The sequence below is a fragment of the Telluribacter humicola genome (assembly GCF_017355935.1).
In the GTDB taxonomy this organism is placed as follows: Bacteria; Bacteroidota; Bacteroidia; order Cytophagales; family Spirosomataceae; genus Telluribacter; species Telluribacter humicola.
Genome location: NZ_JAFIQT010000003.1, coordinates 193450 through 251120 on the forward strand (window position 1 = coordinate 193450; position 57671 = coordinate 251120).

Genomic DNA, 57671 nt, shown 5'->3' on the forward strand with positions numbered 1-57671 from the left:
ATTTACCGTTACTGTCACACTGCTGTTAGAGCTGGTACAGCCGTTGACGCTGCACGTGGCGGTATAGGTAGTCGTCTGGCTCGGGCTCACACTGATGCTGCTGCCACTCTGGCCATTTGACCAGCTTACGGTACCTGAGCAGTTGCTGGCGGTCAGCGTGGTGCTCTGTCCGGAGGTGATGGTTGAAGCACTGGCCGTCAAACCAGGAGCTGACGGTGGCGTACAGGCCGTGCTGGTATAGGGTGAAAGTACAGCACCGGGTACAATCTCTGCCGGAGCCGAGGTAGACTGTCCGGGTTTGGACCAGCCTACGGCCAGGTTATCGCCACCGTCACCTTCTTTGTGACGGATCTCGAAGTAGTAGCGCTGGCAGGCCGTCAGGTTGATCGCTGCTGATTTCTGGTTAGACTCTCTGTCCCACTGCAACGGGCTGGTCCAGCTGCTCACGCGGGCCACACGCTGCATAGCAGACGGATCTTCGCTCGTGCTCAGCCACAGTTCACTGTTGTCGTCGCTGGATATCCAGAACACATAGCTACCGGTCTGAGGAGCGGTGATGTAGCCCTGGATCTGCTGGCCGTAGTTGTCGCCCCAGTTGGTCTCGGTGCGTAGCTCGGTCAGGTTGCTGGTTGTGTTAGGGCTGCGGGTAAAGTTGCTGGTCTGGCCAGTCAGGTCGTTGATGGACGTGCCGCCAATGCCCGTCCAGCGCTTGCGTACAGCATATCCCGCGGCAGGTGTGGAACAAGCAGGCTGCTGCTCCTGTGCAGGAGCATTTACCGTTACTGTCACACTGCTGTTAGAGCTGGTACAGCCGTTGACGCTGCACGTGGCGGTATAGGTAGTCGTCTGGCTCGGGCTCACGCTGATGCTGCTGCCACTCTGGCCATTTGACCATGTCACAGTACCCGAGAATCCGCTAGCAGTAAGTGTTGTACTTTGGCCAGTAGTGATCGAAGAAGGACTTGCTGTTAGTACAGGAGCAGACGGTGGAGTACATCCACCACACGTAGCATTGTCTTTTACCCCGTTATCGTCAAAGAATACATTAACGGCCTTAGCACTAGACGGGTTTTTGTTATATTGATCCAGCCACTCCTGGTATACATTCCTTCCGTCTGACGTAGAGAATCGGTTATAGCTAAAGTTAGCGTTGAAAATATCGGAGTAGTTGTAGCTAACTGAGCCTGTTGTAGGCAGTGTTGACATGGTTCCCTTACTACCTGCTATCCACTGGTCCCGAACCTGGGTATACACAGAAGCCATGGCATATAATTTAAAGGGATCACCTGTAACGACACAGAATACCTTAGCTCCGTGGGCATAGCTGCTGTTAATAAATTCAGGAATAAGATAGAATTTATCATCATAAGGTAGTACCTCGTTCATGATCCACTTCCCAGGTAGATTGGCCCGGAGAATATCCATCGAAAACCGGTGGTCGTAGGTATAGTCATCATTAACTTTTACGCCATCCGCCTTTTCAGATAAATCTTTGAAGGCCATTGTTCCTCTTTTACGGGACATCCCATCGAATGAGGAGCCAAAATCCAGTACAACCTTAATTCTGGAATCGAAGCCTTTAATATGCCCTGCCATTTGATCAATAAACTCCTTGAGTTTCTTATGACGGAAGGCGTACCACCGTTTTCCTTGTTCAGAGTTATAATCTCTGGGAGCTACCAATGGATCAGTACAATACTTACTCTTGTGCCAATCACGATACTGATTGACCATGTTATCGGAAAAGTCCAGATCATACGAATAGTTGTATTCCAATTCCTGCGAAGCACCAGTTGTTACAGAAACGAATAGAAGTCTATCTTCATCAATTAAGCTACGGTATCTTCCCAAAACTTCTCCTACAAAACCCTTTGCACGATCAATAGCTGATTGCTGTGAATAGCTGAACATGCGGAACTGCCATCCACCTAAGTGGATATTACCTTCGGGAGTTTTCATATGTGTCCCGGCTCCCCATAAATATTCCGATCTGTTCGCGGGAAATCCAAAACGGTTAAGGTCGGCAGACCCCAGATGGATTCGCAAAGCTACTTTCATTCCTAATGATCTTGCTTTCTCGACTTCCTGATCAACCTGACTCCAGTAATCAGTTGGCTGCCAGTTGGGATTAGTGGAACACTCCCCATTCTTACATTTAACAACATCCCATCTTACCGAAAGATAAACAGCATTAAATCCCAAACTATGGGCAGCTTCGATAGTAGGTCTGTAATCATTATCTTCATTATCATTAACAAGCATGAGGGCCAGATAACGCTGATTATCATCACCTGCTATTACCTTAGCCTTAGGTGTAGCCTGTGAGAAAGTGCTAATAAAAAGCAATAAAATAGCACACAGCGAAGCGCCAGCAAATTGCTTTTTAAATAATGAAGAAAGGCTATACACTGTATTTTTGTAACCAAATCCGTATTTTTGGGCACAAAAAGTTTGGGTACAATGATCTTGTACAGAATTTTTCATGAGGAGGAACGTTACTTACATTTAGAAGTTTTGGAAAAAGGCTCTATCTACATTAAAAAATGTATGGCAGTAAATACGGCTGATGAATAGAGTAAAAGGAAGTAGCTTGTCTTTGGTGTAAAAACGGAAGAAAGAAGCCGATCGGCTCTTGGTTTAAAGTATTATAATTTTTCATCAGAGGAGGTGATTAAAGTATATTATGTACAATGACAGTTACAAAACTAAGCCTAAAACATTTGTTGAGCCAATAATTAGGACATCAATTACAATCCAATTAGTGAATGGTATAGTGTGAAGGCTCTATTAACAAATAGTGTGCATGATATACCCTAAGGCATTCTTGATATACTTAAAAGCAATAGGTATGCCAAAAACTGGAAGACACAGGTATTATTTCAGGTATTTTACTAAATAAAGAAGAGGCCGGTGGTACCACCGGCCTCTTCTTTATTATTGACTTTATAAGTTTTATAGTCGCGCCAGTACCCGCTCTGATACAGTCTGGCCAATTGATAAGGAGGAGGTAGCCGCAGGTGACGGGGCATTGCACACGTTAATAGCATGAGCGCTCTCCAGAATAGCAAAGTCGTCTAATAACCCTCCTTCATAGTCACAGGCCTGTGCCCGTACCCCGGCGCCACCAGGTATGAGATCCTCCTCCTGAATTTCAGGTATCAGCTCCTGCAAGGCTTTAGTAAAAGCTGCTTTGGAGAAAGAGCGGTAGTATTCGCCCAGACCCGTGCGCCAGTACTTAGCCGCCACCTTCCTGAAGCCTGGCCAGGCCAGCGTCTCCAAAAGTTCTTTCATGTTTACATCAAGCTTGTCATACCCCTCCCGCCGAAAAGCAAGTACAGCGTTAGGCCCTGCCTCAATGCCTCCACCAATCATACGGGTGAAATGTACTCCCAGGAAGGGAAAGTTAGGATCCGGGACGGGATAGATTAGGTTTCGCACCAGGTGGTGCTTTTCGGGCTTGATCTTGTAGTACTCCCCCCGGAAAGGTACTATCTGTAGCTTTATAGCTTCAGGCTGGGTCAGCTGTGCTACCTTATCGGAGTACAGTCCGGCACAATTCACTACCAATTTGGTAGTATAACTAGTACCTTTTTCTATAACCAATTCGGTACGGCCACTCTGATTACGGATATCAACTACTTTTTCTCCGAACTTGATTTCTCCACCCAGGCTACGTACCCGTTCCGCATATTTTTCGGTAACAGCTTTGTAATCTATGATACCTGTGTAAGGCACCCATATACCTTCTAACCCCTTTACGTGCGGCTCTATTTCCCGCATCTCTTCCAGCGTGATCTTCCGGTTCTGGGTTAGACCGTTCTGTATCCCCCGCTCGTACAACCCATGTAGTATAGGAACCTGCTCCGGCTGGGTGGCTACTACTATTTTTCCGCAGAGATCATAAGGTACCCCCTCTTTATCACAGAAGTCTAATAGCATCTGATAGCCTCTGATGCAGTTCGTAGCCTTGAGACTTCCGGGCTTGTAGTACAGGCCTGAATGGATCACTCCACTGTTATGACCGGTCTGGTGCCTGGCTACTTCCTGCTCTTTTTCCAGTACCAGCAGTTTCAAAGACGGGCGCTGTTCCTTCAGACGAAAAGCCGTGGCTATACCCACGATTCCGCCGCCTACTATGATAATATCGTACATGTGATTAAGTATATGATGAGGGTTTACTGAGTATCTACTAACAGGGTTAGCCCGGAAAGGAAATTTTTCCCATAGTTATGCTGGGAACGCCTTCTCGTGTACCGAAGTCGGTATTACCACCCGCTACGGTTTCATTAGCCAATACTGCGAACAGAACCGCTTCCTTAGCGTCGCCCGCAATATGTAGCTCATCTGTAAGGTGCAAAGGCAGGTTAGGTAGTTGTTCACGTATATGTCGCATCAATACAGGGTTGTGTGCTCCACCACCGCTTGCATACATCACATAAGGCTCCTCAGGACGAATTACTTTCTTGATAGCATCCACAATGGTATCAGCACTAAACTTCGTCAAGGTAGCCATCAGGTCCTCGGGCGTCATGGAGGTAGTACCACTACGTTGCTGGGCATTCCGAACGAAATCCAGGTTGAAGACCTCCGGTCCGGTGGTCTTGGGGAAAGGTGCCTCGAAAAAGGGATTTCTTTTCAGGAAACGAAGCAGGTCCTCGCTAACATGACCACTCGCCGCTATTGCCCCGCCTTCGTCATAAGGCTTTTCAAAAAAGCGTCTTGAGAAAGCATCTATGAGTGTATTGCCGGGTCCGGTATCCGTGGTGAATACTTGAGTGGCATCCAGAGTGCCGGGCAGATAGGTAAAGTTGGCGATGCCTCCCATGTTGAGGAGAATGCGGTTTTCATCCTGTTTAGAGAAGAGCAGGTAGTCGCCATATACTGCCAGAGGAGCACCTTCGCCTCCGGCGGCTACGTGTTTCTGCCGAAAATCACTGATGGTAATGATGCCTGTCTTAACGGCTATATGGTCCCCATCTCCTATCTGCAGAGTAGCATTGGGATAGTTAGGGAGATTGTGCTGCTTCTGTGGTGCATGAAAAACAGTCTGTCCGTGACTTGCAATAAGGTCTACGTCAGCGGGGGCAACTTTCCAACTCTCTAGGCAATCCAGAATCATCTGGGCGTATACTCTACCGATGTATGGATTGAGAAGGCAAAGGTGTTGAAAGGGGATTTCGGTTTTGGCGAAGATCTTCCGGATCTCATTCCGAAAGCCATCGGTATACGGGACCGTTGTAAACTCTTTCAATTCCAGTTGAGTAGCCGTACCACTACCTGTAATATAACAAAGAGCAACATCAAGCCCGTCCAGTGAAGTACCTGACATCAACCCTACGATGGTTCGTGTCTGCTTGCCAGCTATTTCCCCCAGCTCTTTTATGTATTTATTCATTTGGTGTAATCTAAAAATAAGGCACAAATATCTGCATTTTGTCAGCAGGAACGAGTAGCGCTACTAAATTTTCATTCCAGGATTTAGCAGATCTACTACTCTATACTTGATACCTATAAGTAGGAGAAACAAATAAGGCTGCCTGTAGGGCAGCCTTATCAATATTAAGCATTTGGATTTTGCTGTGGCGCTTTACTCTTGTTCTTATTACGTCCACTCCGGCTTTTCTTCTTCTTTTTCTTCTTCTGTTCCTCGCTATACTTTTTATCCAGGCTTTCCAGATCGCTGTTCAGAGAGATAGGCCCCTTCTCAGCTTTCTTTTCCGGCTCCGGCGTCAGTACCTCGAGAGACTCAGGAATTACGCCTTTCTTGTTCAGCTCGATTATCTCTACCACCTTAGTAATGGGCAAAGAGTACCAGTTGGTTTCTTTATCGAATCCAAACCACATGATCTTCTTGAAGATATCCGTCTTCTGTAGTGTAGCGTTCCCTTTTTTAGTTTTAAGAGGTACATCCACACTTGGAATATCTCTCAAGGCATCCATGTAAGTCTCCAGCTCATAGTTCAGACAGCACTTTAGTCGTCCGCACTGGCCCGACAGCTTGGCCGGGTTCAGAGACAAGTTCTGGTAGCGTGCAGCTGAGGTAGATATGCTCTTGAAATCGGTGAGCCAGGTCGAGCAGCAAAGTTCGCGGCCACAGGAGCCTACTCCACCCAGGCGGCTAGCCTCCTGGCGCAGGCTGATCTGACGCATCTCTACTCTGATCTTAAACTCGGCCGCCAGTAGCTTAATCAGTTCCCGGAAATCAACCCGCTCTTCAGACGAGTAGTAGAAGGTTGCCTTGGTATTATCAGACTGGTACTCTACATCTGATAGCTTCATATTGAGCTTGAGCTCCCGGATGATTTCGCGCGTCCTGTACATGGTAGGCAGATCACGGGCAATGGCCTGAGTATGCTTCTCAAGATCCTTTTCGTTCGCTACCCGGTATATGACTTTCAGATCATCATTAAGCAGGACACTCTTGCGCTTCATCTGCAGCCGAACCAGTTCGCCTTGCAGTGATATCATACCTATATGATGCCCGGATGGCATCTCACATACTACATAGTCTCCGGTGGTAAGGTCCAGTTGATTTACGTTCCGAAAGTATTCTTTCCGCCCTCCCTTAAATTTTACCTCCAACACATCAAAACGTTGGGCCACGGGTACTTCCATGTGGCTCAGCCAGTCGAATACATTCAACTTGTTACACCCGCCAGTTCCGCAGGTACCGTTACTTCCACACCCGGCGACTGCCGCACCGCTAGTGCCACACCCTCCGGATGTACATGATATACATCCCATAATACTACTTCCTCAATCTTTATAACGTATTAAATCAAGACCGATGTCGTGTCGGTAGTACTTTCCTTCAAACTGTACCGTATGCGCAGCCCGCTGTGACTTATGCACAGCGTTTTCCAGAGAGTTGGCTATGCCCGTCATGGCCAGTACCCTACCCCCATTGGTTACGACTTCGGTATTATTGTTAAATGTGGTTCCTGCATGAAACACAACTACATCATCCAGTCGGTGTTCAGCAATCACCTTTCCTTTTTCATAGACATCCGGATAGCCACCGGATACGACTACTGTTGTTACAGCTACTTGCGGAGATATTTTCATTTCAACATCCTGCAAGGTTCCTTTAGCCGTAGCCGCCAGCAGTGTCACCAGGTCAGACTGGATACGTGGCAGTACCACTTCCGTCTCCGGATCGCCCATACGGACATTGTACTCGATAACGTAGGGCTCTGACTTAACGTTCATCAGCCCGATAAAGATAAACCCTACATACTTAATACCTTCACTCTTGAGTCCGGCCAGTGTAGGCTTTACTACTTTCTCTTCTACCTTTCTTAAGAAGTTGCTATCCGCGAAGATAACAGGTGACACAGCGCCCATTCCACCGGTATTGAGTCCGGTATCGTTCTCGCCTATTCTTTTATAATCTTTGGCTTCGGGCAGTATCTTGTAGTTTTCACCATCGCTGAGTACAAACACCGACAGCTCTACACCGCGCAGGAACTGCTCCACCACTACCTTGTTACCTGCTTCTCCAAACTTACCACCTACCAGCATGTCGCGCATGGCCTCCTGAGCATCGGCGAGTGTTTCGGCTATGATCACTCCCTTACCGGCAGCCAGTCCATCGGCTTTTAGCACAATGGGTAGGGCATGTGATTCCAGATAGGACAGGCCTTCTTCCAGTGTTTCGGAAGTAAAAGTGCGGGAGGCAGCGGTAGGTATACCATACTTCTGCATGAAGTTCTTAGAAAAATCCTTGCTTCCCTCCAGCTGGGCTCCGGCTTTGTCAGGTCCGATCAGCCTGACGTGATTCAGATCAGAGCGCTGGCGGAAGAAATCAACAATACCTCCTACTAAGGGCTCTTCGGGACCGATAATAACCAGATCAATTTTATTTTTCAGAACAGTATCCGCTACTGCCTCAAAGTCATTATACGAAACAGGTAGGTTAGTTGCCAGATCAGCGGTTCCTGCATTACCAGGCGCAACGAATAATTCATCACAAAAAGGACTTTGAGCGATTTTCCATGCGAAGGCGTGTTCGCGACCACCAGAGCCCAGAATAAGTATGTTCATGCTATATCAGAATAAATAACCGGAGAGCTACCGCTCTTCCTTTTCAGTTAGGTGTGAATTAGTTGGCTAGTTCCGACAGGAATTTGATACGCATCAGGCGTAATTCTTCTTCACTGATATCTTCCCCCGCAAACTCCTTCAAGGCGACCGCAATATTGTCCGTTTCGGCACTCATAAAGTAATCATATATGTCCTGCTGCCGTTCCCTATCCATGATCTGGTTGACGTAATAGTCCAGGTTCAGCTTGGTACCTGAGTAGCAGATATGCTCGATCTCTTCGATCAGATCCTCCATACTTAGGTCTTTGGACTCAGCGATTTCCTCCAGGTCCACCTTCCGGTCTACCTGCTGAATGATATAAATCTTGACCTTCGACTTATTGACCATTGACTTGATCACAACATCCTTGGCCGTCTCGATGTCATTCTCCTCTACATAGCGGCTGATCAACTCAATAAACTGACGACCGAACTTCTGCACTTTACCCATACCGACGCCATTGATCTGCGCCATTTCCTGCTGGGTAGTCGGATAGGTGGTTGCCATCTCTTCCAGCGATGGATCCTGGAAGATTACGTACGGAGGAAGGTTTTTTTCCTTCGCTACTTTTTTACGAAGAGCTTTCAACATTCCCAGGAGAGCCTCGTCGTAAGCGTGGGCGCTGCCGCTACCTACCGATACGTCCTTGTCCTCCTCCTCTACTTTCTCGTCTTCCTCCTCGTAGTTATGATCTTTACTGATTGAAACCGGATAGGGATCATTGATGTAGTTGCTCCCTTTTTCAGACAGCTTCAGTACTCCGTAGTTTTCAACATCCTTCTCCAGGAATCCGTAAATAACGAGCTGACGCAGCAACGATACCCATACCTCATGTGACTCATTAAGCTCGGTACCCTTGCCATATATATCCTCCAGCTTGTCATGCTCATAGCTGCGCACATACTGATTTTCGGTAGCTGTCACCAGGTCAGCTATGTGTTCAGCGTCGAAACGCTGCCCCGTAAGCTGAACAGCCTTCAGAACCAGGATTACCTCGTCCTGTACCTTCATCTTTTCGGTTGGCTTCACGCAGTTGTCACAGAAGCCACAGTCTTTATCCAGGTACTCGCCAAAGTAGCTCAGCAGTTGTCGGCGACGGCATACACCCAGGTTGGCGTAAGCCACCATCTCGTTGAGCAGGTGGCGGGCATTATCCCGCTCCGTAACTGACTTATCCTTATTGAATTTTTCCAGCTTCTGAATATCCTCAAAGCTGTAAAACATGATACAGTTACCTTCCAGTCCATCGCGACCAGCCCGACCTGTTTCCTGATAGTAGCCTTCCAGCGACTTGGGGGCATCGTAGTGAATCACAAACCGAACATCCGGCTTATCGATACCCATTCCAAAGGCAATAGTAGCTACAATGACGTCAGCTTCTTCATTCAGGAAGGCATCCTGGTTAGCCATCCGGGTGTTGCTATCCAGCCCCGCGTGGTAGGGTAGCGCCTTAATATCATTAATACTCAGAAACTCGGCTACTTCTTCTACGGTCTTGCGGCTAAGGCAGTACACAATGCCTGACTTACCCTTGTTGTTACGGATGTAGCGGATGAGTTGTTTTTTGGCTTCCTTCTTCGAGCGGATCTCGTAATAGAGATTTTTCCGGTTAAAGGACGACTTGAAGGTCTCGGCCTCTTCCATCTGGAGGTTCTTGCGGATATCCTGCTGTACCTTAGGAGTAGCAGTAGCCGTCAGTGCAATGATAGGAAGATCACCTATGTTGTCGATGATACCATGGATACGGCGGTACTCAGGACGGAAGTCATGCCCCCATTCGGAGATACAGTGCGCCTCATCAATGGCTACAAACGAAATCTTAGTCTTTTGCAGAAAGTCCAGATTCTCTTCTTTGGTGAGAGATTCGGGAGCTATATAGAGTAACTTAAGCGTACCATCCAGTGCATCTTTCTTTACTTTGTTGATTTCGGCCTTGGTCAGCGTTGAATTCAGAAACTGCGCATTGATGCCAAAGGCGTTCATCTGATCCACCTGGTTTTTCATCAGGGCGATCAGCGGAGAAATCACTATTGCCAGTCCGTCACTCACAATAGCCGGCAGCTGATAACACAGCGACTTACCCGCTCCGGTAGGCATTATTACGAACGTATTCTTTCCGGCGAGTATATTCTGGATAATAATCTCTTGGTCGCCCCGGAACTGGCTGTAACCAAAGATTTCCTTAAGTCTTTCCTTCAATGTGTCTAAAACGACTTTATCAACCTGCTGTATCATGCTCTGTCAACAAATGGGTTATTCCAAAGTTCTCTATCTTTGCTTGTAAAAACAATACTAAATTTAGGCAATTCTTTAACAGTAATTCAAATTTGAAATTAGTAAAAAATATTCAGTCCATAGCAAAAGATGTCTTACAGCAGGAGGCGGATGCTGTACGGCATTTGGCGGACCGTATCGATGATTCTTTCGAGAGCTGTGTGGAAACCATCCTCCGTTCGGGAGGCCGGGTGGTCATAACGGGTATTGGTAAGAGTGCTCTGATCGGTCAAAAGATCGTAGCTACGCTTAATTCTACCGGTACTCCTGCCCTATTTATGCACGCCGCCGACGCCATTCACGGCGATCTGGGGATGATCCAGTCGGACGATGTAGTAATAGCAATTTCTAAAAGTGGTGATACTGCTGAAATAAAGGTACTTGTCCCTTTACTTAAGCGTACCCAGGTTACATTGATTGCGATGGTCAGCAACCGGGACTCCTATCTGGCCCGTAATGCCAGCCATATTCTGCATGCGTATGCTCCCTGTGAGGCTGACCCTCTCGACCTGGCTCCTACAACCAGTACTACCGTAGCCCTGGCACTGGGCGACGCTCTCGCCATCTGTTTGCTGGAAGCTCGTGGCTTTACCCGTCAGGACTTTGCCCGGTACCACCCGGGAGGCTCATTAGGTAAAAAACTCTATCTGAAAGTGTGTGATATCTACCCGAACAACTTACTGCCTACAGTATACGATTCGGCTACGGTAAAAGAAATAATCATTGAGATTACCTCTAAAAGACTGGGCGCTACCGCAGTGGTTGACTCCCGTCAGCAGCTGACCGGAATCGTTACAGATGGCGACTTGCGTCGTATGCTCAACCAGTATGATACTACGCATATTCTGACTCTTACCGCCCGCGATATCATGACTTCTTCACCCATCTGTATAGCCTCGGACGAGTATGCCGTCAACGCTTTACAGATCATGCAGTCAAAGAGTATTACCCAACTGATTGTGGCTGATGAGGGTACCGTGAAAGGCTTTGTCCACCTGCACGATCTACTAAAAGAGGGATTGGTGTAAACACCAATCCCTCTTTTTCTATTAACGCATACGATTTGACTCCTTCACCATACGCTCATCACGACGGATAAAGCGATTGGCCAGTACATTGGCCAGCATGGCCACGATCAGGGCATAAAAACCGGGAAGGTAGTCGCCGGGAGACTCCGGCTCAAAAAAGCGGGCTCCCTTATAGTACGTCTGGTAGATGGTCCCGGCCAGCAACACGGTCATTAGTATAGAATTGGCTGCACACAGTGCCGACTGCAGCAATCGGTTGCGGTATCGGGTGATGGCAAAAATAGCGACGGCAGCTATCACCACAGCCAGTATAGCCAAGTACAAAACCGACTGCTCCTGACTCTGTACGGCATTGGTCTGATGGCTCAATCGCAGCGCAGTCAGCGAAGCGCTCTGTGCTCCATCAGTGGCAGTTTTCTCCCACAGAGGCAGCGCCAGAAATACGCCCATACCAATGGCTACTATGACTAAAAAGATAGTTTGAATACGTTGTAACATTACTGATATTAGTAATTTTAAAATGAGAGTATCTACAAATCAGTATAGGCTAGGCTATAAACTGGCCTGCAAAAATAGGAAGTAATGGAAAAATCCAAAATCATTCTGTTACTAACTCAGCATATAGGTCAAATTCTTCCGCTTCGGTAATGCGTACTTTGGTAAAATCACCAAGTCTCACGTAGTTACTGCTGGCTGGTAGTAGTACCTCATTGTCTACCTCGGGCGAATCGGACTCGGTACGACCTATGAAGTATCCTCCTTCTTTCCGGTCGAATAGTACGTTGTATTCCTTTCCTATTTTTTCCTGATTCAGCTCCCACGATATGCTCTGCTGCAGTTCCATAATCGCATCGGCACGCTCCTGCTTTACTTCAGCCGGTACGTCGTCTACCATGTTGTGAGAGTGGGTATTTTCTTCGTGTGAATACTGGAATACGCCCAGACGCTCGAAGCGCATTTTCTCGACGAACTGATAAGTCTCCTCAAACAGCTCCTCTGTCTCACCCGGGTGGCCGACGATTAGGGTTGTACGCAGTGCTATGCCCGGTACTTTTTCACGGATCGTCTCAATCAGGGCTTCGGTCTTCTCGCGGGTAATGCCGCGGCGCATGGCCTTCAGCATCTCGGTAGAACCAGTTTGAAGAGGCATATCTAAGTACTTGCATATATTGGAGCGCTCGCGCATGACATCCAGTACATCCAGCGGAAAGCCCGATGGGTAAGCGTACTGCAGACGGATCCAGCCTATGCCTTCTACATCGGCCAGCTGGTTCATCAGGTCGGCCAGGTTACGTTTCTTATAAATATCCAATCCGTAGTAGGTCAGGTCCTGTGCGATCAGGATCAGCTCCTTGGTACCGCGCTTTGCCAGCGAACGAGCCTCACCTACCAGCTCATCGATGGGGCGTGAAATGTGCCCACCCCGCATTAGCGGAATAGCGCAGAAGCTACACGGACGGTCACAGCCTTCAGCAATCTTCAGATAAGCGTAATGGGCCGGAGTAGTAAGCAAACGCTCCCCTACCAGTTCATGCTTATAATCAGCTTTGAGGGTTTTGAGCAGACGGGGTAGTTCATTGGTACCAAACCAGGCATCTACGGTAGGGATTTCCACGGCCAGCTCATCTTTGTAGCGGTGCGACAGACAGCCTGTCACATATACTTTATCCACAACCCCCTTCTCTTTGGCATCGGCGTAGCGCAGGATGGTTTCAATGGATTCTTCTTTGGCACCGTCAATAAATCCGCAGGTATTGATGACTACAATTTCAGCGTTATCTTTTTTGGACTCATGGGCTACTTCGTATCCATTGCCTTTAAGCTGCGTGTAGAGTACTTCGGAGTCTACCAGGTTTTTGGAACAACCTAGCGTTACTATATTGACCTTATTCTTTCGGGTTCCTTTAGTTTTCATTCTACTTGATCAAGAATTATAATAAAATCAAGACACAGGAGGTACGCCTTGATCTTGAAGTCGTTGACTTTGAACGTCGAACGGGGTCGCAAAGTTCGGTAAAATTTGGAGAAAAAGCGAGACTATCGGATAATTGGGTAGTCCTGCCGGTGACTATGGGATGGTACATTCTTAAAATACTCATACAGAGCCCATAACCCTTTCGAACGACTACTCAGGATTAGCTCCTCGTCATTCATCAGTTTCAACCGGTAATAGGAATAGCTACCAAACAGGCGAATATTACTATAATAGTACTCAATGGAGGCAATATCTGCTTGCCTGATAGACAGAGTACGAGCAGAAGTTTGCACGGCTAAACTATAATCTGTGGGATCGAATATGAGTGTTTTATCCCGCGTATACTTCCAGTGATTTATATCCAGAAGTAGCAGCCGGTAGCTCATCAGGCTCATCCATACTAAACCAGCAATAATTACTACTAGCCCCACCAGGTACAAAGGTGATTGGGTCAGATCAGACCAGTCTGCCCGGAGTAGGAGGATAAGCAGTACAGGACCTATCGGATAAATTGAATAATTGATTACACTATCAAAGTTAGTGAAGTACTCCCAGGCCGACATATGGTAGGTGCGCTGTACGTAAAGGGGCGAGTCTTTACCTACTGTATTACGCGTAAGACGGAGTGCTTTATAGAGATACCAGCCAAAGGCTCCAAAGACCAGCAGGAAAATAACGACGGTACTGGACATATATCTTGCCGACTAAGACTGCTCTGGTATAATGGGTAAGTCCTGCTTGAAGCGAGTAAAGGGTACATCCTTGAAGTACAGTAAAAAAGCATCTGTACCCGGCATTTTGTCTGTAAGGATTAGCTCGTCGCCGCTTTTGAGCCTTATTCTGAAATAGCTGTATAGAAGTTTTGGATGTTCATTGCTTACTACGTCTATGTGCTCAACATCTTCATCCTGAATCACATACTCTGCGGTTGGGGTACTTACCGTAACCGTCTTTGGGTTTGGATTGAAGCTAAGCGTGATACCTCTGGTGTGCTTCCAGTAGTTGATATTAAAATTTAGAATGTATAAGGCCATCGCTCCCATCATCAGAGCCAAAAGACCAAGTACAGTAACCACCAGCCAGCGGGGTGTGGAGTCAGTGACTTTGACAGTTATGGCCAGATGAATAAAAAGCAGAGACATCCCACTAAAAAAATAAGCCATGAAGCAGTCAAGACTCAGGAAGTAGGTCTTACCGGTAGTCTGAAAGCTTCGTGGCTCGTAAAGGGGATCGTAGGCGCGATTACTATCGCGAACAGCAGAGATAATGATGAGAATCCATGGGCCGAAAGTACCTGCTATAAGAATTAGAACAATTATGGTAGTTTCGGTAGCAGTCATAGGGCAGACCTACTTCTTAAACAGCGAGTCTACAAATTCAGTCCGGTCAAATACCTGCAAATCATCCATCTTTTCACCTACACCTATGTACTTTACCGGAATCCGGAACTCATCCGAGATACCGATTACCACACCTCCCTTAGCGGTACCATCCAGCTTGGTAATGGCCAGAGACGTTACTTCGGTAGCCTTGGTAAACTCACGCGCCTGGATCACGGCGTTCTGGCCGGTACTGCCGTCCAGTACCAGAAGTACCTCGTGAGGAGCCTCGGGGAGTACCTTCTGCATCACGCGCTTGATCTTGCCCAGCTCGTTCATAAGGTTCACCTTCGTATGCAGGCGGCCCGCGGTATCAATAATGATCACATCGGCTCCTATTTCCACGCCTTTTTTTAGCGCATCAAAAGCTACCGCCGAAGGGTCGGTATTCATGCCATGGTCGATAACGGGTACATCTACGCGTTTGCCCCATAGTTTGAGCTGCTCAACGGCGGCGGCCCGGAAGGTATCGGCGGCCCCCAGTACTACCTTGTGCCCACGCTGCTGAAACTGGTGGGCCAGCTTACCGATGGTGGTAGTTTTGCCCACGCCATTTACACCTACTACCATGATCACGTAGGGCTTGGGCAGGTGCTCGGTCTCGAAACTGTCCTTGATATCTACCGATTTATTTTCGGTAAGCAGCGCGGCTATTTCTTCCCGCAGCATTTTATCCAGCTCATCCGTACCCGTGTACTTGTCACGCGCCACGCGCTCTTCTATGCGGCGTATTATTTTTACGGTGGTCTCTACCCCCACATCCGAACTGATGAGAATATCTTCCAGCTCGTCCAGTACCTCTTCGTCTACGGTAGTTTTACCAACCAGTGCTCGCGACAGCTTACCAAAAAAGCTCTCCTTGGACTTTTCAAGTCCTTTGTCGAGCGTTTCTTTTTTTTCTTTCGAGAAAAAACCAAACAAACCCATAATTAGCGGCCGTTATATCAGGTGAAAAGGGTGCCCGCAGGTACCCCCATTCTTTTGAACCCTAAAAATAAAACAAAAAAGTCCCAATCTGGGACTTTTCATAATTTCTATATCAAAATCGGACTGTCGGTTAGGACTATCCAGGCAGAAATGATCTTAGCCTTTAAGAGTACTTTGTACGCTATCTGCAGGTACCATCTCTTCTTTGAAGGTGTAGGCACCAGTCTTGGGAGACTTTACAGCCTTAATCACCTTGGCAAAAGACTTACCGCCTTCTTTCTTCAGGGTAGCAACTACTTTCTTTGCCATGTTTTCTGTTCGTTAAGGCTATTTGTCAGCCGACAAATAGCGTATGTTACAATTATTTAATCTCTTTATGTACCGTATAACGTCTCAGGAACGGGTTAAATTTCTTTAACTCGATACGAGTTGGGGTATTTTTACGGTTTTTTGTCGTTACGTAACGCGACATTCCTGGAACGCTGGTATCTTTTTGCTCAGTACATTCCAAAATTACCTGTACTCTATTACCTTTCTTAGCCATTGCTTTACATCTTTTTACGAATAGGACTGCAAAATTAATACTTTCAGATGAATTAGCAAAGACTGAGATTCAAATTTTATATTAATATTTCTTTCATTCTCCTCGCTATCACGAACTTGATGATTCTACAAACCCTGGCACAGGTTTAGTAATTATTTTTTTGCCAGATTTTCAGGAAAGTTATCACCATTCCTGTTTTATTTGGGGTGTTTTCGGATGATACCTACTTGTAGGATCCCGATTGTTATTAAATTAAACACATAAGTTATCCATGACACTCAAAAAATTAAAACCTTTTGCCGTTCTTGCTTTGGCTGGATCACTGTGGATCGGTTGCTCATCTAAAGAAGACCAGGATAAGTACGATAAATACTACGGTAGCGGCCGTCAGCACAGAGAAGAGGATGCTTCTACTAAAGCTGCCAACATAGATAAAATCAACCCTGACACTATTAATTCGCTTTCGGTAACGGATAATATGGCTGACCAGACAGGGGGAGCCAGCGACGAACAGTTTGATTCGAATGTAGAAGTAGGTGGAAAAACGCAGGAGAATATCACTAAGAATACCACCGATGCTAATACTAAGGATGTAAACGGCGCTGCAACTGCTGCTGCTGCCGGTAAAACTAACCAGGCAGCACAGCCTCAGGCGGCAGCTCAGAGGAAAGAGGTACCGGCTGATATAGCTGCTCTGCTAAACAAACATAGCTGTGCTGCCTGTCACCGTCCTTATGAGAAGCTGGTAGGTCCTGCTTACTCAGATGTAGCGAAGAGGAATTACTCAGCTGACCGGATTGTACAACTGGTCCATAAACCAGAGCCTTCAAACTGGCCTGATTATCCTCCGATGATGGCGCTGCCTAATGTACCCAAAGAAGATATAGTTAAACTAGCCAACTGGATTAACTCATTAAACTAATCACTGGTAGTGCTTTTAACGTAAGACATTAATCGTATTCATAAGTGCCAGTTCAAGTTGAAGCTGCCCCTAGTCGACGGGGGCGGCTTCTTTTTTGTACCTGCTATCGTAGCCATCTACAAAAACACCCCGAAGGCAAGTGCCCCTGGGGTGTCCGCTTTACTCAACGTTATGAATTCATTATCTTCAAAAGGCTGATAGCAAACTCATACTTACCAAAGTTGCCGAACCTCTTTGGCGGTAGGCCTGTTTTTTCGATGAACAGTAGATTCTGGTCGCTTAATTACAGAAAATAAAGTCTTAATGAGCTATCCAGAAAGCTGGACCTTCCTGATTGACACAGCGATAGCTTATCATCTTTGCCTGGTATATCCATGCAGTGCATATCCAAGCCGGGCATAACCATGCCAGGAATAATAATTCGTATCTTTGCCTATATCACCTGTATGGTAAGGTTATACCTATGAACTCAGTACAATACCAATATAAGCCGGAACACCTGGCGGTTTCGGAACCTAATAAGTACAACTCCTCGAACCTGCGTACCGAGGAAATGGTCCTCAGCATGGGACCACAACATCCCTCTACGCACGGAGTACTACGGCTGGAAGTAGTCACAGATGGGGAAGTAGTCGTAGATGTAGTTCCTCACCTGGGATACCTGCACCGTTGCTTCGAAAAACACGCTGAATCACTGCCCTTCAACCAGATTATTCCCTACGTAGATCGACTGGATTACCTGGGGGCCATGAACTCAGAACACGCCTACGTCATGGGAGTGGAGCGGATGCTGGGCATTCAGGATGATATACCCAAGCGCGTCGAATATATACGGGTACTGGTAGCGGAGCTGAATCGTATTGCCTCCCACTTTATTGCCATTGGTACTTATGCCATGGACATCGGGGCCTACACGCCTTTCCTGTGGCTCGTTCGCGACCGCGAGCACATCCTGCGCATGCTGGAATGGACCTGCGGCGCCCGCATGCTCTATAACTACATCTGGATCGGAGGCTTGTTTTATGACCTGCCGGTGGGATTTGAAGAGCGTTGCGCGGAGTTTGTGAAATACCTCAGACCCAAGCTGCAGGAGCTTCAGCAGCTGGTTATTGATAATAAGATATTTATACAGCGTACGGCCAACGTGGGGGTACTTCCCCTGCCGGTAGCTATCAACTACGGTTGTACCGGGCCGGTACTTCGTGGCTCCGGCCTGCGCTACGACCTTCGCCGGGTGGATGGCTACTCGGTGTACCCGGAGCTGGACTTTGAAGTACCTATCGGCGAAGGCAAGGTAGGTACTCCCGGCGACTGCTGGGATCGTAACTGGGTGCGGGTCGCCGAATGCTGGGAGTCGCTGAAGATTATTGAGCAGTGTCTGGACCAACTCAACGGCAACTACAAGCGCACACGCGACTTTGATCCGCAAGCGATGGTACCTAAAAAGATTCGCCCTAAGGCGATGGATTTCTACTCCCGTGGTGAAAGTACCAAAGGCGAGCTGGGCTTTTTCTTCCGTACCGACGGGCGCTCTGATGTTCCTTTCCGCTGTAAGGCCCGCTCCTGCTGCTACCACAACCTCTCCGTCATTGGCGAAATATCTCGTGGCGGCCTGCTGGCCGACTTGGTAGCTAACATCGGATCAATAGATGTGGTGATGGGAGAAGTGGACAGGTAGACGAATCCTGCAAGCTAATGTAGCATCAGACATTCCGGATAAAAGAAAGAAGCCACCGATCGTGCGGTGGCTTCTTTCATAATTACTGGGTGTCAGATTGATGCGGCAAAGTTACACTTCTTCGGTAACTTCTACTAATTCGTTCTTCACTAAGTATTCAGCGATCTGTACGGCATTGGTGGCGGCTCCTTTACGGAGGTTATCAGCCACGATCCATAGGTTCAGGGTCTTGGGCTGCGACTCATCACGGCGGATACGTCCTACGAAAGTCTCGTCCTTACCGTGCGCCGTCAATGGCATTGGGTATACGAAGTTCTTTGGATCATCCTGTACCACTACACCCTCAGCCTGGCTCAGGAGGTTACGAACTTCGTCCAGATCAAATTCTTCTTCAAACTCAATATTAACGGCCTCGGAGTGTCCACCAATGGTCGGGATACGAACAGTCGTAGCAGTCACGGCGATGCTGTCATCACCCATGATCTTCTTGGTCTCGTTCGTCATCTTCATTTCTTCCTTGGTATAGCCATTGTCCAGGAACACGTCAATGTGTGGCAGTACGTTCAGGTCGATAGGGTGCGGATATACTTTCTGTACATCCTCTTTGCCTGTACGCTCAGCAAATAGCTGATCAACGGCCGCCTTACCCGTACCCGTTACGGACTGGTAGGTCGACACGACTACCCGCTTAATTTTATATTTCTGATGCAGGGGATTCATTACCACTACCATCTGTATAGTCGAACAGTTGGGGTTGGCAATGATCTTATCTTCTTTGGTCAGTGTATTAGCGTTGATCTCAGGTACTACCAGTTTCTTGGTAGGGTCCATGCGCCAGGCCGATGAGTTGTCCACTACGGTAATACCCGCTTCGGCAAACCGGGGAGCCAGGGACAGAGAGGTACCTCCACCGGCTGAGAATATCGCGATCGCAGGTTTGGCTGCAATGGCGTCCTCAAACCCTACTACCTTTATCTGTTTACCCTTAAACGTGACTTCCTTACCAACTGATCTTTCGGAAGCAACGGCCAATAGTTCCGTTACGGGGAAGTTACGCTCTTCGAGCACTTTGAGGATTTCGCCGCCCACCAGACCGGTAGCGCCTACTACTGCGATTTTCATTTTTACTAAAGATTTGGGTAAAACATGAATAGATTCATTAAAAATTGGCGCAAAATTACGAAGAATATCAAAACAAATACGATGAGCGTCAGGGAATTTGTTTTGGTAGCAGCCTCTGAAATTTTCTGAGATAAAGATTCCCTTCCCTATTCCTACCAGCGCCAGGTATTTTGCGGTGTCAGGCAGTAGTCGAGTCGTACATCATACTCGTCAATATCTTCTATTTGGGGGATAGGTTCAAAAAGAGACACCCCTATTTTCAGAGCATCAGGACGGCATAAGGGTAAGAATCGATCGTAGTAGCCACCCCCATACCCCACCCGGTAACCCAACTGATCAAAAGCCAGCAGAGGTATGATTATTGCATCCAGCAACTCAGGCTCTATGGGCTGTGACGTATGCGGATCGGGTTCGGCTATCCCCCAGCGGTTGATGAGGAGTGGTGTCTCTGATGTAAAAAGGAAGTGCTCCATGAGGCGGGTGCCCGGTACCACCCGGGGTACTACCAGCTGTACTTCCGGAAACTGAGCCTTTATAGCTTCGCCAATGAGGAGAGTATCTATTTCATTCCGCACTATATACGGCAGGAAAATATGCAAGTGGTAGGGCGGCTTCTGAGCCAGTAGCTGAATGAGCCTGTCCGCTATCTTCATACTATCCTCCCGTACTTCCTCAATAGTAAGCTCTTTTCTTTTTTCAAGATACTGGACACGTAAAGAAGCTTTATCCATTTAGCTTTCCAGCAGAATATTGAATTTGAAGTCCAGCGGCTCCAGCATGTCAAATAGCTCTTTCAGGAAGTTACGGTTATTCAGGTAGAAGTTCAGGAAGTTATCGGTGCGCTCCTGGGGCGTACCATTTGGGAAGAACGTATCCAGCAGGTTCTGTAACTGATGGAGTTCTATCTCGTGCTTCCGCTCTTCGGCTTTCCGGATTCGTTTCTCAAGGTGTTCGAGCGACTTGTAGAGGCGAGCCCGCTCGGCCAGTACCGCGCCTTCCATGGTTTGGTCTACCGCTACGGCCTTCGCTACTACTCTTTGCAATACCTCATCAAAGGCTTCCTTCTCCGCATTCAGAGAAAGCGTGTGCTCCGAATGGCGCTCTACGTACGACTTGCGAAGGGCTATTCGATCCGTAAACAGCTCCTCATAGGTCAGTCCCAGCTTCTTCATGCGTTTGCAGCTGGGGGTAGTTACGTACAGCGCAAAGTTGCGGGGAACCAGCATTGGGAATGGCGTCTGGTAGTGGTCAAACACCCCTTTGAGCTGCATCCAGTAAGGTATCTCCGAAGGACCTCCCACGTAGGCCAGGTTAGGTAGTATTACTTCCTGGTACAGCGGACGCAGTACCACGTTAGGACTGAATCGCTCCGGATGGCTCCCGGCTTCCTGTAGTATTTCTTCCTTAGTAAAAGTAAGATTTGTCTTCAGTACCCGGTAGGTACCCTCCTCACAGACGATACGCTCACGCAGGTCATCTTTCAGGTAGAAGAGGTTGATCTCACGGGCAGTTACCGGTGTGTGGTACCCCAGGGCTTCCAGTTGGGCCGAGGTATCGGCTACCCGTGCTCCTGAAACCTGGTTGACCAGTTCATCCTGGATAACCGGCAAAAAATGTTGTTTCAGACCGGCATCATCCGCATCCAGAGTTATCAGCCCTTCCTTACCAAACAGCGCGTGCATGTAACATCGAACGGCATCGGCCAGAGTATCATGCTTAAGGTAAGCCTTCTCAAAAAAAGGAATCCCAGCGGGGAGCAGTTTCAGTAGAGTCTCCAGCTCCTTTGGATTTAGCCGACCTACGGCTCCCTGGTGCTCTCCGGCCCAGGTATACTTCTTGCCGAACAGACGGAAGGAAGCAATCTCTTCGAAGTCATGGTCTTCGGTAGCCATCCAGTAGACAGGTACAAAGGTACAGTCCGGGTAAGCTTCCTGTAGCTGGCGTGCCAGCTTGATGGTCGTAACCAACTTATAGATGACAAACAGAGGACCTGTAAAAATACTTAACTGATGTCCCGTAGTAACGGTGAATGTATTTTCATTCAGCAATACCGAGAAATCAGGGGCATTGTCAATATCCTTATACTGCCGCGTCAGGGCCTCTACCAGCGTCTGGCGTACAGCCGGACTAAACTGCTTTTTACGCTCAATAACCTCCTTCGCATTGGAAACCGTAGGAAAAACCGAATAGAAGTCCTTGAGCTCAGGTTTTTGATCCAGATAATCTAATAAAAAGGCAGGAAATTGATCCGTGGTGCGCAGATCGACGGAATGAAGCGTCATGGAACGTTTGTTGTATTCGGGCTGCTGACGAGATAGAGTAGTTTCTGTTTCCATCAAAGTTGACTATTGTACTAAAACCAAGCGGCTTTTGGTAAAGTTTCGGGGCTTGCTTATTTCATAACTCAGACCCCCGTCTGTATTATTTTCTTTACTATACGATACTCTTATGCAGGTATAGTATTGCCCCTGCTAAGTTATCTTAATTTATAGAAAGAATATCTCATCCAACCTTCATAAATATGAGGATAGGTACTCTATACCCGAAAGTTGATAATGTAAAGAGTGTCGTAGCGGTTTTCGATATACTTCTAAAAGCTCTTAGCTAACTACAATTTCTTCCTGATTAGTACATGAGCTACTCTGCACTTTCCGTTGGCTAAAAAAAAATAAGTTTCTCTATATACTATAATTGTTTATCATATATTTGGTATTTAAACCCTTGAAAGTGAAACGTAGAACCTTCCTCAGTGCCTCAGCAGTAAGCTTAGTCGGTGCACTCAAAGCCTCGGCTATACCTCTGAATTTCCTTCCTTTACAGCATCAGTGGCTTACTTCCTATCTTGAAGTCATAGGTGCTACATCCGTAAATCGTTTACTAACGACTGACCAGGAGCTAGACTCACAGCTACAGGCAAATGCCCAATCCTTCTACAGTTTGGGCTACAAAGCCTTTGGGTCAACACTCTACTATACAAGCAAGGACAAAGTAGCCCTATACCCTCTGGCACTCCACAGCCCCAGCGCAGGTATTATTGACCTGACTGTGCTATTCTTCCGAAATGATGCTTCTACTGACTACACCTGGAAATATACCCATACTTTCTCGGGCTTCGAGCTGGAAGCTATTGCTCAGGCAATAAACCAACTGCCTGCACAACCGGAAGAGCAGGAAGCTATTGCTATGTTTGTGCCCATTTATGAATTACCGCACCAGAGAAAACCATACAAATTTAAGACTGCTTCGGGCCATATAGAACTGATAGTAAAGATTGAAGAAGGTAAAAACACCATGGATTTTAAACTGGTCAGGGATAACTCCCTATTAGTAGCTACTCGCTTTACTTCCAGACATTCTCTTTGTTGTAATTCACTCGCTTAACTAGTACTAACCTTAACCTCCCTGAACCTATGGCCGAACCTTACCTATCCGAAATCAAAATAGTAAGTTTCAATTTTCCACCTAAGGGGTGGGCTCACTGCAATGGACAATTGCTACCCATCAACCAAAACCAGGCGCTATTTTCTCTGTTAGGTACTACCTACGGCGGCAATGGACAAACTAACTTTGCATTACCGAATTTTCAGGGGAGGGTCCCTATCCATTTTGGTAATACGAATACCTTAGGAACAACTGGTGGAGAAGAGTTTCATACCGTCACTACCTCTGAGCTGCCCCAGCATACACATCAGTTCAATGCCGTAAGTACAACCAGCTTTGCCTCCAATACCAATTCACCTATAGGAACCTACTTCTCCACTACTAATCCGAACCAGCTGTATCGGTCGGCCGGAGGTAATACACAACTCACCACCCTTACTCCGGCCAGTATCAGTAATGTAGGTGGAAGTCAGCCACACGAAAATCGGCAACCCTATCTGGTGTTAAATTTCATTATAGCCCTACAGGGAATATTTCCTACTAGAAATTAAACAGATCAAGTTAACTTAAATCCGTATTGGGTCATGGCTGCTTATATAGGTGAAATAAGGATGTTTGCGGGTACTTTTGCCCCTGCTGGTTGGGCTATTTGTGATGGGAGATCGCTGCTCATTAGCGAATATGATGCACTTTATACCTTAATCGGTACTCTTTACGGAGGTGATGGTACGAACAATTTCAATTTGCCTGATTTGCGGGGAAGAGTACCTGTTCATATGAAAACAGTATCTGGCGGTTTGAGTTACCAAATTGGTGAAATGGCAGGTGTAGAATCTGTGACTCTTACTACTCAGCAAATTCCTGTTCATAATCACGCGGTGGTAGTTTCCACCGCCACTGCCGATTCAACGCTGCCTACAAATAGTTTCATAGGGAAATCCAACGATGTAGATATATTCTATGAGGATAATCCCAACCAAAATATGAATCCCGGAAGCATAAGTCCTATTGGAGGGTCGCAACCCCACGACAACATGCAGCCATACCTCTGTATCAACTTCATTATTTCTTTGGAGGGCATTTTTCCAACTCAATCATAGAAATTCTTTCTGCCATCGACCCTGACCTATTTTTACTATATAACCCTTCATAGTTATGTCTGATCAATTTCTAGCCGAAATAAGAATATTCCCTTTTAATTTCGCTCCTACAGGCTGGGCTTTCTGCCATGGACAACTAATACCCTTATCACAGAATACCGCCCTGTATGCCTTATTAGGTACTATCTATGGTGGCGATGGTAAAAGTACTTTTGCGTTGCCCAATATGATCGACTCAGTACCTGTGCAGCCTGGTCAAGGACAGGGACTAACATATCGAAGCCAGGGAGAGACATCGGGGGCTTCCACTCTTACTTTACTTCAGTCCGAAATACCAGTTCATACTCATAATGTCAGGGTTATGAATGAAGAAGCTAATGATAATCTGCCTGCACCCAGTACCGCCATTACTTCCTCTGCCCGCGGTAATGTTTATAGTACCGCGCCACCAAATACGGCTTTCCATCCTGCCAGTCTCAGTGCAACCGGAAGCTCTTTACCCCACAATAATATGATGCCTTACCTGACCGTAAACTTCTGTATAGCTCTGCAGGGAGTCTTTCCACCGAGGGCTTAACCGTTGATTGCAAATGAACCTGGTTATATCAGAGCAGTCAGTGAAGCTTCGCCCCATAACTGAAAACGATAAAGAAGTTCTATCGCGCATTTATGCCAGCACCCGGGAAGAAGAGATGAAGCGGGTGCCGCAGTGGAGTGCGGCCATGGTCAAAGCATTTCTTGAGCAGCAGTTTGATGCCCAGCATGACTACTACCAGAAAAATTATGTGGGAGCTAACTTCTGGATTATCGAAAAAGATGGGCAGGTAGTAGGCCGGCTGTATGTACAGGAAAACTTTCAGAACCGGGAAGTACGCATCATCGACATCGCGCTGCTGCCGACCTGGCGCAACCAGGGAATTGGGGCGGCTATACTAAACGATGTTATGAAGGAAGCAACCCGGCTACAGCGCCCACTGACTATCCACGTTGAAAGCTTTAATCCAGCTAAAAGCCTGTATGAGCGACTGGGCTTCAGAAAAGTAAGCGAAACCAACGGGGTTTATCACCTTATGGAGTGGCGTCCCGATTCTAATTAACAAAGACCTTTTATCAATGGATTTAAACCTTGTTACTAGTACAGATTTCAAAGCCCTGCTGCATCAGTCGCTTCAGGTACATTTTACGCCCGACGTAACGCTTACAGCCGAGTTAGTGGAGGTAACTGAGCTGGGAGGCTATTCCCCTCTGGAGAGGATGCCTTTCTCGATAGTAATAAGAACGGATCAAAAAAAGGAATACTATAATCAAGGCACATTTGTAGTAGAGCACCCTCAACTGGGAGCTCTGCCTGTTTTTCTGGTACCGCTGGGATTAGATGGGAAAGGTATGAGATATGAAGCGGTTTTTTCTTAAAAGTAACGATAAAAACAAGTACACACCTATTCAGCAGTAACCATCACTTTGCACTATTGAAGGTGCACCACACATTTATCTTGATTTCCCCCTTTTCTCTAAGGTATGAAAAACATTTACTCTCTGATTATGGGTGCCACTCTGTTGGCGCTATGGATTCCCTTTAACTACACCATCGACGACTTCACTCTATACGATACATTTCGTATAGAAAAAACAAAACCCGACCAATCCCAAAAACCGGATAAAAAAGCCCGGGTACTGTTATCCAAATCTCCACTACGGGTAAAACGACAGGGAATTGCCGCTCTTATGGCCCCTGCCATTGCCGCTACCAAGACCTACTCGCTTACCAGTGACACCGGCCTGACGGGGGCCTCAGCTGGCGATGAGCTGGAGTATACTATCGTGATAACCAACTCAGGTGATACCGACGCTACGGGCGTAGCGTTTAGCGATCTGATTGATGCCAATACCACCCTGGTAACCGGCTCGCTGAAGGTTTCACCTGTTGCTCAGAACGACAACTACCAAACCATCGGAAACGTAGGGCTTACTATACCGCAGGCAAGTGGCGTACTAACCAACGACGTCAATCCGGGTAATGGTACTTTGGTTATTACCACTGCCTCCCCCATTACTACTTCGCAGGGAGGAACCGTTACACTGAACACGACGACGGGTGCCTTTACCTATGAGCCGGCACCGGGTTATACCGGAGGTAACGACACCTTTACCTATACCTTGAGCAATGGCTCTGACCTGACCTCTACGGCTACGGTTACTATCGCGGTATCTGGGAAAGTCTGGTTTGTGAATAATGCCGCCACCAACAGTGGTACAGGTACCTTGTCCAGCCCATTTAAGCAGATGTCGGACTTCAGCACGGCCAATACCGGTACCTCTGGCAAGCCCGGCGACAATGACTATGTTTTTATCTTTACCGGTAGCGGCAACTATACCGGAGCGGCTACTCTGAGAACCGGACAAAAGTTAATTGGGCAGGGAGCAACTGCCAGTCTCTTAGCTATTACCGGCTACACGGCTCCTTCTGGCACTAACCAGCTTCCATCGACGGGAGGTGTACATCCGGTACTAACAACTACCAGCCCAGGTACCAATGCCCTTACTGTAGGCTCGGGTAATACCCTGCGGGGCTTTACCATTGGTAACACCACTGGCAGTAAGATTGACGGTACTAACTTTGGTACTCTTACAGTTAGTGAGGCAGTCCTTACCGGGAGTGGACAGGCCCTCAACCTAACCAATGGTACTCTGGCGGCTACTTTTACGAGTATTACTTCTAACACTAGTGCAGCCGCGGGTATCAACCTGACCAACGTATCGGGTAACCTGACCAGCAACGACGGTACTACCATCACCAACCCCACCACGCAGGGTATTAACATAAGCACCGCCTCCTCAGGTACTTTCAACTTTGGGAATACTTCTATCACTGGTTCGGGCAGCACAGGACTAGCGAGTTCCGGCTTTGCCAATACGCTCCAGTTCGGCACCCTCACTATTACTCCCGCCAATGGACAGAAAGGCATTGATATCAGTAGCGGCACCGGTACCCTGAATGTTACTACGGGCTCGGTTACTGCCAACGGAAACAGCGCTATAAGCATTGCCGGTACCAATACCTCCAACCGCATTATCTTAGGTGCTACCTTTACCAGTCTCTCCTCTACCAACAGTAGTGCAACGGGTATTAGCCTGAGCAATGTACAGGGCAACCTTACCTCCACCACTACTACGGTTACTAATCCTACAGGTCAGGGTATTAATGTAAATAATGCTGTATCAGGTACCTTTAGCTTCGGTACAGCCTCTATTACCGCATCGGGCGGCACCGGCCTTGCCAGTTCCGGCTTTACCAATACACTACAGTTTGGCTCGCTGACTATCACTCCTGACGCCGGACAAAAAGGTATTGATATCACCGGTGCTACCGGTACTTTGAACATCCAGGCAAGCCCACAGATCACGACTACAAACAATACAGCCATCAGCATTGCCGGCTTGAACGTCAACAGCAAAGTCACCCTGGGCATCAACTTAACACAGGTATCAGCAAACGGCTCATCCGGCTCTACATCTAAAGGTATATCCCTTACTAATACAAGTGGAAGTTTTCAGATAACGGGCTCAGGTAGTACGGCCGGTTCAGGAGGTACTATTCAGAATATTACACTACGGGGTATAGAGGTAATTAATGCTACCAACATTACTCTCAAGAATATTAATCTGATAAATGCTAATACCAGCCAGAGCAGTGTTATAAATGCGGCTGATTATTCGTCGGCCAGCGCAGCCGTCCATCTGGACAATGTCAACGGTGTATCCCTGGATAATGTAGATGTAAGTGGGACTACCGTGCAGCGGGGGCTCAACGCCAAAACGGTTCAGAACCTCAGCATGACAAACAGCGACTTCATCAACTGCGGTACTGAAGCTCAGGAAGGAGCTATGGCCTTTCAGGATTTATCAGGCACTTGCTCTATAACCAATTCAACGTTCAGGAACAGCTACGAACATGCTGTCAATATTATCAATACCAGTAAAAATGTAACCTTGGTTATCAACAACACTACTTTTGAAGGTACCACATTTGGTTCGGGACTTCTGGTTGATAGCTGGGGTACTTCCAACACGAAGGTTACCGTCACAAACACTAGCTTTACCAAAATTCCTTCGGATGCCATCAAGACCATAAATTCCGAGACCTCCATCGGTAACTATGAAATAGCCAATAGTACCGTCGATCCTACTAATCCAGGTACTTCTCCCAATGATGTAGGTACTGTATTTGAGATAGCCAGTAATGGAACCAGTACCGTCTATATCAATATTCATGATAACGCCAGTTTGAAAGGAAAAGGGGGTAGTTTGATTAATCTGGCACCTGCTGAGCAATCTACCATGCATGGCAAAGTCCATAACAACACCGTTACCTATCTGCCAGAAACAACCGCAACAACAGGACGTGGTATTGAAGTATTCGGGCAGGATAATGCAATAGGAAGATTTTCTATTACGAACAATACTGTTAATAATATTCCTCTTTCCAACGGGATTGATGTCAATACACGCAGAGGTACTACGGGTACTGGCCGTATGGATGTGACCATTACGGGTAATACCATTAATATGCCTCAACCCGTTACAGCAACAGGCTACAACATTCGGCTTGAAGCGGGTAATAACTCGACTTCTGTTAACGTAGTGTGTGGTAATGTAGCAAACAATGTCATACCTTCCGGAGGAAAAGGAAATAATGGTCATTTCAGAGTAAGTTCCTTCGGTACAGGCTCCCTACTTCTGGAAGGTGCCGGCGCTAATGCTAGTAATATCTGGGATAATAAATCTAACAATCCGACATCTGCCAATGGTGCCGTAATATCAACTCGTAGTGGTACTAACCTGCAGGTAGGACAAACCTGCCTTACTCCCTCCAATCCTCCACCAGGCCGGATTGCCGCCGAAGAAACGTCCGAAGAGGTTCCTGCCAGCGCGGCTCTTGCCACTACAGCAGCATCTGATTCGATTTCAACAAACCCATCCGACACCGTTGTTGCCTCTACTATCGAAACGGCTGCTGACTCGACTCCTGTCAAGCAGGATGTAGCCAGCCAACAGCCTCCTGTCAGAGACCCCGAACCCATTACCCAAACGAATACTTCCGCCCGGACAGCCACAACTCAAGCAGTTGAAGATGTGCTAGTCAATGGCTCTGGAAGCGGCTTTACCCTTCCGGCAGGTAAGAGCGTTACTATTAAGTTCAAGGTTACCATCAATAGCACCATCCCGGCTGGTACGTGTCAGGTTTCTAACCAGGGAAGGGTATCAGGCAGTAATATCTCCAATGTACTCACGGATGATCCGGGGGTAGGAGGCTCTGCTGACCCTACTGTTACACCACTCATATCCGCTCCGGTTATTACAGCTAACCAAACCAACATCATCACCGACCCGGACGCCGGAGTTTGTACAGCTTCCGAATCCTTTGCGGTAACAGTGGCTGGTTGTCCTGCTCCTACCATTACGTATAAGATCGGGAATGATGTCATTACTTCACCACACATTTTCCCGAGTGGTACTACTACGGTAAATGTAACGGTATCCAACGGGAACGCCCCGGATGCTACCTCTTCCTTTACCGTTACGGTCAACCCGCAGGCAGCCCCGGCTATTAACCAGGAGCCTGTAGCTAAGTCTGTTTGTGCAGGCTCCAACGCTACCTTCTCGGTCACGGCCTCTGGTACAGGGCTGTCATACAAATGGCAGAAAAAAACAGGTGACGGAGAGTTTATTGATATCCCAACCGCTGGCAATACCAGTGCCGCTACGGCTACCCTTACTCTGCCCGCCGTAACGCTCAGCGAGAGTGGTACCCAATACCGGGCCATAATATCCAATCAGTGCGGTGGCAGTACCACTTCCAGTGCAGCAACACTTACGGTTACTCCTCTACCTACTGCCACAGTTAGTGGAACCACAACCGTATGCCAGGGCTCTACCAGTCCTGTGATCACCTTTACCGGAGCTAGTGGTACCGCACCCTATACCTTTACCTATCGGATAGGCAACGGTGCTGAGCAAACTGTATCAACCGAAGGCACTAATACCTCGGTTACAGTACCACAAGTAACAAGTACCGCCGGAGCATTTACCTATACATTGATGAGTGTAAAGGATGCCCTGGCAGGCGAATGTACCCAGCCTCAGACCGGTTCTGCTACTATAACCATCACCCCACTTCCTACGGCGACGATTAGTGGTACTATTACAGTCTGTAAGGAATCACCAAACCCGGGTATTACGTTTACCGGGGCTAACGGGACGGCTCCCTATACCTTTACCTATACCATCAACGGGGAGGAAAAGACAATCACTACCACCACAGGTAATTCAGTAAAGGTAGTTCAGGAAACAGATGAAGCAGGCTCTTTTGTCTATACCCTGGTAAGTGTGGCGGATGCCGGCCAATGCAGCCAGCCTCAGACTGGTTCGGCTACTGTTACGGTAACCAACCCAACAGAAGGCGGTACCGTATCAGGTAGTGCTGTTGTCTGTAAAGACGCCAACAGTGGCACGCTTACGTTATCGGGCTATACCGGCAACATCATCAAGTGGCAGAGCTCAACCGACAACAGCACCTGGACTGATATTGCTAACACTACCACCAGCCAGACCTACACCAACCTCTCACAAACTACCAGCTACCGCGCCGTCGTGCAGAGCGGTGACTGCGGAGGAGTCTTCTCTACCACGGCCACGGTAACCATTGTTCCCATCACAGCCGCTACGGCCTCGGGTACTACTACCGTGGGACAGGGTGCTGCACAACCCTCTGTGACCTTCTCGGTCACCGGCGGAACCGCCCCCTACACCTTTACCTACACCGTAGGCAGCGGAAGCTCTACCACCGTCTCTACGACCGGAGTCGCCACTACCGCTACCGTGCAGCAGCCTACCACCAGCGTCGGCAGCTTTACCTATACCCTGGTCAAAGTCACGGACGCTACCGGCTGTGACTTTACGCCGGCTACGGCGCAGACGGCCACTATCACCGTCAGCTCCGACCTCACCGCTACCATCAGCGGTACCACCACCGTCTGTAAGGATGCCACCGCTCCCAACCTGACCTTCACGGCCAGCGGAGGCACAGGTCCTTTTACCTTCTACTATACCGTCAACGGCCAGGCTGAGCAATCGGTCTCTACGACTGGTGACGCTACAACGGCCCTGGTACCACAGCCTACTGCTGCCGCCGGCAGCTTTGTCTATGCCCTTACCAGAGTCACCGGGGCTGGCAACGCCTCCAACACCATCACCGGACAAACCGCTACCGTAACCGTTACGCCAGCGTCCGAAGGAGGCAGTATAGCGGGCAGTACTACAGTCTGTAAAGACGCCAATAGTGGCACGCTTACGTTATCGGGCTATACCGGCAACATCATCAAGTGGCAGAGCTCAACCGACAACAGCACCTGGACTGATATTGCTAACACTACCACCAGCCAGACCTACACCAACCTCTCACAAACTACCAGCTACCGCGCCGTCGTGCAGAGCGGTGACTGCGGAGGAGTCTTCTCTACCACGGCCACGGTAACCATTGTTCCCATCACAGCCGCTACGGCCTCGGGTACTACTACCGTGGGACAGGGTGCTGCACAACCCTCTGTGACCTTCTCGGTCACCGGCGGAACCGCCCCCTACACCTTTACCTACACCGTAGGCAGCGGAAGCTCTACCACCGTCTCTACGACCGGAGTCGCCACTACCGCTACCGTGCAGCAGCCTACCACCAGCGTCGGCAGCTTTACCTATACCCTGGTCAAAGTCACGGACGCTACCGGCTGTGACTTTACGCCGGCTACGGCGCAGACGGCCACTATCACCGTCAGCTCCGACCTCACCGCTACCATCAGCGGTACCACCACCGTCTGTAAGGATGCCACCGCTCCCAACCTGACCTTCACGGCCAGCGGAGGCACAGGTCCTTTTACCTTCTACTATACCGTCAACGGCCAGGCTGAGCAATCGGTCTCTACGACTGGTGACGCTACAACGGCCCTGGTACCACAGCCTACTGCTGCCGCCGGCAGCTTTGTCTATGCCCTTACCAGAGTCACGGGTGCTGGCAACGCCTCCAACTCTGTCACCGGACAAACTGCTACCGTAACCGTTACGCCAGCATCGGTAGGTGGTACCGCTACGGCTACGGCTGCTACGGTCTGTACCGGCACGGGTACAACCATTAGCCTCTCGGGCCATACCGGTACTATCCAGTGGCAGAGCTCGACGGACAACAGCACCTGGAACAACATCGACGAACAAACCAGCGCCTCCCTCAACACGGGTAACCTTACTACTACCACCTACTTCCGCGCCCGCGTTACCAGTGGTGTGTGTAGTGAGGCCTTCTCATTAGTAGCTACCGTCACCGTACTTGCCCCTGCCGTACCTGTTGCAGCAGGAACTACCATTGCTTTTGGCGAATCAGCTACCCTAACAGCTACGGGTTGTACGGGTGATGGGTCCGTGCTGAAATGGTACCAGGCCTCAGACAATGCCCTGGTCACTATGCCCGTATCGCCCGCTGTTACTACCCAATACTACGCCCGCTGCGAGCAGACGCTGGGACAACTGGTATGCCTCAGCGACAAGAGCGAGAATGTCACACTGACGGTGCTGAATCCGACACCACCGGTGGCTCAGGATGCCGCTTTCTGTGCCGGCGCTTCGGTTACTCTGTCCGCCACCGGCTGTACGGGCGATGGCTTTACGTTGAAATGGTACCAGGCTTCGGATGATGCTCTGGTCACCATGCCCGTATCACCCGCTGTGACCACCCACTACTATGCCCGCTGTGAACAACTCATCGGCAACACCACCGCTATTAGTGATAAGAGTAATGAGGTAGAAGTAGCTGTACTAGCGCCATCGACTCCGATAGCGCAGGGAGCTACTGCCTACCAGGGGCAGGCAGTAACACTTACAGCCACTGGTTGCACGGGAGAGGGTTTTGTCCTGAAATGGTACCAGGCTTCGGATGATGCTCTGGTCACCATGCCCGTATCACCCACCGCGGCCACTGCGTACTACGCCCGCTGCGAGCAGACCCTACACGGTACCAGTTGCCTGAGCGGTAAGAGCAACGAGGTGACCCTCCAGGTGGGAAAGCGCTTGTTTGTCAATATAGCTAATCAGTCAGCCACACAGAATGGTAGCAGCTGGGCCACCGCCTACAGCAACCTGCATACAGCTCTTGCCGCCGCAACGGCCGACGTAGAAGTATGGGTAGCCAAGGGGACCTATTGGACTACCTCTACCAAAAATCGTACAGTTTCCTTCCAGGTGCCCAACGGCGTACGCCTCTACGGGGGCTTAGCCGGAATTGAGGACGCCCTGACAGAGCGGGACGTCAAAACCAATGCTACCATCCTGAGCGGGGAGATTGGCGACCTCAACAGCGTTGGAGACAACTCTTACCATGTAGTGCTGTTTAGCGGCAATGACAACACTACCCGCCTCGACGGCTTTACCATCACCGCCGGTAATGCCAACATGGGGGGTATAAAACCGGTTGAGCCTTCAAATACTGACCAACCAATTGACTTGAATATGGGAGGCGGTATAGCTATGGACGGAGGCGCTAAGCCAGTAATAGCCAACTGTACCATCATCGCCAACCATGGTGCTTTTGGGGGCGGAGTTTCTCTTATCAGTAGTAGTCCCACCTTCCTGAACTGTACCATACGGGGCAACCAGGCTAGCTTCGGCGGGGGTGTCTACAACGTCTACAGCTCGCCTCAGTTCACCAACGTCTTGTTCGCGGGTAACTATGGTCCCGGCGGCGCCCTCTACAACAGCCAGAGTACGCCTATACTGACCAATGTGACTATAGCAGGCAACGGAGGAGAGCGGGCCGCCAGCCTCAACACCCGCGAGAGCCACCTGACCATCCGTAACTCAATTATCTGGGGCAATCAGGGGCAGACCCTGGACCAGAACGCTACCATCAGCAACAGCATTGTGGAAGGAGGTTATGTGGGAACGGGTAACCTGAACGTGAATCCACGGTTTGTGCAACCCGTAGTTTACGATCAGGCGCCCACGCTGGCAGGAGATTACCGCCTGCAGAGCAGTTCTGCGGCTATCGATGCGGGAGATAACACGGTGACAAGTGGGGATCTGGATCTGGATGGCAACGCCAGACGCTACAACGGAGGCGTGGTGGATATGGGAGCCTATGAGTACCAGGGAAGCCGCACCGGGAGTGGCATGGTCATCAGCATCAGGACAGGTAACTGGGAAGATCCCTCTACCTGGGATGTAGGTCGTGTTCCGGCCGCCGGTGATCAGGTAGTACTGGATCAGAACCATACGGTCTCTGTGAATGGTACCGCTACGGCTCAAACCATTGAATACCGGCAGAACGCTACCCTCCAGTTTAACGGTACTAACAGCAGTATCCAATTGGGATTATAAATAAATTGGCCACCAGCGGCTGATAGCATCGATAGTACTACGAATACCAGTACCTCCTGTTACCAGAAAAGCCGCCCCCAATTAGGGGCGGCTTTTCTCATAGTGTATTGTATGGTAGGTACCTTTGGATTATCAGAATATAAATTTATTCTCTCTGATAAGGGCATCTGCGATACGACGACGAGCTTCTTTCAGATTGAGGGGCTCTATTTTGGTGAATCGCTTCAGACCCATCAGCATTACGCGTAGCTCATCTCCCTCAGCAAAGCCCATAATGGCCGTGCGACCGGCATTGTTTACTTTTTCTACGGCCTCGTGCAGGTACACCATAGCTATATCCTTCTGTAGCGAAACAGCCGCATCTCCTTTGATACCGATCAGCTTCTCTACCCGCAGCAGTACCGATTCGGCTACATAGGTTTCGATAGCCATATCCGCCAGATCCATGATAATTTCCTGTTCATCCGACAGCTTCATCATGAATTTCTGTACGGCAGCCCCTGCTACCATTAGTACCGCTTTCTTAAGATTTTTAATCACTTTCTTTTCGGCCGCAAATTGGACATCGTCATCAGCAGCCCCAAAATCAGGGATAGACATGATCTCCTTCGAAACGGCCATAGCGGGGCCCATCAGATCCAACTGACCTTTCATTGCCCGCTTCAGGATCATATCCACCGTCAGGAGGCGGTTGATTTCGTTAGTACCTTCGAAGATTCGGTTGATCCGGCTATCGCGATAGGCACGGTCCATGGGTGCATCAGCTGAGTAGCCCATACCTCCGTACACCTGTACGCCTTCATCCACTACGTAATCGAGCACTTCCGACCCGTGTACCTTCATCATGGCACACTCGATAGCGAATTCTTCCAGTGCTTTTAGCTTAGCTTCCGAGTCACCCATCCCCTGCTCTTTCAGGTCTATGATCAGGTCGTCGATATTCTGTCCCGCCCGATAAGCTGCCGACTCCGTAGCGTATATTTTAACGGCCATTTCGGCCAACTTATGCTTGATAGCTCCAAAATTAGAAATAGCGGTACCGAACTGCTTGCGCTCGTTGGCATACATGATAGCTTGCTCAGCGACTTTTTTCGCGCCTCCCAGCGTAGCAGCCGCCAGTTTGATACGACCTATATTCAGGATATTCACGGCTATCTTGAAGCCATTACCGCGATCTGACAGCATGTTCTCGACCGGTACCTGACAATCATTAAAGAAGATCTGGCGGGTATCGGAACCTTTAATACCCATTTTGTGCTCAGGCTCATTCATAGTGATACCGCCAAAGTCCTTATCCACGATAAAAGCCGTCAGATTCTTATCTACCTGTCCGGCACCATCGTCTATCTTGGCGAATACAATATATACATCAGCAAAACCACCATTCGTAATCCACATCTTCTGACCATTGATGATGTAGTACTTGCCATCCTCCGAAAGACGAGCCCGCGACTTGGCCGCATTGGCATCTGATCCCGAATCAGGTTCGGTCAGGCAGTAGGCTGCTTTCCACTCGCCGGTAGCCAGCTTGGGCAGGTACTTTGCTTTCTGCTCTTCGTTACCGTAATAGAGTATAGGTAGTGTACCTATACCCGTATGCGCCGACATAGCTACCGAGAAGGAGTTACCGGCACCGGTAGCTTCGGCCACCAGCATGGAGGTATTGAAATTCATTCCAAAGCCACCGTACTCTTCCGGAACAGCCGTTCCCAGCAAGCCCAGCTCACCGGCTTTATCCATAAGCGAAGCCATAAGCTCCGGACTTCTGGCCTTATCTATTTCTTCAATGCGCGGAGTTACTTCTGTTCGTAAGAAGTCCCGGCAGGTTTCAGCAATCATCTGCTGCTCTTCAGTAAAGTCTTCCGGGATGAATACTTGTGACGCCTCAGTTTCCTTGATTAGAAACTCCCCTCCTTTGATAGAGGCCTTATTGCCAACTGTTACAGCCATGGTATCTGATATATGGTTTAGGTAATCATTTTTACAATCAGTATGCTTGCATACTGATTTACTATACGCAAATATAACTTTCTAAAAAATATTATGCAAGCATACTACCTCAAAAGTAAAAGATGATTTTGCTCTGTGACAGTGTCTTTGAGAAGGTCTTATTAGCGCTTAAATACTTTGAAGAGTTTTACAAATTCTCCGTTCTCTTCCAGCCGAATGAAGTAAACACCTGATGCCAGCGCAAAATCGCTTAGATCAATCTGGGCGATGCCATCATAAACTGCTATTTTCTGAGCAGAAATAGGCATACGTTGTCCACTGACTGTAATTAATGTGAAGGTATAATCAGAGACTTGTGTGCCGTCGGGTAGCTTTACATTGAATACTCTGTCGAACGGATTGGGATAAGCCTGCCATTCCGAAAGATTACGACTTATGTTGGTCGAGTCGCCCGCCGCTATGCTAAACTCTATTGTGTTGGTAATAATAAGTGAGTCCTGATGGTAGGCCGTGGCCGACAGGGTGTAGTGACCTACATAGGGAGCAAATCCGGCACCTTCCTTGAACAGTGAGTAAGGAAACTTTCTGACTTTGGACTCGTACCGGTACGGCCCGCTTAGCTGAAGGTTGACCCAATCAAACTCAAAGTTGCCATAAGTGTAAATATTCAGTAGCGAAGGCAGCGAATCTACCGGGATGACCTCATTCTGCTTTAAAGTGCGTAATTTTTTCCGGTCTATGGTTTTACCAGACTGCAGCAAATCAAAACTCAGGTAAGGTACTTCCACTTTAAGAATAAAAATGGTCTCAGCATATCCACCAGCATTGTCATAGGCGCGCACTACCAGCCGGTACTCGCCTTCTTCGGTTGGAGTACCCGAAAACATATTAAAGCTAAAGCTCAGCCAGGTAGGTAGATTTTGTACTGTGATGAGCGATATGTAGCCATCACTATCGACAAAGGTATCGGGCGGAAGCGCAAAGGTAAAGGGCTCGTTGACCTTGGCGTACTTGACCGGAATGGTACGGCCAGTATAGGGAGGATTGTTAAAGAACTGCGGCTCTACTACCTGAATGACAAAAAAGGTTTCAACAAATGCCTGCAGATCATCATAGGCTTTGACGATAATGCGGTACTCACCCGTAGCGGCAGGAGTACCTTTCAGCTGACCATTCTCAAAGGTAAGCCAGCCGGGCAACTCGCTTGCCTCCACACGGGTGATTTTACCATCCGTATCCACAAAGGCTTCTTTGGGCAAAGCAAAGTTGAATGGCTCGTTAACTTTGGTCACCAGCCTCGGGAAGTTTTCTCTGACCGTAGGAGGTTGATTGGCATTCTCACGCGTATCCACCCGGATGGTGAAGAACGCCTCTATGACACCTCCTTCGTCATCAATACCTCTGACCATAATACGGGTATCCCCCATTACATCTGACTTCCCCCTGATTTCTCCGTTTTCATAACGCAGCCAGGAAGGCAAGTTGGGTACTTCTACTCTGACTACAGTCCCGTCCGTATCCGCAAATGTGTTGGTCGGTACCTTATAAGAAAAGTCGCGACCCACGGCCACAATCCGCATCGGGAGCGGATTAAGCAGGTAAGGCGGGCGGTTAGCTGCTTCTTTCCAGTAGTCATCCGAGAGCATATCCTCTATCATGGTCAACTGTACGGGACGTGCCTCCGCCGTTCCTCGCTGACTTACCTTTAGCCAGTCTGCATATATTGAGTTTGTGATGTTCCATTCTACCGCCCTGGACATGCGGTAAGCCAGCGTATCTTGAGGAATAATCGGGCGCACCGGTTCATTGAGCCAGGTACCAGATACGGTACGTATGGTCGGCTCTACCCGACGCAGGTCATTCATCGATGATATGACAAAAACGATCATATTAGCTCCATACCTGAAGTTCTCATTGAACTGCTTGATATAATCGTCGGGGATGAGCCAATTGGAATAAAATACTTCGTTGGCGTAAAAATGGTTGGGCGAGAGCTGGCCCCGGAGTACATCCATGGAGAAATGGTGATCATAAAAATGGTCATCATTAATCTTGATACCGTCTGTGCGCTCGTTCAGGTCCCCAAAGGCTATGGTTCCCCGGACATTACTCACCATATCAAATACGGAACCATAGTCCGATATGAACTTTATGCCTGTATTTACTCCTTTGACGGCATCTACCATCCGATTGGTATACGCTTTGAGTACCTCATGCCTGAATATATACCAATCCCTGCCGTACCGGCTGCCAAAGGACTCGTTAGGGCTCCAGGGAGCCGAGGGGGCCGGTGCTTCACTAAAAGTGGTATAGCGGGTCCCCCATAGCAGATTCAAACGCTGGATTTTCTTGTACCGATTCGCCAGCCACTGCTGGAAAGCCTGTACTGTAGCCGGTGAATAATCAAATATGGAAAGATAAGCTTTACTAAAATCGCCGCTCGGCGGCAGATTATTGAATGGGTACCCAGCTTCCTGCTGGGGCGTATTGGTAACGCTGACAAAAAGGAGCTTTCCTTCCTGATGCAGCCACTTGTACCTATCAACTACTTCTTTAACAAAACCTGCAGCCTTCTGCACGGATGGCTCATGGTCATATCGAAACGAGGTACTTCCATAAACTTCTATCAACGGCTGACCATTAAAGTCGGTCAGACAGTCAGCCCGGGTCCAGAATCCATTGATACGATCGATATTTCTTCCTACATGCACCCGTATCGCTACCTTCATACCCAGGCGCGAGGCCAGCTGAATCTGCTCATCGTACTTAGCCCAGCGAGGTGCCTCAGTAGGTGAGTTGTAGTAGACCTGGTCCCAGGGAATGGTCAGGTACACGGAGTTCATACCGTAGCTGTTACTGGTCTGCAGCAGATTGATATCATTCTCCCGCTCGGGCCCCAGATTCAGCAACATCAGACCCAGGTAACGCTGGGTATCATCGGTAAGCGCCCGTGCCGTAGGGGTGGTATCAGGGGCCGCGCCATAGGTATATATACTGCTCAGCAGGTACACTACGGCTACCAGCCATTTGATTATTGATAAGAAATTTCCTGCTTTCATTGTACAATTACCAATAGCTGCTTAACACCTCCCCCTATACTACTGCCATCTCATCTATCGACTGACTGATTAAGCTTCCCCAATCTTCCAGGCCACTGGTCAACGTGAACTGATGAGCCCGTACTTTACTCGCCTCCGGGTTGATAGTCACCTCCCCTTTCATGATCTTTCGCATAGCCTTTACCAGCGTACTTACACTAAAGTCATCAGTTACCAGTCCCATACCCTCCTGTACAAATTCTATTACGCCTCCGGATGGTAAAGCTGCTATAGGTTTACCCAACAGGGCCGACTCTATCATCACCAGCGGGAAGGGGTCCTGGCGGGAAGTAAGTAAGAAGCCGTCCGCTATGTTAAGGTAGTTATAGTAATCTTCCTTTTGCTTACCAACCAGATGTATTTTAGTCCGGGATGTGGAGCTATGACATCTATGCTCCGTATAATGCACCAGGCCATCGTTGATGCGGCTACCTACCCACACCAGATGCACCTTAGGGTCATTGAGCTGGTCAGCTATATCCGGAAACAGGTCAAATCCTTTACGCTCCGACGTAGTTCCCGACATGACCCATACAAAATCATCGTCGGCTATGCCCAGTTGTCGGCGGAGTGTGCGGGTCCGGTCCTCACTGGCCTCCACGCTGTGCTCATTGATAAATGAATAAAGCAATTTTACATTTTTTCCGCCCGAGTCCTTAATAGCTTTACAAGTCACTTCTGAGCAACCGATAAGCAGCTGAGAATAGTCGACTATAGTCTTGAAATCCGACTCTTCCAGATAGGAATAAGTCAGAGGAAGTTCATGGAAGTGAGTGACTACCGGAATAGCGAACTCCTTAGCCACTTTGACTACCTCTGGTAGCATAATGGTATTAACATACCAGACATCGGCTTTGAAGCTTTTGGCTAGTTTACGCAGCCGGTACAGGATCGGATTTACACCCAAATGAAAAGCGATTCGCTCAGATGTATTGAAATTACGGGGAACAATAAAAACGCGTATATCGGAAGGTATATCATTCAGTAGTTCCCCACGGGCAAAACTCACCAACCCTGCCTCATACTTACTACGATCAAAATGGCGTAGGATGTACAGCAGCATCATTTCTGATCCGGTACGACTTGCATAAGGTGTAAAGAAGAGAATACGGCGCTTGGTAGTGGATGTACTCATGAAGATGTTAGTAAATCGATATTATCGCTAGGTAATATTTTGTAGAATCCCTTTTTTAAGAAGAGGGTCTTTCTAAAGTATTTAAGTAGTACAAATGTTTTTCTTACGTATATCCCCTGTGTTCTTAGCTCTGCAAATGGATTCCCAAACTTTCTGATATTTATCACAAACTTCCAGACATAGATAACCGGTATCATCGAAAGGTAGTGCAGGATCAGGATCAGGTAGTGACCAATGCCGTATTGCTTACGCACCCAGGCAAAGTTAGACACCTGCATCTGAGTACTAAAACGGTTGATCCAGGAGATATTGGTCCGGCGAAAAGGATTTTTATTTTCCAGATGAATAAATTTACAGTCAGTGAAGTAGCAGAGCTTTCCCTGCTTACCCAGCCTCCCCGACCACTCCACGTCTTCCGCATACATAAAGAAGTCTTCGTCAAAGCCTCCCGCCTTGTCTACTACCTCTTTACGAACCAGTATAAATGCCCCTACCAGCCAGTCGTGCTGTTCAGGATCCTCGTATTGGGGCTCCGGGAACAAACGATCCAGCAACCGTTTAAAAAACCCGCTTGGAGGAAGAATAAAGAATGTTTTGCGGAACTCGTTGAAGCTCCGGTAAAAAGGCATAGGGGTATAGTCAGGGTAGTACTGCAGGGCTCCGCAGGCCGCTACCTCCATCTGACGATCCATACGTTCGACACAGCGGTCAATCACATTATCGATCAGCAGGGTATCGGCATTCAGCAGCAGGAAGTAACGCCCTTTGGCTATTTTCATACCCTCGTTATTGGCACGTCCAAAACCCGCATTATAAGGCATGTCTATCCATTTAACCTCCGGAAACGCTGTCCTTACTTGTTCTCCACCTCCGTTTGGTGGGTCATTATCTACTATAATTATCTCGAAGCTAACATCTTTAGTATACTGATAGATAGATTGCAGACAGTTAATTATAAGTTGAGATGTATGGTAGTTTATGATTATAATGGAGACATCCATATATGATAGCTCAGTTGAGGGGGGTAAAATTAGCAAAACTCCGAGGAAGTCTTTCAACCATCCCCGGAGTTTTAGCAAGTGGACTTATTTATGATCTATCTCTTAGCTCAGCAGCTCGTACACACCGGCTACCCCCTGACCACCTCCGACACAAGCCGTCACTAGGCCGTACTTCTGATTGCGGCGGCGCATTTCATTAAATAGCTGTACCGACAGGCGTGCTCCCGTTGATCCCAGAGCGTGCCCGATTGCAATGGCGCCACCGTTAGGATTAACGATCTCCGGATCTATGTCCAGTCCACGTATGACGGCTAAGGTCTGAGCCGCAAATGCTTCATTGAGTTCCACCTGCTCGATGTCAGCCATTGTAAGACCAGCCTGCTTCAGGGCTTTGGGTACTGCTTCCAGTGGCCCGATACCCATGACACGCGGATCTACCCCCGCCGTAGCGTAGGACATCATGCGGGCAATGGGCTTTAATCCCAGCTCATTCACCATGCGCTCCGACATCACCAGCACAAAAGCGGCACCGTCCGAAGTCTGTGATGAGTTACCGGCCGTAACACTACCTCCCGCGGCAAATACCGGCTTCAGTCGCGCCAGAGCTTCCACCGTAGTATCGGCCCGCGGACCTTCGTCTTTACTCACTACAAATTCTTTGGTCTTCTTTTTGCCGGAAGCCGCGTCAAAGAAGGTCTCCTTCACGGTGATGGGTACTATCTCCTCGTCAAATTTTCCGTCACGCTGTGCCGCCAGTACTTTCTGGTGCGACTGGTACGAGAAGGCATCCTGATCGTCACGGCTGATGTTAAAGTCCTTGGCTACCTGCTCGGCAGTAAGGCCCATGCTGAGGTAGTACTCGGGATTACTGTGGGAGATCTCATAATTAAGTGCCGTGCGCCAGCCCATTACCGGTACCAGCGACATGGATTCGGCTCCTCCGGCTATGACACAATCCGACACTCCGGCGTGTATCTTGGCAGCGGCAATGGCAATGGCCTCTACACCCGATCCGCAGTAGCGGTTGATAGTCATACCCGATACACTCTGTGGCAGCGAAAGCAGCGATATAAAGCGGCCCATCTGCATGCCCTGCTCTGCCTCAGGTACAGCATTTCCTACGATCACGTCATCTACACGGGCAGGATCCAGCTGTGGTACCTTACTCATCATGTACTTGATCACATCGGCGCCCAGATCATCAGGCCTGGTAAAGCGAAAACCGCCTTTTGTGGCTTTGCCCACCGCAGTACGATATCCGGCTACTATGTATGCGTTCATAAATTTTTAATGGTTAAGTCTATATCAGGAACAAGATAGTATGCAGGCATACTATTGTAAAAGTAGTAATTTATTTAAAAACAAAAAACCACTGGAGGGTTGTTCCCCAGTGGCTTTGCTGACTAGTATTATTAATATTTATGCCTTTTCCTTCATAAGCCCCCACCAACCGGAGAGGCTGTCTGTATGGGTCGCTTAGCCGGCATGGCTATCCAGAAGGCAATGTAAGCGATCACGATGGGGAAAGGCAGTGGTATAAAAATGCCCAATACAAAGAGTACACGTACTATGGCTACATCTACTCCGAAGTACTCGGCCAGTCCTGATGCTACACCACCTATTACCTTCTGATTCATGTTGCGAAATAATCTGTTATTGTTCATGGCTATGTTTGTTTTGCTGTTATTGTTGATTCAAAGGTACTATGTTATGCAAAGTACACAAACCTAATAAGGACAAACGGCTTCTGCATGGGAAGAATGGAAGTTTTCAGGGGGGAGCTATCAAGAGCTCATCTAGCTACCAAACACGTAGAAACAAATAAACAGGTGCATGATCAGCGTAAGCACAATAGACACCGGACGAATATGCAGACGTCCCACTTCGCCCAGCTTAAAGTAGCAGTAGGCAATCAGCAGAAAGTAAGGTACCGGCAACAGGTACATTGCCCACAGCGGCAGGCTGATGACTTTGTAGGCTACCAGCAGCATAGGTACTATATACAGAAATATCGCTACCCGCGACAGCATTATGTAGGTACGCTCACGCGGTTCTATATCATTAATACTCATAGTTAGCCAGCGGCTCCTTTTCCTCCTTTTTAAATACCCGGTTCAGGCGTTTCATATCAAGTTCATTTTCGTTGCGGGCTATCCATACCGTAGCCACTGTATTACCGATGGTATTGGTGATGGCCCGGGCTTCGGACATGAAGCGGTCCACGCCCAGCAGCAGTGCCAGCCCCTCCACGGGTATTACTTCAATGGCCGTGAGTGTGGAGGCCAGTACAATAAAACCACTTCCCGTCACGCCCGCCGCGCCTTTGGAGGTGACCATCAGGATACCAATAATCGTCAGCTCCTGGCCCAGCGTCAGGTCCACATGGAATACCTGCGCCAGAAAGATCGTAGCCATGGACAGATAGATGGTTGTACCATCCAGATTAAAGGAATAGCCTGCCGGTATCACCAGTCCTACTACCGAGCGGGAGCAACCCAGGTTTTCGAGCTTATCCATGATCAGGGGCAGCACCGACTCCGACGAAGAGGTACCCAATACAATCAGCAGTTCTTCCTTAATGTATTTCAGCAATTGCCAGAGGCTTATCTTGTAGTACCGCAGGATGAGGTTGAGTATTACGAATACAAAGAGGAACATAGTCACGTACACCGTAACCATCAGCTTCCCCAGGGGGAGCAGGGCTGAAACCCCGTAGGTACCAATGGTATAGGCCATGCCTCCCAGAGCTCCTAACGGAGCCAGCTTCATGACCATGTTCAATATATTAAAAAATACTTTGCTCAGACGATCAAAGGTTGCAATGAGACTGTGTCCCTTCTCGCCCATGTGCGTAAGTCCCATTCCGAACAGGACTGAGAATACCAGTACCTGCAGGATCTCGCCTTCAGCAAAGGCTTGTACGGCATTACTGGGTACACTGTGCATCAGAAAATCAACCCAGTTCATGGACTTGCCTTGTTCTGTATAGCGATTCACCACATCAGAGGCACCACCTACCTGCGCTACCACTCCGTCACCGGGGCGCAACCAGTTAGCTATAACCAGTCCGATGATTAGCGCCGCCGTCGTAACTATCTCAAAATAGAGTAAGGCTTTACCTCCTACCCTGCCTACTTTTTTTAGGTCACCCATATTGCTTATCCCTAATACTATTGTCAGGAATATGATAGGAGCGATGACCATCTTGATCAGGTTGATGAAGAGGTCGCCCAGGGGCTTTAATTTACTGGCAAAAGCGGGAGCAAAGTGTCCGAGCAGTATACCAACAACTATGGCTACAAGTACCCGAAACGTAAGATTATTGTAGATTTTGTTCATAAAGGATTAGACAGGGCTTAGGAACAGGCAGCCGGGCAAAGGCAGTTTAAAAGGATAATTAAAAACAGATTTCGCTTCGGCAATTAACAAATATAGCATGGCAGGCGTAACCTTCTTTGTACGGCACGTACTTTCCTGATAATTATGCTCAATGGCAGAAATTTTATCTACTACAGGAGAAGACACCTCTCCACATGATGTACCCATTTTGCCTTTCTTACCTGATGGCACCAGTATTATAAAAATCTTGTTATTAAACTAGTAGTAAAAAATTAACTTTGCATAGGTAAACCTGAACTCTGCCATTCTGGCACGTATAAAGCATTGGCTTACTATTTGCCAAATAAAGAACTACATCTATTTTTAAACATAAAGGTTATTTATTAGCGTTGGTACTATCTATTTGTCAGGGAATTGGAGCCTAACGTTTAATAATTGACGATTAACGCCTTAGTACGAATCATGATAAATTTATTCTCGAAGCTATTTGGGACGAAGTCTGAGCGGGATTTGAAGGAGCTAACCCCGTACGTGGGAAAGATCAACGCAGAGTTTGCCAAGTTAGCTTCCCTGTCGAATGACGAATTGCGGGCCAAATCAGCTGAGTTAAAAGCATACATCAAAGATAGACTCAAATCCATTGATGACCAGGTAGACCAGCTACGCCAACAGGCTGAGGCGGAGGCGGACGTAGATTCTAAAGAAGTTATCTTCAAGCAGATCGATGCTCTTGAGCTGGATCGTAATAAAGAACTGGAAAATGTACTGATGGAGATCCTGCCCGTAGGATTTGCCATTGTAAAAGAAACAGCACGTCGCTTCAAGGAAAATGAAAGACTGGAAGTAACGGCCTCCTACTTTGACCGTGAAGTAGCTGCCCGTAAGCCTAACGTAACTATTGAGGGCGATAAAGCTTTCTGGAACAGTACCTGGAATGTAATAGGCCACCCCATCAAGTGGAACATGTTACACTACGATGTTCAGCTAATAGGTGGACTGGTACTGCATCAGGGTAAAATCGCAGAGATGGCTACCGGTGAAGGTAAAACTCTCGTAGCTACTCTACCCGCCTTCCTGAACGCACTGGCCGGACAGGGGGTGCATATCGTAACGGTTAACGACTACCTGGCTAAGCGTGATGCCGAGTGGAATGCTCCTCTGTTTGAGTTCCACGGTATGAGCGTTGACTGTATTGATCGCCATCAGCCCAATACCATGGCGCGACGCAATGCCTATAAAGCTGACCTCACCTACGGTACTAATAACGAATTTGGTTTTGACTACCTCCGCGATAATATGTCGCGTAACACCGAAGAGCTGGTGCAGCGTAAGCACCACTACGCCATGGTGGATGAGGTGGACTCCGTACTGATTGACGACGCCCGTACCCCTCTGATCATTAGTGGACCGGTACCTCGTGGCGACGAGCAGGAGTACATGGAGCTGAAGCCCCGGGTAGGCCGTATCGTGGAGGCGCAGAAGCGCCTGGCCATGGATCTACTCAACGAAGCCAAGCGTAAGATATCTGCCGGTGATCGCAAAGAAGGTGGTCTGTCGCTGTTCCGGGTACACCGCGGTATGCCTAAGTACAAGCCGCTGATCAAGTTCCTGAGCGAGTCAGGTATGAAGGCTATCCTTCAGGAAACGGAGTCTATCTATCTGGCCGAAAACCAGAAGCTGATGCCTGAGGCTGATGCCCCGCTGTACTTTACCATCGACGAACGTCATAACAGTATTGAACTGACTGAAAAAGGTATAGACTTCCTCACCGGCGAGTCCGAAGAAGCCAACTTTTTCATTCTGCCTGACATAGCCGTTGACCTCAATGCTATTGAAAAAGATACTGCCATCACTGAACAGGAGCGCGTTCTGAGAAAAGAAGCTCTTATTCGTGATTATTCCGTAAAAACAGCCCGTATTCATACTGTAAACCAGCTTCTGAAAGCGTATACGCTGTTTGAGAAGGATACGGAATACGTACTGATGGACGGAAAGGTGAAGATCGTGGATGAGCAGACGGGCCGTATTATGGAAGGCCGCCGCTACTCAGACGGTCTGCACCAGGCCATCGAAGCCAAAGAAAATGTAAAGGTGGAAGATGCCACCCAGACCTACGCCACGGTTACGCTGCAGAACTACTTCCGGATGTACCACAAGCTGGCTGGTATGACGGGTACTGCCGAAACCGAAGCGGGTGAATTCTGGCAAATCTATAAACTGGATGTAGTGTCCATTCCGACCAACGTACCTATCACTCGTAAGGATGAAGAAGATAAGGTGTACCGTTCGGTGCGGGAGAAGTATAATGCTGTAGCTGATGAGATTGTAGAACTGGTAGAAGCCGGACGTCCGATTCTCGTAGGTACTACCTCCGTTGAAAACTCAGAGATCATCAGCCGGATGCTTACGCTCCGCAAGATCCCGCACCAGGTACTGAACGCCAAGCAGCACCAGCGCGAGGCCGAAGTAGTAGCCGAAGCCGGTAAACCGGGTAACGTTACTATTGCTACCAACATGGCCGGACGGGGTACAGATATTAAGCTGGCTCCTGAGGCTAAGGCAGCGGGTGGTCTGGCTATCATTGGTACTGAGCGTCACGAAAGCCGTCGGGTAGACCGCCAGCTGCGGGGTCGTGCGGGACGTCAGGGTGATCCCGGTTCGTCACAGTTCTTTGTATCCCTCGAAGATAACCTGATGCGTCTGTTCGGTTCGGACCGTATGGCCAAAATCATGGACCGCATGGGACTTGAAGAGGGCGAGGTGATCCAGCACAGTATGATTACCAAGTCTATCGAGCGTGCGCAGAAGAAAGTAGAGGAAAATAACTTTGGTATCCGTAAGCGCCTGCTCGAGTACGATGATGTAATGAACTACCAGCGTGACGCTATCTACCGTCGCCGTCGTAATGCGCTGTTCGGAGACCGTCTGGCCGTGGATATTGCCAATACTCTGTACGATGTGTGCGAGGAACTGGTAGCCAACACTACCGGCAGCTTCGAAGAGTTGGAGCTGGCCAGCCTCACTACGCTGGGTATGGAAGTACCATTCAGCAAGGAAGAGTACGGCCGCTTTAAGGAAACCGATAGAACACAGCGCCTCTACGCTGCTGCCGAAAAGCACTACCAGGAGAAAAACCAGGGTATAGCCAGCAAGGCCATGCCGGTTCTGCAGGCTATCTATGCGGAGCGTGGTGCGATCATTACCGAGATCATGGTACCATTCACCGACGGGTTGCGTCAGACGGGTGTAGTAGTGAACCTGAAGAAAGCAGTTGACACCGAGGGTAAAGATATAGTGCGTGAGATGGAGAAATCCATCGTGCTGTCACTCATCGACCAGGAGTGGAAAGAGCACCTGCGCGAAATGGATGACCTGAAGCAGTCGGTACAGAATGCTGTATTCGAGCAGAAGGATCCATTGCTGATCTATAAATTTGAATCAGTAGAGCTGTTCAAGCGCTTCCTGAGCAAGGTGAACTTTGATATGATCTCGTTCCTGATGAAGGCTGATATCCCGCAGGAGCAGGCTGCTCCCCCGCAGGTACAACAGCCCGTACAGCGTCCGGAACCAACTCCTGAGTTACATACCAATCGCGAGGAAGACCTGGACGACCAAGTAGGCGGTGGCCCTAATGAGTACGCTCGTAACATGGATTCAACCACTCGTAAAGAGCCTGTGCGATCAATCAAAATTGCTGACCGTAACCAGAAGGTAACGGTACAGTACCGCGATGGCCGGGTACTACGTGATGTGAAGTACAAGAAAGTGGAACATGACGTTGAAAGCGGCCACTGCGTAGTGATCGAATAGTAATAACAGCTTATATAAAAGCCCCGCCAGTATAGCTAGCGGGGCTTTTTGCTTTACCAGAATCAGTAATTAATACAGGAGCAGCTAGTAGTAGCAGAAGTTACGCCTGGCTGTTGTCACCCTCATGAGTATCTTTCTCACACTCCTGCTCCACATCAGCGAGTTGTTCCTTGTTGATCCAACCCATATCCGCTGCGTGTTTGGCCGCCTCTAAGGTATCCTGACATAGGACCATCTCAACGCCCTGCCTCCTTACCTCTTCGGCAATCCTATTTACCTCTTCGTCACGTTTGTCAGGACTTACATCCCGAATATATACACCCGCTATCCGCCCCGGATACTCTCCCACCATCTGCTGGTATATCTCGGGATCATGCTGTCCGCTATCACCGATACAGATAAATTGAACGTGGGGATAGGTGTCCAGTATATGTCGGATTTTCTCCTGCTTATACTCCTTCTCACTCGTTTCAAAGTTCCCCCGATCAAAATAGGTACCTTTATCCCGCAGCAACAGAGGCCCCTGGGGTATATCGTGCGCACGAAAAAAATTGATCAGCAGGTCAAAGAGGTTCCACTCACTGCCCGACACAAAAAAGAGCGGATTCTGCCCCTGGTTATTACTCCCCCTACCAAGTGCTCGTAAAAAACCCGCAATACCCGGGAACGGGCTCCGATGGGAAGCATTCTTGGTCAGCATGAGTTTCAGACGCCCGAGGAAGTGGGTAACATTAGAGACCAGTACCGTATCATCTATGTCCGATATAATACCGAATTCTACGTCTTCACTTGGCACAAATATATACCCTTCAGCCTCTAAGGTATCCTGATCCGTTTTTTGTTCCAGTAGCTTCAGCCGGACCTTATTACCTGCTACGGCATAATCGAACTTCTGGTCTGCTCTGAACTCTACATTAAAATATCCTTCTTCATCCGTGACTACTTCTATGTCCTGTCCGGCGAAGGAGGCTCTGAGCTTAATGCCCGGTATCTCATCTGACTCGTAACGCTTGTAGGTGTCTTTGAGATGTTCCAGCATCGTCCCATCCTCCTGATTGTTCTGGATCTTTTCATCTTCCAGTACCCTGCCTTTCAGATACACGTAATGGTCTGAGCCAAAGCCGTAGAAGGGCATGATCATGATGGGCTCTATCAGATTGAACCTATCCTTTATCTTCAGCTTGGTTTTAGATATCATATGCTCGGCCTGTGCCAATGCAGCCAGCAGCTTTTCTTTGATCTCTCCTTTTGAATCAGTCATCTAGCTATTGCTTTTATAACGTGTTACCCTAAAATTGATCTACTAATCCAAACCGTTGACATCAGGTATTGTTATTAGGAAATAGTTAGGATGACCCTACACACGATTAGGATTTCAGAGATTTGACCGATATTTGTATTTTTACGGCACTGCATCAAACTATTTTATATGACTATCCATAAAGAAGGATATACGATCATCGGCGGAACTGCCCTTTTGCTCCTGCTGGTTAACTGGGGCGTACGAGCGTTTACGCCGGGCGTAGACTGGCTACACCTGCTGCTCCTGATCTTGAGTATAGTCTTCCTCCTGCTGATCGTTCAGTTCTTCCGTCACCCCAGACGGGTAGTTTCCAAAGATGAAAAACAGATTATTGCGCCTTGTGATGGTAAGGTAGTAGTGATCGAAGAGACCGTGGAAACCGAGTACTTCAAGGGTCCCCGCCGGCAGATCAGCATATTTATGTCCCCCCTAAACGTACACGTCAACTGGACGCCCGTCAGTGGTGTAGTGCAGTACTTCAAGTACCATCCCGGCCTGTACCTGGTAGCCTGGCACCCCAAATCCAGCACCGATAATGAGCGTACTACTATCGTGATTCGTACGGCCCAGGGCGTAGATGTACTGTTCCGTCAGATCGCCGGAGCGGTAGCCCGTCGTATCAGATGGTACGTACAGGAAGGCCAGCCGGTGGATCAGGCTTCAGAGATGGGCTTTATCAAATTTGGCTCCCGTGTCGATGTATTTGTACCGCTGGACGCTGATATCAAAGTCAATCTGGGAGATAAAACGGTTGGTAGCGTTACGGTACTGGCTGAGCTCAAAGTAGCGAAAGACGAAATCCTGGAATCATAATTACCGCTGCACAAGCTGATTGTAGCGTCTGGCTACCGGAATAGTTATCTCTTCCGGTAGGTGCAGCTTATAGCCCTGTGCGTTGCCGGTTACCTTCCCGACCTTAGCCAGATTAACTATATAGGAGCGATGACAACGGACAATGTCCGGCGCGTGGATCTGCTCCTCCAGTCGTGACAGACTGCTCCGTACCAGCTCGCGCTTTTTCTCTTTTTCAGCCTCATATACCACCATACAGTAGTTGTCGGCCGACTCGATATACAGGAGCTGATTCGCGATCACAATAAGGCTATCCTTCTCATTATCTGCTACCAGCCTGATCATCTCGGGTTGTACAGACTCCATTTCCGGACTAGTTGCTTTCTGAGGCTCTGCCTTAGGTAATACCTGGGGCGGATTGCTGTATTTTTTGAGTTGATAAACGTAGTTGAGCAGGACAGAAGCTACCGTAGGAAATATACCCACCAGCAGGGTATACAGCATTGCCTGTCCGAAGCTCCTGACCGCGCCTGACTCGCCTTCTCCGAATATAGCAACTGAATACAGGTAGTTACCGGCTGCAATGGTTAGTAGCAGACAGGAGACATAAAGAATCTGTCGGCCTACCGTATGTTTCTCTTCGGTGAATGTACTCGCTATAAGCCCCCTCTTCACACTAAACTCCCAGAGAATTATGGCTACGAAGGTCACTACACCATAGCCGGCTATCACTCCCACCTTGACCCAGGAGGCTTCCCAACGGTCTAGCCCGAAGGGCTGAAACAACAGGAGGAATAACGCTACAAACAGCCCCGCTCCAACCGCAAACCCAAAGTCGTGCCGACGGGATTCGTTGAGTGGATAAGGCTGCCTGAGTAGCTGGAACATTGGCTAATGAGTGGAAGAGTAAGTTTCGATTTTCGAGTGCGGATTGTCGGGATGGAAACCTGGTGGTTAAATAGCCTAGAGTACTTACTCCCTCCTGTTAGAGGCTATTGCCTTCTTGTTCACAGGTAAGTGCTACTTACAATTCAACCTCCCGCGTTATAAATAGCTTAGAAATAAATCACTATAACAAGAAGTAGTATGGAAAACGGTAAGGCGAAAGAAAACCAATAGCCGAAGTCAAAAAGCCTTTGTCTAAATCGTTCGTCGTTATGCCTATTATAAAATTTGTCAACCAAAGGTCCAAGTCCATAAAAGAGGTTAGCAACTCCAATCATAAAAACATAACCTACACCTTGAAAAAACATGGAGAACAAGGTTATTTCGAAACCTTGTGTACGAGGAGCAATAAGCAAAGAACCCAAAATTGCATAAACTATAAATGCTATTAGTCCAGCAATAACAAGTCCTTTGTTGTACTTTAACCTACGGCTTGACCACCATTGTCTTGATGATTGCTGATTTATAGTTATATCCAAATGGTTTGACGTTAGTTAAATGGATATGTCCGATACTATGACCGCTAATTCAAAATATCCTCCAGCTGGCAATCTGCTCGAAGAAGCCGGGAACAGATCCCGGATACACAACGGCCATGAATAGCATTCCAAAGATAGCCCCGTACATGTGAGCATCGTGGTTGACGTACCCGCCGCCCCGGCGTGACTCAAAGAAAGAGTAGCCCAGGAACAGCAACCCAAATATAAAGCCGGGCATACAGATAAAGAAGTACAGACAGATCTGCAGCAGAGGGGCGTACAGAATAGCCGCGAAAAGTACTGCTGATACCCCTCCCGAGGCCCCCAGCGAATTGTAGTTGGAATTGTTGCGGTGCTTCAGGAAGGTAGGTATATCCGAAACAATGATACCTACTATATAGAGAAACAAGTAGTAAAAGGTACCACTAGGTCCGAAAAGCATCCCGAACAGACGCTCGATTCCTTCCCCGATAAACCACAAGCTAAGCATATTGAACAGCAGGTGCCCGTAGTCGGCATGGATGAAGCCGGAGGTGATGAAGCGGTAGTACTCGTTCTTTTTGGTAACCTTGTATGGGTTCAGCACCCACTTATCCAGCAGACTTGGGTTGTTCCAGGCATAGATACTGATACCTACTGTAATGATTATAATGATGAGTGTTATAGACATCTTTTTTATTAAGTGAATGGGTGATTGAGCGAATGGTGAATACACTGGTCAATTTTCGAATCTAAAAGGTCGAATAACTGCCAGCTCACCCTACATTATTAACTCTACATTCTTCATTAGTTACTGCTCCCGCTCTACCAGTTGGTGAACAAAGCCCAACAGCGGTGCCTTACGGGCGGGATCAGCCGGTACGCGCTCGAGGCAGTCAAAACCACGGGAGAAGTACTCATTGATCTTTTGCTCCGTAAACGTACGGATACCCAGTGAGTCGTAAATAGTTGTTACGGCTTTTACTTTCTCTTCCTTATCAAATTCTTTTTCGCTCAGCCAGCGATCCAGTTCGGCCCGGGTCTCGCCCTGCGCGCGCTCAAGTGCTTCAATGAGTAGGAACGTCTTCTTGTTAGCGATGATATCTCCACCAACCTGCTTACCAAACTTAGCCGGATCGCCGTATACATCCAGCAGGTCATCTTTCAGCTGAAAGCCCACGCCCATACTTACTCCGGCTTCGTAGAGTAGTTGGGTAGCCTCTTCGTCGGCTCCGCCAATGATACCTCCCAGCTCCAGCGCGAAGCCCAGTAGTACCGACGTTTTCAGGCGGATCATTTCCAGGTATTCCTGCTCCGACACATCCCAACGCGTCTCAAAATTGATATCCAGCTGCTGCCCTTCGCACACCTCGGCTGCGGTCTGATTGAAGCGGGCCAGTACCTTCCTGATACGATCCACCTCCACATCGAGTAGCAGATCATACGCCCGCACCAGCATCACATCTCCTGACAGAATAGCGATATTGGTATTCCACTTTTCGTGCACCGTGGGCTGTCCCCGGCGCAGCGGCGCCTGGTCCATAATATCGTCGTGCATGAGGGTAAAATTATGAAATACCTCCACCGCCTGGGCCGGCTTAAGAGCACGTTGCCAGTCGTCGGTGTACAGGGCCGCAGCCATGAGTGTCATCAGCGGGCGAAGGCGCTTTCCGCTAAGTGACATAATGTACCGGATAGGTTCGTAGAGTTCTACTGGATGTTCGCCGTAGGTATTCTGTTCAATATCAGTTTGAAGTACTTGCAGCAGTTGTTCGGGAGTTGTCATTCTTATGTTGTTTCTGTTCTTTTCAACTACCTGTGAATAAACAGAGTTTACTTTGAAGTAGATATTTTACTTTTTTGAAGTCTACAAAGTAGCTAATTATCAATGAAAAACTCAAAATATAGACCTGTGTACTCACCTATTCCCTACATTTACACTCAGCCTGGCAAAGGCCATTCCCACCATTATATCCTGAAATTATAGCCTAATCATACTTATTGACCCATAGATCACACGTTTACTATGCCTCACCACTGTTACTTCAACGGTCAGATTTCTCCAATTGATATTCCCCTTTTTAAAACCAATGACCTGGGCCTGCTCCGCGGCTATGGTATGTTTGACTACTTCCGTACCTACAACGGTGTCCCCTTCCGCTGGGATGATTACTGGCAACGGTTTGAAAACTCAGCCCGACTGCTCAAACTTCCCCTCCCTGTTACACAGGATGAAGCAGCGGCTGTCCTGACGGAGCTGTACCAGCTATCAGGTGAGCAGGAGGTGGCCTATCGTTTTGTATTGACAGGTGGGTACTCGCCCGACAGCGTCAGCGTCGTACAGCCCAACCTACTGATCCGTACCGAGCCACTCCCACAGGACAATCCGATGGCCCGGCAAAAAGGGATGAAGGTACTTCCGTATGAGTACGTACGTGATCTGTCCGAGGTCAAAACGACTAACTACGTACACATGATCCTGATGGCGGATGAGATGAAGCGTCAGCAAGCTTCAGACCTGCTGTTCCATTGTAAAGGCGAGGTAAGCGAACTGACCCGGAGCAATGTATTCATCTTTAAGGGCGACACCCTTATCACTCCCAACCGACACATATTGCACGGTATTACGCGCCGGGTAGTGATGGAGCTGGCAGCCGCGCATTTTAAGGTACAGGAACGTCAAGTTACCTATGAAGAATTCATCTATTCTGACGAAGCCTTTACGACCAGTACCACCAAGTGGGTGATGCCCATTGTACGGGTAGGCGAACACTCCATCGGTAATGGTACCCCCGGTAAGCGCACCCTGCTGCTCCAGAATTTATTTGAGCAGTTGGTAGGGGTTAAGTAGCTAAAAGAACAGCCGTCAGATGAGTCAGAAACTTGGGGGAGGCGTATCAGCCTGGTAGGATCAATATTGCTCAGAAGGCACTTATATTCTTAAGTATAGTATTCTATTTATTTATACATCAGTATGATACAAAATGGAATCTCCCTATCCTGATTTGGTACTGGTTCGGGTTATTAATGGGGCAAAGATCAGACAAAATTCTCTCAGGGTACATAATTCTGTGTTGGCTCTACCTATGGCTTTTACTTTTTAGAAGTACCGTCTCAACTACTATTGTAGGAATTATAGCGTTAATTAGTTTACATGCGAATGCCATATATATTGGCTATCGACAGCTACATCTGTATACAACACATGATATTCATACTGACAGATCGCTGACCTTTATTTTGCCGTACCTGCTTTTCATCATTAGTACAGTACTTCTCTTTAGAATGTTATTGAAGGATAAGTAGTCCGTGTAGCGACGGACATAAAGAATGAGCGGTATGCTTCACCCCAGAAGCATACTGCTTATAGTATCTGGACTAAGGTACTTAGTTACAAAAGCTTCTCCTTCAGTGCCTCTTTGCGGAGGAGTTCTTTGTTGATAGGTACTACCCCTACTGACTCACACACCAGACCACCGCCCAAGTTGGAAATACCTGCTACGGTACGTGAAGGCAGTCCCAACGCCACGCAACAGGCTGCTATACTGATTACGGTGTCACCCGCTCCGGACACGTCGGCGATCTTACGAATGTGTGCCGGCAGATGATGTACCTCTTCCTGGTAGTCGATGAATACACCTCTTTCTGACAGGGTGATTAATGCACCCTGGGCATTAAGGGTTTCCTTAAGCTGTTGCACTACGGTCTGTAATTCCCCGTCATTATCCACATCAAAGTCTACTTTGAGGCCTTCGCGTAGCTCTTTGAGGTTGGGCTTGAATAGGGTTGTATTATGGTACGAAAGAAAATTGCGCTTTTTGGGGTCTACTACGGTAGGTACTCCATGTTCGTTGGCAAAGCTGGTAATTTCGGCTATAGCCTCGGCGCTGAGTACTCCCTTGTCGTAATCTTCAAAAATGATCACCTGACAGGTAGGTATCAGCTCCTTTACTTTATTGACCAGGCGCTCGCGCTCCTCGTCGCTGATGTACTTGTCGGTTTCGGTATCGATACGTACGACCTGTTGTGATCCGGCTATGATCCGCTCCTTGATGGTGGTGATCCGGCTCTCGCTGCGGATCAGCCCTTCGCAGTTGAGCCCCAGGTCGGTGAGCTTCGCACATAGCGTATCACCCGCCGCGTCTACTCCCACTACTGAACATATGATGGCTTCGGCACCTAATGCCTGTACATTCAGGAGTACGTTACCGGCTCCGCCCAGGCGGTACTCTCGCTTGCTTACATTGACTACCGGTACGGGCGCTTCGGGCGATATGCGTTCTACTTTACCCCATACGTAGGAGTCAAGCATGACATCTCCTACTACCAATACACGCAACGAATTAAATGCTTCAAAAACCTGATCTATGTTCATCGATGATAGTTTGTCTGTCTTCTGTTATTGAGGATGTCTGGTACATATACCAAATACCAGCGCAAATGTCTAAAAATTTATGAAAATGCCTCACGTACATCCTCTCTCCCTGAGCCTCCTCCGACTTTTAGAAAACATTTTCTAAAAAAGATGCTATTATTAGCCTCCGTTGCAGGACAGCTATATTATTCAGTACAACCTTTAACCCCTCACTCATGGGACGCTTACAAAACAAAGTTGCGATCATTACCGGCGGTGCCCGTGGTATCGGCAAAGCCACGGCTCAGTTATTTGCGCAGGAAGGAGCCACCGTTATAATATGGGACACACTGGATAGTGGAGAAACTACCGCCGATGAGCTCCGTGAGCAAGGCTATAAAGTTACGTTCAGACAAGTCAGTGTGACCGATGCGCCCGCGCTGGAAGCCGCCGCACGCACGGTACATGATGCGTACGGTAGGATAGATATACTGATCAACAATGCAGGTATAACCCGTGACCGCTCTCTGCTCAAGATGTCACAGACCGAGTGGGAGCAGGTCATTGACGTCAATCTCAACGGGGTGTTTTACTGTACAAAGGCGGTAGTACCTTATATGGTGGAGAAGCAGTACGGGCGTATTATCTGTACCTCAT

Annotated in this window: 43 protein-coding genes (1 of these 43 running past the window's edge); 14 read left to right on the top strand and 29 right to left on the bottom strand. The window is 48.3% G+C overall.

Features of this window, described 5'->3' with window-relative positions:
* The 6 genes from JUB14_RS16180 to recQ form a co-directional block, all read right to left on the bottom strand.
* A partial coding sequence (locus JUB14_RS16180) for a PA14 domain-containing protein (protein WP_262897613.1) occupies positions 1-1959 on the bottom strand: 1959 nt, incomplete at its 3' end.
* A gap of 993 nt (positions 1960-2952) precedes the next feature.
* Complete coding sequence (gene lhgD, locus JUB14_RS16185; protein WP_207507369.1) at positions 2953-4152, bottom strand: L-2-hydroxyglutarate dehydrogenase; 1200 nt, start codon at positions 4150-4152, stop codon at positions 2953-2955.
* Between the two features lie 46 nt (positions 4153-4198).
* Positions 4199-5395: an anhydro-N-acetylmuramic acid kinase gene (locus tag JUB14_RS16190; protein ID WP_207507370.1), complete on the bottom strand. Its 1197-nt coding sequence runs from the start codon at positions 5393-5395 to the stop codon at positions 4199-4201.
* Positions 5396-5559: 164 nt separating this feature from the next.
* On the bottom strand, positions 5560-6744 hold the full coding sequence (locus JUB14_RS16195; protein WP_207507371.1) for a PSP1 domain-containing protein: 1185 nt from the start codon (positions 6742-6744) through the stop codon (positions 5560-5562).
* Between the two features lie 12 nt (positions 6745-6756).
* Entirely contained in the window at positions 6757-8043 is a 1287-nt protein-coding gene (gene purD, locus JUB14_RS16200; RefSeq protein ID WP_207507372.1) for a phosphoribosylamine--glycine ligase, read from the bottom strand.
* A gap of 58 nt (positions 8044-8101) precedes the next feature.
* Positions 8102-10318, bottom strand: coding sequence for a DNA helicase RecQ (gene recQ, locus JUB14_RS16205; RefSeq protein WP_207507373.1), 2217 nt, complete (start codon positions 10316-10318; stop codon positions 8102-8104).
* 92 nt (positions 10319-10410) lie between these two features.
* On the opposite strand from recQ, the gene JUB14_RS16210 reads away from it, so the two are divergent.
* On the top strand, positions 10411-11385 hold the full coding sequence (locus tag JUB14_RS16210) for a KpsF/GutQ family sugar-phosphate isomerase (RefSeq protein ID WP_207507374.1): 975 nt from the start codon (positions 10411-10413) through the stop codon (positions 11383-11385).
* Between the two features lie 21 nt (positions 11386-11406).
* Here JUB14_RS16210 and JUB14_RS16215 read toward each other — a convergent pair whose 3' ends face one another.
* The 7 genes from JUB14_RS16215 to rpmG form a co-directional block, all read right to left on the bottom strand.
* Positions 11407-11883 carry a DUF4293 domain-containing protein gene (locus JUB14_RS16215; RefSeq protein ID WP_207507375.1) on the bottom strand — a complete coding sequence of 159 codons (477 nt, stop codon included), beginning with the start codon at positions 11881-11883 and terminating at the stop codon, positions 11407-11409.
* Between the two features lie 100 nt (positions 11884-11983).
* On the bottom strand, positions 11984-13300 hold the full coding sequence (gene rimO / locus JUB14_RS16220; RefSeq protein ID WP_207507376.1) for a 30S ribosomal protein S12 methylthiotransferase RimO: 1317 nt from the start codon (positions 13298-13300) through the stop codon (positions 11984-11986).
* Positions 13301-13422: 122 nt separating this feature from the next.
* Positions 13423-14052 (bottom strand): PH domain-containing protein, encoded by a 630-nt coding sequence (locus JUB14_RS16225; RefSeq protein ID WP_207507377.1) that lies wholly within the window; start codon positions 14050-14052, stop codon positions 13423-13425.
* A 12-nt stretch (positions 14053-14064) separates the two neighbouring features.
* Positions 14065-14700: a PH domain-containing protein gene (locus JUB14_RS16230; protein ID WP_207507378.1), complete on the bottom strand. Its 636-nt coding sequence runs from the start codon at positions 14698-14700 to the stop codon at positions 14065-14067.
* 9 nt (positions 14701-14709) lie between these two features.
* A complete protein-coding gene (gene ftsY, locus JUB14_RS16235) occupies positions 14710-15666 on the bottom strand; it encodes a signal recognition particle-docking protein FtsY (RefSeq protein ID WP_207507379.1) in 957 nt (318 codons plus the stop codon).
* A gap of 156 nt (positions 15667-15822) precedes the next feature.
* On the bottom strand, positions 15823-15975 hold the full coding sequence (locus JUB14_RS16240) for a DUF4295 domain-containing protein (RefSeq protein ID WP_207507380.1): 153 nt from the start codon (positions 15973-15975) through the stop codon (positions 15823-15825).
* Between the two features lie 52 nt (positions 15976-16027).
* Complete coding sequence (rpmG, locus tag JUB14_RS16245) at positions 16028-16210, bottom strand: 50S ribosomal protein L33 (RefSeq protein WP_207507381.1); 183 nt, start codon at positions 16208-16210, stop codon at positions 16028-16030.
* Positions 16211-16481: 271 nt separating this feature from the next.
* Between rpmG and JUB14_RS16250 the strand changes: the two genes are divergently transcribed.
* The gene (locus JUB14_RS16250; protein WP_207507382.1) at positions 16482-17132 is read left to right on the top strand and encodes a c-type cytochrome; all 651 of its coding nucleotides are present in this window, start codon (positions 16482-16484) and stop codon (positions 17130-17132) included.
* Positions 17133-17595: 463 nt separating this feature from the next.
* A complete protein-coding gene (locus tag JUB14_RS16255; RefSeq protein ID WP_207507383.1) occupies positions 17596-18810 on the top strand; it encodes an NADH-quinone oxidoreductase subunit D in 1215 nt (404 codons plus the stop codon).
* Between the two features lie 111 nt (positions 18811-18921).
* Here the strand turns inward: JUB14_RS16255 and JUB14_RS16260 are convergent, their stop codons facing one another.
* From JUB14_RS16260 to bshC, 3 genes are all read right to left on the bottom strand, one after another.
* Positions 18922-19932, bottom strand: a complete 1011-nt coding sequence (locus JUB14_RS16260; RefSeq protein WP_207507384.1) for an aspartate-semialdehyde dehydrogenase — start codon at positions 19930-19932, stop codon at positions 18922-18924.
* Between the two features lie 152 nt (positions 19933-20084).
* Positions 20085-20663: a 5-formyltetrahydrofolate cyclo-ligase gene (locus JUB14_RS16265; protein WP_207507385.1), complete on the bottom strand. Its 579-nt coding sequence runs from the start codon at positions 20661-20663 to the stop codon at positions 20085-20087.
* Positions 20664-22268: a bacillithiol biosynthesis cysteine-adding enzyme BshC gene (gene bshC, locus JUB14_RS16270; RefSeq protein ID WP_310586155.1), complete on the bottom strand. Its 1605-nt coding sequence runs from the start codon at positions 22266-22268 to the stop codon at positions 20664-20666.
* Between the two features lie 391 nt (positions 22269-22659).
* On the opposite strand from bshC, the gene JUB14_RS16275 reads away from it, so the two are divergent.
* From JUB14_RS16275 to JUB14_RS16305, 7 genes are all read left to right on the top strand, one after another.
* A complete protein-coding gene (locus tag JUB14_RS16275; RefSeq protein WP_207507386.1) occupies positions 22660-23313 on the top strand; it encodes a hypothetical protein in 654 nt (217 codons plus the stop codon).
* Positions 23314-23342: 29 nt separating this feature from the next.
* The gene (locus tag JUB14_RS16280; protein ID WP_207507387.1) at positions 23343-23864 is read left to right on the top strand and encodes a phage tail protein; all 522 of its coding nucleotides are present in this window, start codon (positions 23343-23345) and stop codon (positions 23862-23864) included.
* A gap of 33 nt (positions 23865-23897) precedes the next feature.
* Positions 23898-24413 carry a phage tail protein gene (locus JUB14_RS16285; RefSeq protein WP_229367927.1) on the top strand — a complete coding sequence of 172 codons (516 nt, stop codon included), beginning with the start codon at positions 23898-23900 and terminating at the stop codon, positions 24411-24413.
* 55 nt (positions 24414-24468) lie between these two features.
* Positions 24469-24990, top strand: coding sequence for a phage tail protein (locus tag JUB14_RS16290; RefSeq protein WP_207507388.1), 522 nt, complete (start codon positions 24469-24471; stop codon positions 24988-24990).
* A gap of 13 nt (positions 24991-25003) precedes the next feature.
* The gene (locus tag JUB14_RS16295; protein ID WP_207507389.1) at positions 25004-25510 is read left to right on the top strand and encodes a GNAT family N-acetyltransferase; all 507 of its coding nucleotides are present in this window, start codon (positions 25004-25006) and stop codon (positions 25508-25510) included.
* Positions 25511-25526: 16 nt separating this feature from the next.
* The gene (locus JUB14_RS16300; protein WP_207507390.1) at positions 25527-25826 is read left to right on the top strand and encodes a DUF6916 family protein; all 300 of its coding nucleotides are present in this window, start codon (positions 25527-25529) and stop codon (positions 25824-25826) included.
* Positions 25827-25931: 105 nt separating this feature from the next.
* Positions 25932-34829, top strand: a complete 8898-nt coding sequence (locus JUB14_RS16305) for a DUF8696 domain-containing protein (RefSeq protein WP_207507391.1) — start codon at positions 25932-25934, stop codon at positions 34827-34829.
* A 132-nt stretch (positions 34830-34961) separates the two neighbouring features.
* On the opposite strand, the gene JUB14_RS16310 is transcribed toward JUB14_RS16305, so the two are convergent.
* The 8 genes from JUB14_RS16310 to JUB14_RS16345 form a co-directional block, all read right to left on the bottom strand.
* Complete coding sequence (locus JUB14_RS16310) at positions 34962-36779, bottom strand: acyl-CoA dehydrogenase FadE (protein WP_207507392.1); 1818 nt, start codon at positions 36777-36779, stop codon at positions 34962-34964.
* 161 nt (positions 36780-36940) lie between these two features.
* Positions 36941-39838 carry a putative Ig domain-containing protein gene (locus JUB14_RS16315; RefSeq protein ID WP_207507393.1) on the bottom strand — a complete coding sequence of 966 codons (2898 nt, stop codon included), beginning with the start codon at positions 39836-39838 and terminating at the stop codon, positions 36941-36943.
* A gap of 34 nt (positions 39839-39872) precedes the next feature.
* A complete protein-coding gene (locus JUB14_RS16320; RefSeq protein ID WP_207507394.1) occupies positions 39873-41012 on the bottom strand; it encodes a glycosyltransferase in 1140 nt (379 codons plus the stop codon).
* Positions 41009-42013: a glycosyltransferase family 2 protein gene (locus JUB14_RS16325; protein WP_207507395.1), complete on the bottom strand. Its 1005-nt coding sequence runs from the start codon at positions 42011-42013 to the stop codon at positions 41009-41011. The genes JUB14_RS16320 and JUB14_RS16325 overlap by 4 nt, the downstream gene beginning before the upstream one ends.
* Positions 42014-42115: 102 nt before the next feature.
* Positions 42116-43294 (bottom strand): acetyl-CoA C-acyltransferase, encoded by a 1179-nt coding sequence (locus JUB14_RS16330; RefSeq protein ID WP_207507396.1) that lies wholly within the window; start codon positions 43292-43294, stop codon positions 42116-42118.
* A gap of 152 nt (positions 43295-43446) precedes the next feature.
* Positions 43447-43677, bottom strand: coding sequence for a PspC domain-containing protein (locus JUB14_RS16335; protein WP_207507397.1), 231 nt, complete (start codon positions 43675-43677; stop codon positions 43447-43449).
* Between the two features lie 132 nt (positions 43678-43809).
* A complete protein-coding gene (locus JUB14_RS16340) occupies positions 43810-44085 on the bottom strand; it encodes a hypothetical protein (protein ID WP_207507398.1) in 276 nt (91 codons plus the stop codon).
* Positions 44075-45352, bottom strand: coding sequence for a dicarboxylate/amino acid:cation symporter (locus JUB14_RS16345; protein ID WP_207507399.1), 1278 nt, complete (start codon positions 45350-45352; stop codon positions 44075-44077). Before JUB14_RS16345 ends, JUB14_RS16340 begins: the two co-directional genes overlap by 11 nt.
* Before the next feature lie 462 nt (positions 45353-45814).
* Here JUB14_RS16345 and secA point away from each other — a divergent pair, with 462 nt between their 5' ends.
* A complete protein-coding gene (gene secA, locus JUB14_RS16350; protein WP_207507400.1) occupies positions 45815-49162 on the top strand; it encodes a preprotein translocase subunit SecA in 3348 nt (1115 codons plus the stop codon).
* Between the two features lie 100 nt (positions 49163-49262).
* On the opposite strand, the gene JUB14_RS16355 is transcribed toward secA, so the two are convergent.
* Positions 49263-50423, bottom strand: a complete 1161-nt coding sequence (locus JUB14_RS16355; RefSeq protein WP_207507401.1) for an App1 family protein phosphatidate phosphatase — start codon at positions 50421-50423, stop codon at positions 49263-49265.
* A 168-nt stretch (positions 50424-50591) separates the two neighbouring features.
* Between JUB14_RS16355 and JUB14_RS16360 the strand changes: the two genes are divergently transcribed.
* Positions 50592-51278, top strand: coding sequence for a phosphatidylserine decarboxylase family protein (locus JUB14_RS16360; RefSeq protein WP_207507402.1), 687 nt, complete (start codon positions 50592-50594; stop codon positions 51276-51278).
* On the opposite strand, the gene JUB14_RS16365 is transcribed toward JUB14_RS16360, so the two are convergent.
* The 3 genes from JUB14_RS16365 to JUB14_RS16375 form a co-directional block, all read right to left on the bottom strand.
* Positions 51279-52145: a LytR/AlgR family response regulator transcription factor gene (locus JUB14_RS16365; RefSeq protein ID WP_207507403.1), complete on the bottom strand. Its 867-nt coding sequence runs from the start codon at positions 52143-52145 to the stop codon at positions 51279-51281.
* Between the two features lie 585 nt (positions 52146-52730).
* Positions 52731-53351, bottom strand: a complete 621-nt coding sequence (locus tag JUB14_RS16370; protein WP_207507404.1) for a rhomboid family intramembrane serine protease — start codon at positions 53349-53351, stop codon at positions 52731-52733.
* A gap of 120 nt (positions 53352-53471) precedes the next feature.
* Positions 53472-54446, bottom strand: a complete 975-nt coding sequence (locus tag JUB14_RS16375) for a polyprenyl synthetase family protein (protein WP_207507405.1) — start codon at positions 54444-54446, stop codon at positions 53472-53474.
* 240 nt (positions 54447-54686) lie between these two features.
* On the opposite strand from JUB14_RS16375, the gene JUB14_RS16380 reads away from it, so the two are divergent.
* Complete coding sequence (locus JUB14_RS16380; protein WP_207507406.1) at positions 54687-55511, top strand: aminotransferase class IV; 825 nt, start codon at positions 54687-54689, stop codon at positions 55509-55511.
* Positions 55512-56051: 540 nt separating this feature from the next.
* On the opposite strand, the gene JUB14_RS16385 is transcribed toward JUB14_RS16380, so the two are convergent.
* Complete coding sequence (locus tag JUB14_RS16385; protein WP_207507407.1) at positions 56052-57035, bottom strand: bifunctional heptose 7-phosphate kinase/heptose 1-phosphate adenyltransferase; 984 nt, start codon at positions 57033-57035, stop codon at positions 56052-56054.
* A 215-nt stretch (positions 57036-57250) separates the two neighbouring features.
* On the opposite strand from JUB14_RS16385, the gene fabG reads away from it, so the two are divergent.
* Positions 57251-57671, top strand: the 5' portion of a protein-coding gene (gene fabG, locus JUB14_RS16390) for a 3-oxoacyl-[acyl-carrier-protein] reductase (RefSeq protein WP_207507408.1). The gene runs 317 nt beyond the window's last position; 421 of the gene's 738 nt are visible here — the first part of the coding sequence; the start codon lies at positions 57251-57253; the stop codon falls past the right edge of the window.

Coding starts and splice junctions, on each gene's coding strand:
- ftsY (WP_207507379.1), bottom strand. CDS start 15,666: ATGGGTTTGTTTGGTTTTTTCTCGAAAGAAAAAAAAGAAACGCTCGAC.
- rimO (WP_207507376.1), bottom strand. CDS start 13,300: ATGAAAACTAAAGGAACCCGAAAGAATAAGGTCAATATAGTAACGCTA.
- JUB14_RS16290 (WP_207507388.1), top strand. CDS start 24,469: ATGTCTGATCAATTTCTAGCCGAAATAAGAATATTCCCTTTTAATTTC.
- JUB14_RS16305 (WP_207507391.1), top strand. CDS start 25,932: ATGAAAAACATTTACTCTCTGATTATGGGTGCCACTCTGTTGGCGCTA.
- JUB14_RS16310 (WP_207507392.1), bottom strand. CDS start 36,779: ATGGCTGTAACAGTTGGCAATAAGGCCTCTATCAAAGGAGGGGAGTTT.
- JUB14_RS16215 (WP_207507375.1), bottom strand. CDS start 11,883: ATGTTACAACGTATTCAAACTATCTTTTTAGTCATAGTAGCCATTGGT.
- JUB14_RS16370 (WP_207507404.1), bottom strand. CDS start 53,351: ATGTCTATAACACTCATCATTATAATCATTACAGTAGGTATCAGTATC.
- JUB14_RS16315 (WP_207507393.1), bottom strand. CDS start 39,838: ATGAAAGCAGGAAATTTCTTATCAATAATCAAATGGCTGGTAGCCGTA.
- JUB14_RS16240 (WP_207507380.1), bottom strand. CDS start 15,975: ATGGCAAAGAAAGTAGTTGCTACCCTGAAGAAAGAAGGCGGTAAGTCT.
- lhgD (WP_207507369.1), bottom strand. CDS start 4,152: ATGTACGATATTATCATAGTAGGCGGCGGAATCGTGGGTATAGCCACG.
- JUB14_RS16375 (WP_207507405.1), bottom strand. CDS start 54,446: ATGACAACTCCCGAACAACTGCTGCAAGTACTTCAAACTGATATTGAA.
- JUB14_RS16260 (WP_207507384.1), bottom strand. CDS start 19,932: ATGAAAATCGCAGTAGTAGGCGCTACCGGTCTGGTGGGCGGCGAAATC.
- JUB14_RS16225 (WP_207507377.1), bottom strand. CDS start 14,052: ATGTCCAGTACCGTCGTTATTTTCCTGCTGGTCTTTGGAGCCTTTGGC.
- JUB14_RS16385 (WP_207507407.1), bottom strand. CDS start 57,035: ATGAACATAGATCAGGTTTTTGAAGCATTTAATTCGTTGCGTGTATTG.
- JUB14_RS16300 (WP_207507390.1), top strand. CDS start 25,527: ATGGATTTAAACCTTGTTACTAGTACAGATTTCAAAGCCCTGCTGCAT.
- JUB14_RS16335 (WP_207507397.1), bottom strand. CDS start 43,677: ATGAACAATAACAGATTATTTCGCAACATGAATCAGAAGGTAATAGGT.
- JUB14_RS16380 (WP_207507406.1), top strand. CDS start 54,687: ATGCCTCACCACTGTTACTTCAACGGTCAGATTTCTCCAATTGATATT.
- secA (WP_207507400.1), top strand. CDS start 45,815: ATGATAAATTTATTCTCGAAGCTATTTGGGACGAAGTCTGAGCGGGAT.
- JUB14_RS16345 (WP_207507399.1), bottom strand. CDS start 45,352: ATGAACAAAATCTACAATAATCTTACGTTTCGGGTACTTGTAGCCATA.
- JUB14_RS16265 (WP_207507385.1), bottom strand. CDS start 20,663: ATGGATAAAGCTTCTTTACGTGTCCAGTATCTTGAAAAAAGAAAAGAG.
- JUB14_RS16250 (WP_207507382.1), top strand. CDS start 16,482: ATGACACTCAAAAAATTAAAACCTTTTGCCGTTCTTGCTTTGGCTGGA.
- JUB14_RS16340 (WP_207507398.1), bottom strand. CDS start 44,085: ATGAGTATTAATGATATAGAACCGCGTGAGCGTACCTACATAATGCTG.
- purD (WP_207507372.1), bottom strand. CDS start 8,043: ATGAACATACTTATTCTGGGCTCTGGTGGTCGCGAACACGCCTTCGCA.
- JUB14_RS16365 (WP_207507403.1), bottom strand. CDS start 52,145: ATGTTCCAGCTACTCAGGCAGCCTTATCCACTCAACGAATCCCGTCGG.
- JUB14_RS16330 (WP_207507396.1), bottom strand. CDS start 43,294: ATGAACGCATACATAGTAGCCGGATATCGTACTGCGGTGGGCAAAGCC.
- JUB14_RS16230 (WP_207507378.1), bottom strand. CDS start 14,700: ATGACTGCTACCGAAACTACCATAATTGTTCTAATTCTTATAGCAGGT.
- rpmG (WP_207507381.1), bottom strand. CDS start 16,210: ATGGCTAAGAAAGGTAATAGAGTACAGGTAATTTTGGAATGTACTGAG.
- JUB14_RS16285 (WP_229367927.1), top strand. CDS start 23,898: ATGGCTGCTTATATAGGTGAAATAAGGATGTTTGCGGGTACTTTTGCC.
- JUB14_RS16195 (WP_207507371.1), bottom strand. CDS start 6,744: ATGGGATGTATATCATGTACATCCGGAGGGTGTGGCACTAGCGGTGCG.
- JUB14_RS16295 (WP_207507389.1), top strand. CDS start 25,004: ATGAACCTGGTTATATCAGAGCAGTCAGTGAAGCTTCGCCCCATAACT.
- JUB14_RS16255 (WP_207507383.1), top strand. CDS start 17,596: ATGAACTCAGTACAATACCAATATAAGCCGGAACACCTGGCGGTTTCG.
- JUB14_RS16355 (WP_207507401.1), bottom strand. CDS start 50,423: ATGACTGATTCAAAAGGAGAGATCAAAGAAAAGCTGCTGGCTGCATTG.
- bshC (WP_310586155.1), bottom strand. CDS start 22,268: ATGGAAACAGAAACTACTCTATCTCGTCAGCAGCCCGAATACAACAAA.
- JUB14_RS16190 (WP_207507370.1), bottom strand. CDS start 5,395: ATGAATAAATACATAAAAGAGCTGGGGGAAATAGCTGGCAAGCAGACA.
- JUB14_RS16280 (WP_207507387.1), top strand. CDS start 23,343: ATGGCCGAACCTTACCTATCCGAAATCAAAATAGTAAGTTTCAATTTT.
- recQ (WP_207507373.1), bottom strand. CDS start 10,318: ATGATACAGCAGGTTGATAAAGTCGTTTTAGACACATTGAAGGAAAGA.
- JUB14_RS16325 (WP_207507395.1), bottom strand. CDS start 42,013: ATGGATGTCTCCATTATAATCATAAACTACCATACATCTCAACTTATA.
- JUB14_RS16360 (WP_207507402.1), top strand. CDS start 50,592: ATGACTATCCATAAAGAAGGATATACGATCATCGGCGGAACTGCCCTT.
- JUB14_RS16320 (WP_207507394.1), bottom strand. CDS start 41,012: ATGAGTACATCCACTACCAAGCGCCGTATTCTCTTCTTTACACCTTAT.